The organism is Virgisporangium aliadipatigenens (assembly GCF_016863615.1).
Lineage (GTDB): Bacteria > Actinomycetota > Actinomycetes > Mycobacteriales > Micromonosporaceae > Virgisporangium > Virgisporangium aliadipatigenens.
In genome coordinates this window covers 1-56,228 of record NZ_BOPF01000012.1, presented here as the reverse complement: position 1 = coordinate 56,228, position 56,228 = coordinate 1, and the positions used below count along the sequence as shown (strand labels likewise).

52 protein-coding genes, 1 tRNA gene and 2 pseudogenes (1 of these 55 running past the window's edge) are annotated in these 56,228 nt (G+C 71.9%); 18 read left to right on the top strand and 37 right to left on the bottom strand.

Translation table 11 applies throughout. The features are described 5' to 3' along the window. The 3 genes from Val02_RS17545 to Val02_RS17535 all read left to right on the top strand — a co-directional run. Window positions 1–2,311 carry the 3' portion of an ABC transporter permease gene (locus Val02_RS17545; RefSeq protein WP_203900164.1) on the top strand. Its footprint begins 245 nt before the window's first position, so 2,311 of the gene's 2,556 nt are visible here — the last part of the coding sequence; the start codon falls outside the window, past its left edge; its stop codon occupies window positions 2,309–2,311. A 63-nt stretch (window positions 2,312–2,374) separates the two neighbouring features. Further along, entirely contained in the window at window positions 2,375–2,737 is a 363-nt protein-coding gene (locus Val02_RS17540; RefSeq protein ID WP_203900163.1) for a MerR family transcriptional regulator, read from the top strand. A 34-nt stretch (window positions 2,738–2,771) separates the two neighbouring features. After that, window positions 2,772–3,767 carry an aldo/keto reductase gene (locus Val02_RS17535; protein WP_203900162.1) on the top strand — a complete coding sequence of 332 codons (996 nt, stop codon included), beginning with the start codon at window positions 2,772–2,774 and terminating at the stop codon, window positions 3,765–3,767. Window positions 3,768–3,800: 33 nt separating this feature from the next. Here Val02_RS17535 and Val02_RS17530 read toward each other — a convergent pair whose 3' ends face one another. Then, on the bottom strand, window positions 3,801–4,871 hold the full coding sequence (locus tag Val02_RS17530; RefSeq protein ID WP_203900161.1) for a winged helix DNA-binding domain-containing protein: 1,071 nt from the start codon (window positions 4,869–4,871) through the stop codon (window positions 3,801–3,803). After that, window positions 4,868–5,971: an epoxide hydrolase family protein gene (locus Val02_RS17525; protein WP_373317907.1), complete on the bottom strand. Its 1,104-nt coding sequence runs from the start codon at window positions 5,969–5,971 to the stop codon at window positions 4,868–4,870. The genes Val02_RS17530 and Val02_RS17525 overlap by 4 nt, the downstream gene beginning before the upstream one ends. A 62-nt stretch (window positions 5,972–6,033) precedes the next feature. Between Val02_RS17525 and Val02_RS17520 the strand changes: the two genes are divergently transcribed. Both Val02_RS17520 and Val02_RS17515 read left to right on the top strand, forming a co-directional pair. After that, window positions 6,034–7,020 carry a helix-turn-helix transcriptional regulator gene (locus Val02_RS17520; protein ID WP_203900160.1) on the top strand — a complete coding sequence of 329 codons (987 nt, stop codon included), beginning with the start codon at window positions 6,034–6,036 and terminating at the stop codon, window positions 7,018–7,020. Continuing rightward, complete coding sequence (locus tag Val02_RS17515) at window positions 7,017–8,447, top strand: immunity 49 family protein (RefSeq protein ID WP_203900159.1); 1,431 nt, start codon at window positions 7,017–7,019, stop codon at window positions 8,445–8,447. Before Val02_RS17520 ends, Val02_RS17515 begins: the two co-directional genes overlap by 4 nt. 13 nt (window positions 8,448–8,460) lie before the next feature. Here the strand turns inward: Val02_RS17515 and Val02_RS17510 are convergent, their stop codons facing one another. The 5 genes from Val02_RS17510 to Val02_RS17490 all read right to left on the bottom strand — a co-directional run bounded on the left by Val02_RS17510 (window position 8,461) and on the right by Val02_RS17490 (window position 11,507). Continuing rightward, window positions 8,461–8,862, bottom strand: a complete 402-nt coding sequence (locus Val02_RS17510; protein WP_203900158.1) for a hypothetical protein — start codon at window positions 8,860–8,862, stop codon at window positions 8,461–8,463. Between the two features lie 38 nt (window positions 8,863–8,900). After that, window positions 8,901–10,343 carry an MATE family efflux transporter gene (locus Val02_RS17505; RefSeq protein ID WP_203900157.1) on the bottom strand — a complete coding sequence of 481 codons (1,443 nt, stop codon included), beginning with the start codon at window positions 10,341–10,343 and terminating at the stop codon, window positions 8,901–8,903. Between the two features lie 122 nt (window positions 10,344–10,465). Further along, window positions 10,466–10,903 (bottom strand): MarR family winged helix-turn-helix transcriptional regulator, encoded by a 438-nt coding sequence (locus tag Val02_RS17500; RefSeq protein WP_203900156.1) that lies wholly within the window; start codon window positions 10,901–10,903, stop codon window positions 10,466–10,468. A gap of 74 nt (window positions 10,904–10,977) precedes the next feature. Next, the gene (locus Val02_RS17495) at window positions 10,978–11,343 is read right to left on the bottom strand and encodes a hypothetical protein (protein ID WP_203900155.1); all 366 of its coding nucleotides are present in this window, start codon (window positions 11,341–11,343) and stop codon (window positions 10,978–10,980) included. Then, window positions 11,340–11,507 (bottom strand): hypothetical protein, encoded by a 168-nt coding sequence (locus Val02_RS17490; protein ID WP_203900154.1) that lies wholly within the window; start codon window positions 11,505–11,507, stop codon window positions 11,340–11,342. The genes Val02_RS17495 and Val02_RS17490 overlap by 4 nt, the downstream gene beginning before the upstream one ends. A 230-nt stretch (window positions 11,508–11,737) precedes the next feature. On the opposite strand from Val02_RS17490, the gene Val02_RS17485 reads away from it, so the two are divergent. Together Val02_RS17485 and Val02_RS17480 are read left to right on the top strand one after the other, a co-directional pair. Then, window positions 11,738–12,505, top strand: a complete 768-nt coding sequence (locus tag Val02_RS17485; RefSeq protein ID WP_203900394.1) for an ABC transporter ATP-binding protein — start codon at window positions 11,738–11,740, stop codon at window positions 12,503–12,505. A 4-nt stretch (window positions 12,506–12,509) separates the two neighbouring features. Continuing rightward, complete coding sequence (locus Val02_RS17480; RefSeq protein ID WP_203900153.1) at window positions 12,510–15,065, top strand: ABC transporter permease; 2,556 nt, start codon at window positions 12,510–12,512, stop codon at window positions 15,063–15,065. A 131-nt stretch (window positions 15,066–15,196) separates the two neighbouring features. Here Val02_RS17480 and Val02_RS17475 read toward each other — a convergent pair whose 3' ends face one another. Genes Val02_RS17475 through Val02_RS17460 form a run of 4 tightly spaced genes read right to left on the bottom strand, consistent with a single transcriptional unit; the run spans window position 15,197 to window position 17,558 of the window. Beyond that, window positions 15,197–15,829 (bottom strand): HAD family hydrolase, encoded by a 633-nt coding sequence (locus tag Val02_RS17475; RefSeq protein ID WP_203900393.1) that lies wholly within the window; start codon window positions 15,827–15,829, stop codon window positions 15,197–15,199. Between the two features lie 37 nt (window positions 15,830–15,866). Beyond that, window positions 15,867–16,253: a hypothetical protein gene (locus tag Val02_RS17470; protein WP_373317912.1), complete on the bottom strand. Its 387-nt coding sequence runs from the start codon at window positions 16,251–16,253 to the stop codon at window positions 15,867–15,869. 23 nt (window positions 16,254–16,276) lie between these two features. Then, complete coding sequence (locus Val02_RS17465) at window positions 16,277–16,525, bottom strand: DUF397 domain-containing protein (RefSeq protein WP_239153106.1); 249 nt, start codon at window positions 16,523–16,525, stop codon at window positions 16,277–16,279. 52 nt (window positions 16,526–16,577) lie between these two features. Next, a complete protein-coding gene (locus tag Val02_RS17460; RefSeq protein ID WP_203900151.1) occupies window positions 16,578–17,558 on the bottom strand; it encodes a helix-turn-helix domain-containing protein in 981 nt (326 codons plus the stop codon). Window positions 17,559–17,592: 34 nt separating this feature from the next. Between Val02_RS17460 and Val02_RS17455 the strand changes: the two genes are divergently transcribed. Then, window positions 17,593–18,234 (top strand): alpha/beta hydrolase, encoded by a 642-nt coding sequence (locus Val02_RS17455; protein ID WP_203900150.1) that lies wholly within the window; start codon window positions 17,593–17,595, stop codon window positions 18,232–18,234. Between the two features lie 117 nt (window positions 18,235–18,351). On the opposite strand, the gene Val02_RS17450 is transcribed toward Val02_RS17455, so the two are convergent. From Val02_RS17450 to Val02_RS17435, 4 genes are read right to left on the bottom strand one after another with little or no spacing between them, the layout of a single operon-like run. After that, window positions 18,352–18,762 carry a VOC family protein gene (locus Val02_RS17450; protein ID WP_203900149.1) on the bottom strand — a complete coding sequence of 137 codons (411 nt, stop codon included), beginning with the start codon at window positions 18,760–18,762 and terminating at the stop codon, window positions 18,352–18,354. Beyond that, window positions 18,759–19,232 carry an SRPBCC domain-containing protein gene (locus tag Val02_RS17445; RefSeq protein ID WP_373317906.1) on the bottom strand — a complete coding sequence of 158 codons (474 nt, stop codon included), beginning with the start codon at window positions 19,230–19,232 and terminating at the stop codon, window positions 18,759–18,761. Before Val02_RS17445 ends, Val02_RS17450 begins: the two co-directional genes overlap by 4 nt. Beyond that, on the bottom strand, window positions 19,229–19,552 hold the full coding sequence (locus Val02_RS17440; protein WP_203900148.1) for an ArsR/SmtB family transcription factor: 324 nt from the start codon (window positions 19,550–19,552) through the stop codon (window positions 19,229–19,231). Before Val02_RS17440 ends, Val02_RS17445 begins: the two co-directional genes overlap by 4 nt. A 32-nt stretch (window positions 19,553–19,584) precedes the next feature. After that, window positions 19,585–20,301 (bottom strand): class I SAM-dependent methyltransferase, encoded by a 717-nt coding sequence (locus tag Val02_RS17435; RefSeq protein WP_203900147.1) that lies wholly within the window; start codon window positions 20,299–20,301, stop codon window positions 19,585–19,587. Window positions 20,302–20,544: 243 nt separating this feature from the next. On the opposite strand from Val02_RS17435, the gene Val02_RS17430 reads away from it, so the two are divergent. Next, window positions 20,545–21,021 (top strand): hypothetical protein, encoded by a 477-nt coding sequence (locus Val02_RS17430; RefSeq protein WP_203900146.1) that lies wholly within the window; start codon window positions 20,545–20,547, stop codon window positions 21,019–21,021. A 59-nt stretch (window positions 21,022–21,080) separates the two neighbouring features. On the opposite strand, the gene Val02_RS17425 is transcribed toward Val02_RS17430, so the two are convergent. Beyond that, entirely contained in the window at window positions 21,081–21,728 is a 648-nt protein-coding gene (locus Val02_RS17425; RefSeq protein WP_203900145.1) for an NAD(P)-dependent oxidoreductase, read from the bottom strand. Between the two features lie 92 nt (window positions 21,729–21,820). On the opposite strand from Val02_RS17425, the gene Val02_RS17420 reads away from it, so the two are divergent. Next, a complete protein-coding gene (locus Val02_RS17420) occupies window positions 21,821–22,204 on the top strand; it encodes a winged helix-turn-helix transcriptional regulator (RefSeq protein WP_444545998.1) in 384 nt (127 codons plus the stop codon). A 9-nt stretch (window positions 22,205–22,213) separates the two neighbouring features. Here the strand turns inward: Val02_RS17420 and Val02_RS17415 are convergent, their stop codons facing one another. The 5 genes from Val02_RS17415 to Val02_RS17395 form a co-directional block, all read right to left on the bottom strand. Then, on the bottom strand, window positions 22,214–24,331 hold the full coding sequence (locus Val02_RS17415; RefSeq protein WP_203900144.1) for a methyl-accepting chemotaxis protein: 2,118 nt from the start codon (window positions 24,329–24,331) through the stop codon (window positions 22,214–22,216). 43 nt (window positions 24,332–24,374) lie between these two features. After that, the gene (locus tag Val02_RS17410) at window positions 24,375–25,988 is read right to left on the bottom strand and encodes a sensor domain-containing diguanylate cyclase (protein WP_203900143.1); all 1,614 of its coding nucleotides are present in this window, start codon (window positions 25,986–25,988) and stop codon (window positions 24,375–24,377) included. Window positions 25,989–26,083: 95 nt separating this feature from the next. After that, a complete protein-coding gene (locus Val02_RS17405) occupies window positions 26,084–27,109 on the bottom strand; it encodes an NAD-dependent epimerase/dehydratase family protein (protein ID WP_239153102.1) in 1,026 nt (341 codons plus the stop codon). A 68-nt stretch (window positions 27,110–27,177) separates the two neighbouring features. Next, entirely contained in the window at window positions 27,178–27,939 is a 762-nt protein-coding gene (locus tag Val02_RS17400; protein WP_203900142.1) for a glycosyltransferase family 2 protein, read from the bottom strand. Beyond that, window positions 27,936–29,147: a nucleotide sugar dehydrogenase gene (locus Val02_RS17395; protein WP_239153100.1), complete on the bottom strand. Its 1,212-nt coding sequence runs from the start codon at window positions 29,145–29,147 to the stop codon at window positions 27,936–27,938. Before Val02_RS17395 ends, Val02_RS17400 begins: the two co-directional genes overlap by 4 nt. Before the next feature lie 292 nt (window positions 29,148–29,439). On the opposite strand from Val02_RS17395, the gene Val02_RS17390 reads away from it, so the two are divergent. Both Val02_RS17390 and Val02_RS17385 read left to right on the top strand, forming a co-directional pair. Next, on the top strand, window positions 29,440–30,306 hold the full coding sequence (locus Val02_RS17390) for a PAC2 family protein (protein ID WP_203900140.1): 867 nt from the start codon (window positions 29,440–29,442) through the stop codon (window positions 30,304–30,306). A 36-nt stretch (window positions 30,307–30,342) separates the two neighbouring features. Further along, window positions 30,343–31,842: a methyl-accepting chemotaxis protein gene (locus Val02_RS17385; RefSeq protein ID WP_203900139.1), complete on the top strand. Its 1,500-nt coding sequence runs from the start codon at window positions 30,343–30,345 to the stop codon at window positions 31,840–31,842. On the opposite strand, the gene Val02_RS17380 is transcribed toward Val02_RS17385, so the two are convergent. Both Val02_RS17380 and Val02_RS17375 read right to left on the bottom strand, forming a co-directional pair. Beyond that, window positions 31,836–33,632, bottom strand: a complete 1,797-nt coding sequence (locus Val02_RS17380; RefSeq protein ID WP_239153098.1) for a GAF domain-containing SpoIIE family protein phosphatase — start codon at window positions 33,630–33,632, stop codon at window positions 31,836–31,838. The genes Val02_RS17385 and Val02_RS17380 overlap by 7 nt on opposite strands. Window positions 33,633–33,728: 96 nt before the next feature. After that, a complete protein-coding gene (locus tag Val02_RS17375; protein WP_203900138.1) occupies window positions 33,729–34,940 on the bottom strand; it encodes a pyridoxal phosphate-dependent aminotransferase in 1,212 nt (403 codons plus the stop codon). Between the two features lie 136 nt (window positions 34,941–35,076). On the opposite strand from Val02_RS17375, the gene Val02_RS17370 reads away from it, so the two are divergent. Next, entirely contained in the window at window positions 35,077–35,871 is a 795-nt protein-coding gene (locus tag Val02_RS17370; protein WP_203900137.1) for a GntR family transcriptional regulator, read from the top strand. Between the two features lie 14 nt (window positions 35,872–35,885). Here Val02_RS17370 and Val02_RS17365 read toward each other — a convergent pair whose 3' ends face one another. Further along, a complete protein-coding gene (locus Val02_RS17365) occupies window positions 35,886–36,086 on the bottom strand; it encodes a hypothetical protein (protein WP_203900136.1) in 201 nt (66 codons plus the stop codon). Between the two features lie 204 nt (window positions 36,087–36,290). Between Val02_RS17365 and Val02_RS17360 the strand changes: the two genes are divergently transcribed. Further along, the gene (locus Val02_RS17360; RefSeq protein WP_203900135.1) at window positions 36,291–36,695 is read left to right on the top strand and encodes a DUF6924 domain-containing protein; all 405 of its coding nucleotides are present in this window, start codon (window positions 36,291–36,293) and stop codon (window positions 36,693–36,695) included. Window positions 36,696–36,701: 6 nt separating this feature from the next. Here Val02_RS17360 and mshC read toward each other — a convergent pair whose 3' ends face one another. From mshC to Val02_RS17330, 7 genes and pseudogenes are all read right to left on the bottom strand, one after another. Further along, entirely contained in the window at window positions 36,702–37,916 is a 1,215-nt protein-coding gene (mshC, locus tag Val02_RS17355) for a cysteine--1-D-myo-inosityl 2-amino-2-deoxy-alpha-D-glucopyranoside ligase (protein ID WP_203900134.1), read from the bottom strand. Window positions 37,917–38,242: 326 nt separating this feature from the next. Next, on the bottom strand, window positions 38,243–39,046 hold the full coding sequence (locus tag Val02_RS17350; protein WP_239153097.1) for an SCO1664 family protein: 804 nt from the start codon (window positions 39,044–39,046) through the stop codon (window positions 38,243–38,245). Continuing rightward, on the bottom strand, window positions 39,046–39,618 hold the full coding sequence (locus Val02_RS17345) for a DUF3090 domain-containing protein (RefSeq protein ID WP_203900133.1): 573 nt from the start codon (window positions 39,616–39,618) through the stop codon (window positions 39,046–39,048). Before Val02_RS17345 ends, Val02_RS17350 begins: the two co-directional genes overlap by 1 nt. Window positions 39,619–39,656: 38 nt before the next feature. Next, the gene (locus tag Val02_RS17340) at window positions 39,657–40,349 is read right to left on the bottom strand and encodes an MSMEG_4193 family putative phosphomutase (RefSeq protein WP_203900132.1); all 693 of its coding nucleotides are present in this window, start codon (window positions 40,347–40,349) and stop codon (window positions 39,657–39,659) included. Between the two features lie 93 nt (window positions 40,350–40,442). Then, the gene (locus tag Val02_RS47415; RefSeq protein WP_239153147.1) at window positions 40,443–41,273 is read right to left on the bottom strand and encodes an undecaprenyl-diphosphate phosphatase; all 831 of its coding nucleotides are present in this window, start codon (window positions 41,271–41,273) and stop codon (window positions 40,443–40,445) included. A gap of 2,370 nt (window positions 41,274–43,643) precedes the next feature. Further along, a pseudogene (locus tag Val02_RS47410) lies at window positions 43,644–44,591 on the bottom strand (Hsp70 family protein); the annotation flags it as partial. A gap of 174 nt (window positions 44,592–44,765) precedes the next feature. After that, window positions 44,766–45,818 (bottom strand): LLM class F420-dependent oxidoreductase, encoded by a 1,053-nt coding sequence (locus Val02_RS17330; RefSeq protein WP_203900130.1) that lies wholly within the window; start codon window positions 45,816–45,818, stop codon window positions 44,766–44,768. A 97-nt stretch (window positions 45,819–45,915) separates the two neighbouring features. Here Val02_RS17330 and Val02_RS17325 point away from each other — a divergent pair, with 97 nt between their 5' ends. Both Val02_RS17325 and Val02_RS17320 read left to right on the top strand, forming a co-directional pair. Beyond that, a complete protein-coding gene (locus Val02_RS17325) occupies window positions 45,916–46,887 on the top strand; it encodes an aldo/keto reductase (RefSeq protein WP_203900129.1) in 972 nt (323 codons plus the stop codon). A 42-nt stretch (window positions 46,888–46,929) separates the two neighbouring features. Then, window positions 46,930–47,124, top strand: coding sequence for a DUF5703 family protein (locus Val02_RS17320; protein ID WP_203900128.1), 195 nt, complete (start codon window positions 46,930–46,932; stop codon window positions 47,122–47,124). Window positions 47,125–47,136: 12 nt separating this feature from the next. On the opposite strand, the gene Val02_RS17315 is transcribed toward Val02_RS17320, so the two are convergent. Together Val02_RS17315 and Val02_RS17310 are read right to left on the bottom strand one after the other, a co-directional pair. Further along, window positions 47,137–47,823: a hypothetical protein gene (locus tag Val02_RS17315; RefSeq protein ID WP_203900127.1), complete on the bottom strand. Its 687-nt coding sequence runs from the start codon at window positions 47,821–47,823 to the stop codon at window positions 47,137–47,139. A gap of 32 nt (window positions 47,824–47,855) precedes the next feature. Beyond that, entirely contained in the window at window positions 47,856–49,157 is a 1,302-nt protein-coding gene (locus Val02_RS17310) for a M20/M25/M40 family metallo-hydrolase (RefSeq protein WP_203900126.1), read from the bottom strand. 87 nt (window positions 49,158–49,244) lie between these two features. Here Val02_RS17310 and Val02_RS17305 point away from each other — a divergent pair, with 87 nt between their 5' ends. Further along, entirely contained in the window at window positions 49,245–49,388 is a 144-nt protein-coding gene (locus Val02_RS17305) for a GPGG-motif small membrane protein (RefSeq protein WP_203900125.1), read from the top strand. 116 nt (window positions 49,389–49,504) lie between these two features. Here Val02_RS17305 and Val02_RS17300 read toward each other — a convergent pair whose 3' ends face one another. The 3 genes from Val02_RS17300 to Val02_RS17290 are packed head-to-tail and all read right to left on the bottom strand — an operon-like array spanning window position 49,505 to window position 54,584. Next, window positions 49,505–51,871 (bottom strand): leucine-rich repeat domain-containing protein, encoded by a 2,367-nt coding sequence (locus Val02_RS17300; protein ID WP_203900124.1) that lies wholly within the window; start codon window positions 51,869–51,871, stop codon window positions 49,505–49,507. Further along, a complete protein-coding gene (locus Val02_RS17295; RefSeq protein WP_203900123.1) occupies window positions 51,871–53,463 on the bottom strand; it encodes a vWA domain-containing protein in 1,593 nt (530 codons plus the stop codon). The genes Val02_RS17300 and Val02_RS17295 overlap by 1 nt, the downstream gene beginning before the upstream one ends. Further along, window positions 53,460–54,584 carry an ATP-binding protein gene (locus tag Val02_RS17290; RefSeq protein WP_203900122.1) on the bottom strand — a complete coding sequence of 375 codons (1,125 nt, stop codon included), beginning with the start codon at window positions 54,582–54,584 and terminating at the stop codon, window positions 53,460–53,462. The genes Val02_RS17295 and Val02_RS17290 overlap by 4 nt, the downstream gene beginning before the upstream one ends. 839 nt (window positions 54,585–55,423) lie before the next feature. Between Val02_RS17290 and Val02_RS17285 the strand changes: the two genes are divergently transcribed. Further along, window positions 55,424–55,507: transfer RNA gene (locus Val02_RS17285), tRNA-Leu, on the top strand. On the opposite strand, the pseudogene Val02_RS17280 reads toward Val02_RS17285, so the two are convergent. After that, window positions 55,489–56,228: pseudogene (locus Val02_RS17280) on the bottom strand (hypothetical protein); the annotation flags it as partial. The gene Val02_RS17285 and the pseudogene Val02_RS17280 overlap by 19 nt on opposite strands.

Here is a 56,228-nt window from a genome sequence, read left to right as displayed (position 1 = left end):
CGCCAAGGTGAAGGCGGTGCCGGGCGTCGAGAAGGCCACCGGCCAGATCGCCGTCAACGGGGCCCGCGTCATCGGCCGCAACAACAAGCTCGTGCCGAACACCACCGGCACCCGCCTCGGGGCCAACTGGACCGGCGACGACGAGGTCGCGAAGATCCGGGACGGGCAGGCGCCCACGTCGGACAACGAGGTGATGCTCAACGGTCAGGTCGCCAAGGACAGCGGCTACAAGATCGGCGAGACCGTGAAGGTGAAGACGCCGGCCGACAACCTGATCCACGAGTTCAAGGTCGTCGGCATCGTCGGCAACTCGGGCGGCCGCGACTCGATCGGTGGCGAGCACATCGTCTTCTTCACCGAGAAGGCCGCGCAGGAGTTCCTGCTCGGGGCGCCCGGCACCTACTCGCTGATCGACGTGCGGGCCGCGTCCGGGGTGCCGCTGGCCACCCTGCAGAAGGACCTCAGGGCCGCGCTGGGCGACCAGTACCTGGTGGAGACCGGTGCGGAGCTGGCCAAGAAGAACGCCGCGCCGTTGAAGCAGATCTTCAAGTTCTTCAACTACGTGCTGCTCGGCTTCGGCGTCATCGCGCTCATGGTCGGCATCTTCCTGATCCTGAACACGTTCTCGATCGTCGTGGCGCAGCGGACCCGCGAACTGGCCCTCATGCGGGCCATGGGCGCCGGCCGTGGGCAGATGGTCGGCTCGGTGCTGACGGAGGCGTTCATCGTCGGGCTGATCGGCTCGACGCTGGGGCTGCTCGCCGGCGTGGGGCTCGGGGCGCTGGGCGCCTGGGGGCTGGCGCAGACCGTGGACGGGCTCGAGGTCGCGGGGCTGGCGGTGCCGCCGGCGGCGATCATCCTGGCGTTCGCGATCGGGATCCCGGTCACGCTGATCGCCGCGCTGATGCCGGCGTTGAAGGCGGCGTTCATCCCGCCGATCGCGGCCATGCGCGACGCGGCCACGGCCGACCGTCCGCTGACCTGGATCACGATCTCCGGAGCGGTGGTCACCCTCATCGGCGGCACGTTCCTCTTCCTCGGATTGAACGGCACGGGCTCCGGCACCACCACGTTGCTGCTGGTGCTGGCGGGTGTGCTGGTGCTGCTGGTCGGCTCGGCGCTGCTCACGCCGTTCCTGTGCCGGCCGGTGGTCTCCGTCATCGGGAGGCTCTTCTCCTGGTCGGTGCCGGGCAAGCTGGGTCGGCGCAACTCGTCGCGGAACCCGCGCCGCACGGCCATCACCGCGGCGGCCGTCATGATCGGTATCGCGTTGGTGACGGGCATCAGCACGATCGTCAGTTCCGTGGAGGCCAGCGCCACCAAGGCGATCGACAAGCAGCTCGCGGCCGACCTGGTGATCTCCGGCGAGCAGACCTCGGAGATCCCGCCGACGATCGACCCGGCCGACCTGAGCCGGATCCGGAACATCGACGGCGTCGACCGGACGGTGGCGGTGACCTACGAGTTCTTCGCCAAGGCCGGCGACAAGGACGCCTTCGTCCTCGCCTACGACGACTGGGCCGCCGCCCGCGCTGTCCTGCACCTGGAGCAGGAGAGCGGCAACATCGGCGAGATCGCACCCGGACAGGTGGTGCTCGACAAGAACACCGCCAAGGACGCGAACCTGAAGGTCGGCGACACGGTCAATCTGCAGCTGCCCAAGGGCGCGAAGCAGATGCAGGTCGTCGGCATCACGAAGGAGAGCGACGTCGCCAACGGCTGGACCATCTCGATGCCGGACGCGCAGGCGCTGTTCCGCTCGGCGGCACCGATCTCGGCCTACCTGACGATCGACTCCGGTGCCTCCGCGGCGGCCGTGAAGAAGGCCGTGGACGCGGACCTGCGCAACAGCCCCGAGGTGACGGTGCAGACCCGCGACGAGTTCGTCGACAGCCAGCTGTTCTTCTTCACGTTCCTGATCGGCGCCGTGCAGGTGCTGCTGATGGTGGCCATCGCGATCTCGGTCCTCGGTGTCATCAACACGCTGGTGCTCTCCGTCCTGGAACGCACCCGCGAGCTGGGCATGCTGCGGGCGATCGGCCTGCGGCGCAGCCAGACGATGCGCATGATCACCGTGGAGTCGGTGGTGATCTCGCTGTTCGGCACGCTGCTCGGCCTCGGGGTCGGTGCCGGGCTCGGCATCTCGGTGGTGAAGGCGCTGAAGGACCAGGGCTTCAGCACCCTCGCGATGCCGTGGGGGCTGATGGGGGCCTACCTGCTCGCCGCGCTGGTGATCGGGGTCGGCGCCGCGGTGATCCCGGCGGTGCGGGCCGCCCGGCTCAACGTTCTGAACGCCATCGCCTACGAGTGAGTCACCGTTTTCGCGGGGGTCCGGCTTCGCGCCGGGCCCCCTTTTCCTTGGTAGAACTGGGACATGTTCTACACACCGGGGGAAGCCGTCGCGAGAACCGGGTTCAGCCTGGACACGCTGCGCTACTACGAACGGATCGGCCTGCTGGACGGGATCGAACGCAACGCCGTCGGGCAGCGGGTGTTCAGCGACGACGACCTCGCCTGGCTGGAGGTGTTGCGGTGCCTGCGCGACACCGGCATGCCCATCGCACGCATGCAGCGCTACGCCGATCTCGCACGCGTCGGTGACGAGACGTTCGCCGAGCGCGCCGCGCTGCTGGAGGAGCACGACCGCGACATCGAGGCCCGCATCGCGGCGCTGCGCGAGGAACAGGCCCGCATCCGGGAGAAGATCGACTGGTATCACCGCCAGTTGCCGGGTTGACCTGGACCGCGCTCCAGGTCCTAGCTTCGGCCGCATGCACACGATTCCGTTGGGCCACACCGATGTCGCGGTCAGCCGGCTCGCCCTCGGCTGCATGCTGATGGGCACGTCGACCGACGAGGCCGACTCGTTCGCCATGCTCGACCGGTACCTGGCGGCCGGCGGCACGTTCCTCGACACCGCCGACTGCTACGCCTGGTGGCCCGGCCCCGGGTTCACCGGTGGCGAGAGCGAGTCGTTGCTGGGCCGCTGGTTCGCCCGGACCGGCCGCCGCGACGAGGTGTTCCTGGCGACGAAGGGCAGCGCCTGGGTCGCGGATCCCGACGCCGCCCGCGCCGAGACGCTCACCGACGAGGAGAAGTACGCCGGCGCGGGAGCCGACACGCTGCGCCGCGCCCTGGACGGGAGCCTGCGACGCCTGGGCGTCGACCACGTCGACCTGTACTACGTGCACGTCGACGACCGCCGCACGCCGCTCGAGGAGACCCTGGAGGCGCTGGCCGGCCTCGTCGCCGCCGGCAAGACGCGCTATCTGGGCTGGTCGAACGTGCCGACCTGGCGGCTGGAGCGGATCCGGCAGCTGTGCGACCGGTACGGCTGGCCGGCACCCGTGGCGCTCCAGCAGGAGCACACCTACCTGCGCCGCCGTCCGGGCGACGCGAACCTGTCCATTGTGGACAGTCAGCAGCTCGCCTACCTCCGGGCGCACGAGGACCTGACGCTGGTCGCGTACTCGCCGATCCTCAAGGGCGTCTACGACGACGTGCACAAGCAGCGGGACCTGGCGCAGATGCGCTCCTACCGCGGGGCCGACACCGACGCCCGGCTCGCCGCGGTCGCCAAGATCGCCGCGGAGCTGGGGGTGAGCGGGAGCGTGCTGGTGCTGGCGTGGGTGCTGCACCAGCGTTCGCCCCGGCGGGTGGCGCTGATCGGGCCGCGCACGCCGGCGCAGTTCGACGAGTTGATGAGCGCGTCGGACCTACGGCTGGACGACGACGTGCTGAGGGCGTTGGACGCCGCGGGCGCCTGATTCACGGACCGGGGCGCCCGAGGGCCGCACGGCTCAGCCCGCCGCCTGACGCGGCTCTTCGAGCACGACGTCGCCGGTCGTTCCGGGTGACAGGAACGCGGCGAGCCGCCCGCCCTCGGTCCGCAGCGCCGCACGCTCGGCCTCCGGGACGGCGACGAACGGGCTGATCCGAAGGACCCCGTGCCGGAACCGCCAGGTCCCCTGCCAGAGCCCGTCGAGGAGAACGGTGCCGGTGGTCGCGCCGTTGCCGGGCGGCAGCGGGACCGGGCGTCTGTGCGGGATGACCCGAGCGCGGTCCCGGTGCGCGAGCAGCAGGTTGTCGTACTCCGGCAGGAAGCGCACCGGGGCCGGCACCTCCGCACCGGGGCGCGGCGCGTCCGGCAGGTCGTAGAGCGGCTGACCGGACTCCGCGCGGAAGGCCCGCAGCGGAAGACGTTCGACGACCTCGCGCAGCCGGGTGAGGCCGGACCAGGCCTGGATGTCGGGCACACTCGCCGGGCCGAACGCGCCCAGGTAGCGCAGCACCAGGCCGTCCACCGGCACCGTTCGCAGCGGCGCGCCGAGCCACGCCTCCACCGGTGCCCACGCGGCCGGACCGGTGCTGCCCCACACGCCGCGCGGCGGCACCTGGCACAGGGCGAGGGAGTTCGTGGCCGCGTAGGCCAGCGAGGTCGGATCGACCCCCGGCCACTCCGACGCGAGCAGCCGACCGAGTTCGGCGCGGGTGCGGGGTCGTTCCGCCAGCAGGGTCGCCGCCCGGCGGGCCACGGCCGCTTCGTCGAACTCGCCGCGGAACACCTTGTCCAGCGGCGGATCGAACAGCGGCCGCCAATCCAGGGCGTCGCGCGCGCCGACCAGGTGCACGGTGGCGCGCATCAGGTGGATCCGCACCACCTTCCGCTGCTCGATCAGGGTGGACAGCGTCTCCGGGGCGAAGTCGCGCAGCCGGGTCCAGAGGCCGACGTACGGGGCGAGCGGGGCCTGCGCCTGCATGCCGGCCAGGTGCTCGATCAGGTCGAGCGCCCCGGCCGGCGCGCGCTCCAGCAGGTGCTGGCGGGCCAGCGTGGCCCGGTTGAGTTCGCGCCGGCTCAGAACGTCCGTCATGCCCGGGGACCGAAGAACGCGCGCAGGTCGGCGGCCAGTTCGGCCGGGGCCTCCATCGCCGGGAAGTGCCGGCCGCGCTCGTGCTCGACCCAGTTCGCCTCGGCCGGCGCCGGGATCAGCCTGCGCACCGTCTCGTCGGCACCGAAGACCGAGAACCCCTGCGGCACGGCGGGCGGCGTGCCCCACTCCGACGAGTGCGCCTGCTCGTAGAGCGTGTGCGCGGCACCGGCCCCGGAACCGGTGAACCAGTACAGGCTGACCGTGGTGAGCAGCTGGTCCCGGTCGATCGGCAGGTCCGTCCACTCCTCGAACTTCTCCGCGATCCAGGCGAGCTGCAGCAGCGGCGAGTCGACCAGGCCGTACCCGATGGTCTGCGGGCGGCTGTTCATGATCGAAAGATAGCCGGAGCCGTCCGTGCGGAAGGCGTCCATCCGGTCCCCGATGAGCTTGTCGACGGGGTCGTTCGGGTCGAGCCGCTCGGCCATGCCCGGGATGAACGTCGCGGTCGCCGCCGCCGTCCACGGGTCCGTCACGACGTGCAGGCCGGTCACGTGTTCGCCGTCGATGCCGGCCAGCGAGGCGGAGATGCCGGCGCCCACGTCGCCGCCGTGCACCCCGTAGCGCGGGTATCCGAGGCGGCGCATCAGCTCGGCCCAGGCCCGGGCGGTGCGGGCCATGGTCCAGCCGGTGCCGGAGAGCGGGGTGGAGAACGCGTACCCCGGTAGCGACGGGATCACCAGGTGGAAGTCCTCGGCGAGCGGCCCGATCAGCCCGAGGAACTCGGCGACGCTGCTCGGGTAGCCGTGCGTGATCAGCAGCGGGGTGGCGTCCGTGCGGGTCGACCGGACGTGCAGGAAGTGGATGCGCTGTCCGTCGATCTCCGTCGTGAACTGCGGGAACGCGTTGAGTCGCGCCTCCTGGGCACGCCAGTCGAACCCGCTGCGCCAGTGCTCGGCGAGTCCGCGCAGGTGCTCGAGGGGAACGCCGCGGGCCCAGCCCGTGCCGGGGAGTTGGGCGGGCCACCGGGCATCGGCCAGGCGGCGGTGCAGGTCGTCGAGATCGGCGTCGGGGATCGCGATGCGGAAGGGCTCGATGCTCATGCCGACGACGATAGGATCAATAGCGGAACGCTCCGTTCCTAGATTGTCGTCAGGATCGAAGAATGTGGGACACCTCGGCGCGGCTGCTGCGCCTCCTGTCGTTGCTCCAGGGCCGCCCCGACTGGACCAGCGCCGAGCTGGCCGAGCGGCTCGGCGTCACCACCCGCACGGTTCGCAACGACGTGGAGCGGTTGCGGGCGCTGGGATATCCGGTGCACGCCCGACCGGGGGTGGCCGGCGGCTACCGGCTCGGTTCGGGTGGCGCGCTGCCCCCGCTGCTGCTGGACGACGACGAGGTGGTCGCGGTGGCGGTGGGCCTGCGCACGGCCGCGAGCGTCACCGGGATCGGGGAGACGTCGGTGCGCGCGCTCGCCAAGCTGCAACAGATCCTGCCGTCGCGGCTGCGCCACCGGATCAGCGCGTTCCAGGCCGCGACGGTGGCGATGCCCTCGTCGGGACCCGCGGTCGACCCCGAGGTGCTGACCGCCGTCGCCGGTGCGTGCCGGGACCGGCATCGGCTGGCGTTCGACTACCGGACGCACGCCGGCTCCGCGGGGCGCCGGTCGGTGGAGCCCTACCGCCTGGTCCACCACCGGACGCGGTGGTACCTGGTGGCCTGGGACCTGGACCGGGACGACTGGCGGACGTTCCGGGTGGACCGGATGGACCCGCGCACGCCGACCGGGCCGCGCTTCACGCCACGACCGCTGCCCCCGGACCGGGAGCTCATGGACCGGATCTCGCGTGGCGTGCAGGAGGCGACGTGGCGGTACCGGGCCCGCGTCGTCGTCGAGGCGTCGGCGGATCACGTGCGCAGCCGCCTCCCGATCGCGGTGGACATCGAGGAACTCGGCCCCGACCGGTGCGCGTTCTCGCCGGGCTCGGACCATCCCGAGATGCTCGCGCTGTACCTCGGCATGCTCGACGCCGACTTCAGCGTCGCCGACGCACCGGAACTGGTGGCCGTTCTCGGCAAGCTCGCCGAGCGCTACCGGCGCGCCGCGGTTGCTAGGGTCCACCCGCGAAGCGAAACCGGGGGGCAGCTTTGAACACGCGTGACCGCACCGAGCCGCACGACCCGCCGACGCCGCTGCGGGCCTCGTTGCGGCAGCTCGGTTCGCGCATGCGGGAGGACCCGGACGCGGACCGGCGGGAGACCTGGGACGCCGCCGTCACCGCGCTGCGGGCCGCGCACGCCGTCCTCGCGGCAGCCGGCTCGGCCGGGGGCGGCGCGAGCGCGGACGACTGGCTCACCGCGTGCTACCTCGGCATGATCTGCCGCGCGTCGAGCGTGCTGGAGACGCTGATGAACACGCAGGTCAAGGGCAGTGCCGAGGTCGACGCGCTGCAGTCCTACCTGCGCCGGGGCCGGGTCGCCGAGAAGAAGTCCGAGGACCCGACGATCAGGGCGCTGGCGGGGTTCCTCGGCGGCCGGGCCGGGCCGTTCGCGGAGGCGTTGACGCACGCGCTGGAACAGCACACGCGCGGCGGCGGCGACGCCACGGGAGGCGTGGCGCTCGGCCCGCTGGCGGTGGCGTGCGCCGCGTTCGACCGGAAGTTTCCGATCGGGGTCGAGTCCGCCCTCCTGCCCAGGAACCTCGTCGAACGGCGGTGGCGCGAGGAGATCGCGGTGCCGCCGCCCGCGTCCGGGAGACGCACCTGGCGCCTCGTCGACCGGCACGAGGCCGACGCCGGCACGGCGGAGCGCGAGGGCGACGCGCTGACCGCGCGGCTCGACGAGTTGATCGCGCGGGACCCGAGCCGACTCCACGTCATCGGGCCGACAGCGCTGCGGGAGACCGGCTACCGCCTCGTCACGGACGAGCCGGGCTCCTGGATCCACACCTGGGACAGCCTGACGCTGGCGATGCAGGCGTACCACGGCATCTTCGCGGCGGCGACCGCGGACGGCGCGGAGGCCACCGTCCGGCTGCGCGACGGCACGTTCCGCGTCCCGGCGACCGGAGCCACGCCGCACACGAACGCGGACACCTGGCTCAGGGCGATGTACCTCAGCATGATCTGCCGCGACCGCACGCGCGTCGACGACCTCGTGCGCGTACCGCAGGAGCTGCGGCGCTCGTCCGGCACGGGGCACGACGCGGCCGTCCACGAGTGGATCGGCGTGCTGCACGGGTACTGGTACGGCGGGTACAGCATGTCCGAGCGGTCGCTGGCGGCCGTGCCGCCGGAGGACGACCTGCTCCGCCCGACGGTCGAGCTGTTCTACCGGATCTCCGAGGACGATCAGGCCGGGTTCACCGACGCGCTGGAGCGGGCCCTGCGGCGCCATCGGCGGTACTGGACCTTTTCGGTGGAACGCGCGCAGGACCCGGAGGGCTTCCTCGCACTCGCACCGCTCGCGCTGGCCGCCCGGGCCCAGCAGTCGGGCTGGCTCAGCGTCACGGTGCGCTCGCCGTACCTGCCGTTGACGCTGCTGAACGGCGACCGCGTCGGCGAGGGTGCGTCGAGATGAGTGTTCCCGCGGTTCAGCGTCGGTGGACGGCCCCGCGGACCGCATCGGCGCCCACGACGTCGGCGATCCGCTCGAGGGTCCCCGCTCCGGTGCGACAGCCGGAGCCGGGCCCGCAGTCCGCGGCACCCTCGACGCGGTAGCAGCCCTCGCCGGCGCCGTACGGGTAGGAACGGGTGGCGGCCGCGAAGTACCGCAGGCGGTTCCGCTCGCTCGGGTGCGACAGGTACGCCTCGGCAGCGGCGACGGTCACCGCCACCGGGTGCTCGGGACCGAACTCCGGGCGGGCCAGCAGGAGGCGGCCGGCTCTGGCCACCGCCCGGGTCAGCGCCCGGGCGGCCCACTCGTGGTCGACGGTGTCGAACCAGAAGATGAGCCGCCGCAGGCCGTGCCGAGCGGGTCCGTCGTCCCGGTCCATCGTTCGAGCGTCGCAGACGCGCGCCGCTGCGGTGTCGTTCAGGATGCGGCCGGTGCGAGGAGTTCGTCGGCGCGCTGCGGGGTGCCCTCCGCCAGGCCGCGGTCGATGGCGTGGCGCAGGGCGAGCCACATGCCGACGCCGACGACGAACACGATGACCTCGCTGACGGTCAGCGCCCAGACGATGCCGGCCAGCCCGAACCAGAGGTTCCCCAGGAGCACGATCGGGATGAACAGCACGCCCTGCGCCGTCGACATCACGATCGCCGGCACGGCGCGCCCGGTCGCCTGGAACAGGGAGGTGATCAGGCCGCGGAAGCCGTTCACGACCATCGCGACGAGCTGTGCCACCAGGATCGTGACGCCGATCGCGAGCACCGAGCGGTCCGCCGAGAACGCGGCGAACACCTGCTCGCGGAAGAGGAACACCGTCGTCGAGAAGAGCAGCGCGATCGTGCCGACCGTGACCGCCGAGGCGCGCAGCGCCGACCTGAGCCGGCTCCGGTCGCCCTTGCCGTAGGAGTACGCGAGCAGCGGCAGCACGCCGATCGTCACGCCCATCACCAGGAACTCCGGCACCTGTGCGAGGCGCACGGCGACGCCCATCGCCGCGAGCGGGTCGTTGCCGTAGCCCGCCGCGAGGTTGTTGAGCACCAGGGTCGTGACGATCATGAACGCGGCCTGGAGCAGTTCGCCGACCCCGACGCCGAAGACCGGGCCGACGACGGCCGGCCGCAGCGTGAACCAGCGCGGCGCGAGGCTGACGTGCGCGCTGTGCCGCTGCAGCCACAACGCGAAGTACGCGACGGCGACGAGGTTGGCGAGGCCGGTCGCCAGGGCAGCACCGGCGACGCCCCAGTGCAGCACCAGGATGAACGGCACGTCGAGCACGAGGTTCGCGACCGTGGCGGCAATCAGCCCGGTCATCGCCTGACGCGCGGCGCCCTCGGCCCGCACGAGCTGTTCGAGGCAGATCGCCGCGGCGAGCACCGGGACGAACGCCAGCATGACGGCCACGTAGTCGCGGGTGGCCGTGGCGGCGGCGTCCGCGCCGAGCAGCGCCACGAGCGGGTGCAGCAGGAGCAGCCCCACGCCGCCGAACACGGCCCCGGCGAGCACACTCCCCCACAGCGCGAACGACGACACGTGCCTGATCTCGCTGGCCTTCGCCGGTTCGTGCTCCGCCGCGCCGAGCAGCCGCGAGATGAGCGCACCGCCCCCGACCCCGAACACGCCGCCGATCGCCAGGACGACGGCCAAAAGCGGCGTCCCGAACGTGATCGCGGCGAGCAGGGCGGTGTCGTGCAGCGAACCGATGAAGCCGGCGTTGATGACGTTGTAGACGGCGCCGACGATCATCGCGGCGGCCATCGGCACGCAGAGGTGCACCAGCGCGCGGGCCATCGGCGCGGCGGAGAGGTACCAGCGGTCGGTGCCGACGGCGTCGGCGTTCACGGATGAGTCGAGGGTCGTGGCGCTCATGACGGGCTCCTTAGGGCAGGCTTCAGCGCGCGCCGAGGGTGCTCGGCACGCGCGGGACGTTCGGGGCAGGGTTCAGCGCACGCCGACGGGTGTCGCCGGCGTGGTCGCGGTGCGGTCGAGGGTTAGCGGCTCGGTCGCGGCAGGACCGCGGTGATCTTCTTCAGCAGGGCGTGCAGGGCGGCCCGTTCCTCGGTGTCGAGCGGCTCGAGGAGGGTGTCCTCGATGGCGGCCATGGCGGAGTCGAACCCGGAGATGAGCGCCGCGCCGGAGTCGGTGGCGTAGACGCGCTTGCTGCGCTCGTTGCCGGGCTCGGTCCGCCGCTCGACGAGGCCCCGCCGCTCGAGCCCCTGGACCAGACCCGAGACGTTGGCCGCGCTGGTGCGGGTGATCTCGGCGATGTCGCGCTGGATCGCACCCGGGTTCTGCACCAGGTATCCGAGGACGAAGCTCTGCTCGTGGCTGAGCTCGCGCTCGCGGATCCACTCCTCACCGGCCTTGCGCTGGGCCCAACCGATCCAGCGGAGCAGGTCGAGGGTGCTGGTGAACTGCGGCTCCTCCATACTTAAGAAGCTAACAGTTAACTCCTTAACCGTCAACCACCGAACCGTCCGGCGGTCGCGGCCGGCCCGCCGCGTCAGAGCGGAATGATCGGCGCCTCGTCGCCGAAGGCGGAGTACGCCTCGGGCTCGGCGGTAAGGATGTGTCCGTCGAGCACGATCGCCGCGGTGACGGCCGCGGCGTGGTCATGCCGGGCCAGCAGTCCCAGTGCCGCGGAGAGGACGGGCCACTTCTCGACCGGAAGTTCGCACGCCGCGAAGGCCCGGTGGTCGATGAGCAGGTCGATCAGGCGGTGGTCGACGCTCCGCCCGGCCTCGGCCAGGCACACGGCCGGTGAGGTGAAGGCGGCACCGTTGTGGGCAACCTCGGCGATGGTCTCGCCGACATCCACGCCCGTGCCGTAGGCGGCCACCGCGGACGCGTCGAGGATCAGGTGGATCACGCGGCGTCGGCGGGCAGGCCCAATGTCTCCAGGAGACGCGCGCGGCGCTGTGGCGTGCGGCGGCGTTCGGCCTCCGCGAGACGGGTCCGGGCGCGGTCACGTGCGGCCGCGAGCTGCTCAGGCGTCGCGGTGTCGTAGGTGACGTGTTCGGCGTCCGGGGTCATGCTCCTCAGGCTACCGGCCGCGCGGCGCCGGCGGGACCCCACCGGCCGCCGGTCGAACCGTCCGGTCGGGCCCCGGTCGGGGTTGTCCCTGAGATCTACTCCGGGCTGCACCCCGGGCGGAAACGGGTGGTCGGGTACGCCCCCGGGCCGACGAGAAACGCCTCCCGCGCACCGAGGATCAATTCCGTCAACGAGAGACAGCAGATCGGCTGAAGGAGAAGACGGTGACGCTGACGGTGGCCCAGGGTTCCGCGACCGGGCAGGGCACGCCCGTCGCCGCCCGCGCGAATCAGGTGTGGAAGGTGTACGGCAGCGGCGAGGCGCAGGTCGTCGCGCTGCGGGAGGTGAGCGTCGAACTGCAACGGGGGGCGTTCACGGCGATCATGGGTCCCTCGGGGTCCGGCAAGTCGACGCTGATGCACTGCCTCGCCGGACTGGACTCGGTCACCCGCGGGGACGTCCACATCGGACAGACGAAGGTGACCGGCATGAAGGACAAGGCGCTCACCAAGCTGCGCCGCGACCAGGTCGGGTTCATCTTCCAGCAGTTCAACCTGCTGCCGACGCTGACCGCGGAGGAGAACATCACGCTTCCGCTGTCGATCGCCGGCCGCAAGCCGGACAAGGCCTGGTTCGACACGGTGATCGACACCGTCGGACTGCGGGACCGGTTGAAGCACCGCCCCACGCAGCTCTCCGGCGGCCAGCAGCAGCGCGTGGCCTGCGCCCGCGCCCTGGTCGCCCGCCCGGAGGTCATCTTCGCCGACGAGCCGACCGGCAACCTCGACTCCAAGTCGGGCGCCGAGGTGTTGAGCTTCCTGCGCAACAGCGTGCGGGAGTTCGGGCAGACGATCGTAATGGTGACGCACGACCCGGTCGCCGCAAGCTACGCCGACCGCGTCATCTTCCTCGCCGACGGCTCCATCGTCAGCGAACTGTACGAGCCGACCGCCGACACGGTGCTCGACACCATGAAGCGCCTGGACACGGGGGCCTGACGTCATGTTGAGAGCGACGCTCAAGAGCGTGCTGTCGCGCAAGCTACGGCTGGTGCTGTCCGGGCTCGCGGTGGTGCTCGGGGTGATGTTCGTGTCGGGGGCGTTCGTGCTCACCGACACGCTGGGCCGGTCGTTCGACGGCCTGTTCGCGACGGCGTTCCAGAACACCGACGTGACGGTGTCGGTCAAGTCGACCGGGCCGGCGCAGGGCTTCGACGACGATCAGAAATTGACCGCCACCGTCAAGCCGGAGACGCTGGAGAAGGTCCGCGGCATCGACGGGGTCGCCAAGGCCACCGGCATCGTCAGCGCCGACGGCGCGCGGGTCATCGGCAGCAACGGCAAGGTCATCACGAGCTTCGGACCGCCCCGCCTCGGCGAGAACTGGACCGGCGAGAACGACCTCGTGAAGCTGCGCGAGGGGCGCGCCCCGCAGAGCGGCACCGAGGTCGTCATGAACGCCGGCCTCGCCAAGTCCGCCGGCGTCAAGGTCGGCGACCAGGTGGGTGTGCTGACGACGCAGCCGAAGAAGACGTTCACGCTGGTCGGGATCACCGAGTACAGCGGCGGTCGGGACAGTCTCGGCGGCTCGATGGTGGTGTCGTTCCACGAGTCGGTCGCCGCGGAGCTCATGCTGGGCACGCCGAACGTCTACTCCTCCGTCGACGTGAAGGCCGCCGCCGGGAAGACGCCCGAGCAGGTGCGCGACTCGGTGCGGGCGGCGCTCGGCGACTCGTTCGAGGTGAAGACCGGTGCGGAACTGCAGAAGGCGCAGACGGCCGGCGCCAAGGAGGCCCTGGGCTTCTTCAACAAGATCCTGCTCGGCTTCGCCGGGGTGGCGCTGTTCGTGGGGACGTTCCTGATCCTCAACACGTTCAGCATCATCGTGGCGCAGCGCACCCGCGAACTGGCCCTCATGCGCGCCATCGGCGCCAGCCGCAAGCAGATGATCGGCTCGGTGCTGGTGGAGGCGGTCCTCATCGGGCTGTTCGCCTCGGCGGTCGGCCTCGGGCTCGGCATCGGCGTGGGCTCCCTGCTGGCGTGGGTGTTCGGCAACGTCGGCAGCGCCAGCCTCGAACTGGCGGGCATCGGCGTCCCGCCGGCGGCGATCATCTCGGCGTTCTCCGTCGGCATGATCATCACTCTGGTGGCCGCGCTGCTGCCGGCGATGCGCGCCTCGCGCATCCCGCCCGTCGCGGCGCTGCAGGAGGCGGCCACCCCGGACCGCCCGCTGACCAAGGTGACCGTCGTCGGTTCGCTGGTCACCGCCGGCGGCGCGACGCTGCTGCTCCTCGGCCTCAACGACAAGCTCGGCGACAGCAGCCTCTACGGCTTCTTCGGCGGCGTGCTGCTGGCGTTCATCGGGATCGCGCTGCTCACGCCGATGCTGGCCCGCCCCATTGTGGGCGTCATCGGCCGGCTGATGGCGTGGAGCGTTCCCGGAAAGCTCGGACGGCTGAACTCGGCCCGCAACCCGCGGCGGACCGCGATCACGGCGGCGGCCCTGATGGTCGGCATCGCCCTGATCACCGGCGTCAACACGGTCTTCACCTCGGCCGAGGCGAGCATCCAGAAGATCGCCGACAAGGAGGTCAACGCCGACCTGATCATCTCGGGCGACCCGTCCGACGAGCGGCCGGCCACCTTCGACCCGGCGGTGATCGACAAGACCAAGGCGATCAGCGGGGTCACCGGCTTCTCGGCCGACTACTTCGACGTCGCGCACGCGCTCGGCGAGGACCGCAGCGTCACGATCATGACCGACGTGCCGGCCTACGCGAAGATGTTCAAGCTGACCGCCAAGGAGGGCGAGATCCGCGCCCTCGGGCCGGACGAGGTGCTCTACGACGAGGAGCGCGCCAAGGAGAAGGGCCTGCACGTCGGCGCCACGATCGAGGTGCAGCTCGCCCGCGGGCAGCCGCGTCAGATGAAGCTCGTCGGCATCTACGCCAAGAGCTCCACGACCGGCGGCCTGATCCTGCCCACCACCCTCATCGGCGAACTGCAGGTCGCGCAGCCATCCTGGGGGTACGTCGACGTCGCGGACGGCGTCTCGGTCGACGGAGTGCGCAAGCAGGTGGACGCGCTGCTGGCCGACAGCCCCGAGGTGACCGTCGCCAACCGGAACGACTTCGTGCAGCAGCAGACGTCGGCGTTCGACACCGTGCTGCTGATGGTGCAGATCCTGCTGGCCCTCGCGGTGCTCATCGCGGTGCTCGGCATCATCAACACGCTGGCGCTGTCGGTCCTGGAACGCACCCGGGAGCTGGGGCTGCTGCGGGCGATCGGGCTCGGCCGGTTCCAGTCCATGCGGATGATCACCGTCGAGGCGATCGTGATCTCGGTGTTCGGCGCGCTGCTCGGCGTGGTGGTCGGCAGCGGGCTCGGCGCGGCGATCGTGCGGGCGCTCAAGGACGACGGCTTCTCGACGTTCGCGATGCCGTGGACGGCGATGGGCACGTACCTCGCGCTCGGCGCCGGGATCGGCGTGATCGCGGCGATCCTGCCGGCGCTCCGGGCGGCGCGGGTGAACGTGCTGCAGGCGATCTCGTACGAGTGAGCCGCTCCTGGCGCCGCGGACCTTTCACGGGGTCCGCGGCGCCTCGTTGCTCGCGCGATCTTGCAGTTGTGGTGCCGACACAGCGGGTCGAACCCGGGCACGCCGGGCGCCACGACGCAAGATCGGCGGCGCTAGAGCAGTCCGCGCAGGTACGCGACGTCGACCTTCTCCAGGGAGTCGACCAGCGTCACGTCCGCCAGGTGGCCCAGGTCGACCTCGCAGGGAACGCCGAGCACCGTGCAGCCGGCCGCGAGGGCGCTGCGGATGCCGTTCGGGGAGTCCTCGATCGCCACGCACGCCGCGGGCCGCGCGCCGATCAGCTCCGCCGCCCGCAGGTACGGCGCCGGGTGCGGCTTGGTCTCCGGCAGGTCGTCCCCGCAGACCACCGCCGCGAAGAAGTGCGCCCCGATCGTCTCCAGCGCCACCTCCACCAGGTGCCGGCTGGTCGCCGTCACCAGCGCCGCCGGGATGCCGGCCGCCCGCACCGCCGTGAGCAGGTCCGCCGCGCCGGGGCGCCACAGCAGGCCCGCGGCGAAGAGTTCGGCGACGCGGCGTTCGAGCCACTCGACGCTGTAGGCGTCGTCGAGGTCGGGGCGGCCGAGGTCCTCGTGCAGGATGCGCATCGACTCGGCCATGTTGGTGCCGACCATCGCGTGCCGCGCCGCGTCGGACAGCGTGCCGCCGTGGTGCACGGCCAGTTCGGCCAGGCCGACCGACCAGACCTTCTCGCTGTCGACCAGGGTCCCGTCCATGTCGAAGAGCACGCCGGCAAGCTGGGTCATGCCCCCGATCGTGCCCGGTCTAGTCGTCGTCGAACTTCGGAGGCGGCGGCAAGGTGGGCAAGCTCACCGGCGCGGGGCCGGTCGCCGGCTTGGGATCTCCCCAGGTGAACTCCGCCAGCGCCGCCGGGTCGCCCTCGTAACGCGACGCGCGTTCGGCCAGCATCGCGCCGAAGACGCCGTTGGGGCGGCCGCAGTCACGGCACAGGAAGTTCTCGTCGACGCGGCCGCCGCCGCAGTGTTCGCAGTCCCCGCGGTCGCGGTCGTCTTGGTACCCGTCCAGGGCCTTGATCAGCGCCCGTGCCACGTCCGCCGAGAGCGGGACCGGCTCCGACTCACCGTCGACCGCGATCCGCACCGCCGTCTCCGCCTGCGGCTCGTAGATCCCGATCTTCCGGGAGAACGCCATGAGCGCCCCGTGCACGTCCTTGTTCACCCGTGGAGCGTCGCACACGGGGAAGCGCGGCCGGTCGACGAGGCGCCGTCCCGCTGATCGAATTCGCCGCTACGGATGGCTCCGATGAATGTTCGCCATGCGGACAGGCCGATTCGCAGCTGGCCGTCATCCGGGTTCTTCGAGTCGCGGACGAGGATCTCCGCGCCGATCCGGCCGACCTCGACACATCCACTGGTGCCGCTGAACGTGCTCGTGTGCCAGCCAGGTTCCCCGTTGTCGTGCACCGTTCCTCCACCGAACAGAGACGCAACGTGAAGTCTATATAACTCAAAGTGATCAGAGAAGCCGGCACGACCCGAAACGGCACGACGCTGCGGCACCCTCGCGCATCGCGGCCAGCACGGTGTCGATGAAGGCGTTCGTGCGCTCGGGGCCGGGCAGCGCCTTCTTGAGCTCGACGAACAGGTCGTGGTGCCGCGCCGTCTCGTCGACGCTGTCCCGGATCACCTCGTCACCCCCGGGGCTCTCGAAGTAGAGCATCGCGTCGTCCTCGGACTCGTCGAACTTCACCAGTTCGAACGGCCTGCGCATGGCCGCGTAGGCGCCCAGGTCGAACGGCACGACCTGCACCGATATCCCCGGATTGAGCCCGGGCTCGACCGGATCGCCGGCGACGGTGCGGCCCACGGTGTTCATCCGCTGCAGGTGACGCAGCTGCGCGAGCATCACCGAACGGCCACCCGCCCCCGCCTCGCCGCCGACGCCGCGCCACAGCACCGCCTCGTCCACGATGAACTCCATGCGCGGCCCGTCCGGCCCGGTGAGCGGCTCGGCGCGTTCGATGCGGGCGGCGACGATCTGCTCGACCCGCCCGTCGTCGGCCTCGTTGCCCAGCAGCCCGCGAACGGTGGCCGCCGCGTACTCGTCGGTCTGCAGCACACCCGGCACGAACTGGCTCTCGAACAGCCGGATCGACATCGCGTAGGCCTCGTACTCCAGCCACTCGGCGAACTGCGGCGTGAGCACTTCGCGGTAGCGGCTGACGAACGACGGCCGCCGGCCCTCCCGGGCGAGGTCCACGAGCTCGGGCAGCCGTTCGGGGCCGAGGTCGGGGTACAGCGCGACGAGCGCCATGAGGTCGGAGGTCGCCACGGAGACCTGGCCGTTCTCGATGCGCAGGATCTTGGAGGTGTGCCAGTCGAGGGCGTCGGCCACCTCGTTCTGCGTCATCTCGGCCGCGTACCGGGCGCGGCGTAACGCGAGGCGGAGCTGGCGCTTGGCCACGGCCGGCCCGCGCCGCCGCGAGGATTTGAGCATATTCGCACTATAAGTCCGACGATAGGCTCGGTCGGTGACAACCTTCGCGATCGTGCACGCAGCCGGCGACACCGGCGGCTCCTGGGAACGCGTGGCGCAGCACCTGCACCTGCTGGGCCACGAGGTCGTGGCGCCCGACCTGCCGGCCGAGGATCCCGACGCCGGCCTCGCCGAGTACACCGACGTGATGGTCGAGGCGATCGGCGAGCGGCGCGACGTGGTGCTGGTCGGGCACTCCCTCGGCGGCCTCACCGCCCCGCTCGTGTGCGCACGGGTCCGCACCCGGCTGCTGGTCTACCTGACCGGCATGGTTCCCCGCCCGGGCGAGAAGGGCGGCGACTTCTGGAAGAACGCCGGCTACGTCGGCGGCGAGGGCACCGAGGACGAACTCTTCTACAACGACCTGACGCCGGAGCAGATCGCGTTCGCCAAGGCGCACAGCCGGGACCAGTCCGGCGGCCCGCTGCGCGACCCGTGGCCGCTGCCGATGCACCCCGACACGCCCACCCGCTACCTGCTCTGCCTGGACGACCGGTTCCACACCCCGGACTTCGTCCGCCCGATGGTCCGCGACCGCCTCGGCATCACGCCCGACGAGATCCGAGGCGGCCACTGCGTCAACATTTCAAGACCCAAGGAACTGGCCACCAAGCTGGACGCCCTGGCACGACAGTGACCACTGCTGCACGCGGGCGTGGCAGCGGAGTGGTCGATCGAAGCGAAGCGGGATCGGCCCGGAGCGGTCGCCCCCTCTTGAGCGACGGTCGCGCCCCCGACGGACGCGCGCAATGAATCATGCTCGTGAACTGATCTGCTGCACCCCCCACGAATTTCCGTCCGGGTCCTCGAAGAAGAAGAAGCCGACGTTGTCCAGGGCCGGGCCACTGACCGAAGGATCTCCGCCCCCGAATACCTCGATCTCCCCCACCTCGGCGCCGCGGGCGACCAGCTCCGCCCGGGCCTTGTGGATGTCGGCCACCACGAGCTGGAGCCCTTTGAGGGAACCGGGTTCCATGTGCGGCACCGCGCCCTTGCCGATGACGACGGAACATCCGGAGCCCGGCGGCGTCAGCTGCACGATGCGCACGTCGTCGCTGGGTGCGGTGTCGTGGTCGACGTGGAAGCCCAGCCGCTCGGAGTAGAACGCCTTGGCGCGGTCGATGTCGGAGACGGGAACGATGACGACTTCAAGGGTCCAGTTCACGGTGTTCTCTCCAGGAGAAGTGCGTCGAGGCGGCGGTACCCCTCGCCGAGGCCGCGCCGCATGGGATAGCCGAGCACGGTGTCGCGCCCGAACGGGGTGGCGAACCGCAGGGTCGTGGTGGCGGTCGTGACGCCGGCCGCCTCGGTGAAGTGGTGCGCCACCAGTGTCTCCCCGGGATAGGACTGCTCGTCGAAGATCTCGGTGCACTCGAGCCGCGACGGCGGTGCGAGGTGCGTGTAGACCCCGCTCTGCACCATCCGCGCGCCGCCCGGCCCCACGGAGACGAACCGCCACGCGCCCCCGACACGCAGGTCGACGGCGCACTCGACGAGCTGCCAGCCGTCCGCCCCGTACCAGCGTTTCAGCAGGTCGGGGACGGTCCAGGCGGCGTAGACGAGGTGCCGCGGCGCCCGGAAGTCGCGCCGGAGCACGATCTCCCGGTCGCCGCGGGTCTCCAACTCCACGGTCACGATTGGAGGTCTTCCAACAGTGCGTCGAGGCGGCGGTAGCTCCGCTCCCAGTGTCGCCGGTAGTCGGCCAGCCAGTCGGTGGCGTCCTTGAGCCGCTGGGCCTCCAACCGGCAGGGGCGGCGCTGGGCGTCGCGTCCGCGCGAGATCAGTCCCGCCTTCTCCAGCACCTTGAGGTGTTTGGAGATCGCGGGCTGGCTCATCGCGAACGGCGCCGCCAGCTCCGTCACGGTCGCCTCCCCTTCCCTGAGCCGGGCCAGGATCGCCCGTCGGGTCGGGTCGGCGAGCGCCGCGAACGTCGCGTCGAGCAGTTCCGTCGCCATGTGGTTATATAACCATCTGGTAATCCTCGGCGTCAACGCTGCCGCGCCACCAGCAGCAGGCGCGGGCTGCCCAGCCGGTACGGGCCGCCGTCGACGTCGCCGAACATCCGCACGTCGGCGTAGCCGGCCCGGCGCACCAGCCGGGCGATCTCCGCCGACGTGTAGACGTGCTGCACGGACGTTCCCCGGTGCACCTCGTCGCCCCGCCGGAACGTGAACTCGGTGATCCAGGCGCTGTCCGCGACGTCGTAGGAGTTGACCGAGGTCGCCTCGATGCCGCCGAGGGTCATCGGCTCCTCCTCCACCTGGAGGTTGTGCAGGAGCGACTCGGCGACGAACCCGGTGTCGAGCACCAGCGTGCCGGCGATGCCCGCCAGGGTGGCGAGGAAGCGTTCGGTCCCCTCGTGCGGCAGGTAGCCGAACGAGTTGCCCATGCAGATCGCCGCGTCGGCGCGCAGGTCGGACGGGAGTTCCGCCATGTCGACCACGCGCAGGTCGAGCTGCGGCGCCTGCCGCTTCGCGTGCGCGATCGCCTCGGCCGACACGTCCAGACCGGTGACGCGATAGCCGCGACCGGCCAGCGCGAGCGTGTGGCGGCCGCTGCCGCAGGGAACGTCCAGCACGTGCGCGCCCGCGGGCACGAAGCGGGTCAGGAAGTCGACCTCGGCGGTGGTGTGCTCCGGCGGAACCGCCGCCCGCCAGAACGCGTTGGGAAGCTCGGTGAAGAAATCGGTGTACCAGTTACCCATCGGAGTGGGTGCTCCTTAGAAAGCGCATGCCAAAGAGGACCGTTTACCAGGACGGTCTGGAACGTCAGCCGCCCCGGTTTACCCGGGCGGTGACCATGGCATCGCCTTCTCACAGGAGATCGTGCTGAAACACTTGCCGGGACCCTAGCAGCCGTCCACGCGCCGCCGCGTCCGGTTTTCGGAAGATCGGCGCGGCACAAAGTGGGGATAACCCGGCCGGGTGAGATTGATACCTATTTACCCATGGATTTCTTCCTCGTGCTGCTGATCTGCGCCACCGCCGGCTACGCCGGAGCCGTCGTGTCCATCGTGAGGCTGCGCGAGCGCGGCACGGTGCGGGCGCTCCAGGAGGGCGCCGTCGCCGCGGTCGGTGTCGCGGCGAGCTTCTTCCTCATGGTCGCCCTGGCGAACCTCAGCGTCTTCGCGAGCGCCGCGGCCGGGGCGGTGTTCGTCGGCGCGGTCGGGTACCTCGCCCTGGCCCGTGACCTGTCGCCGGCGTGGCGGCCGTGGGTCACCGTCGGCCTTACCGTCCTGGTGACCGCCTTCTCGCTGTTCGCGTCGTACCTGGTGTTGATGGCGTTCGTCGGCGCCGTCGGCGTCTACCGCCTCGTCCGCCTGCGGCTGCGGACCGGCCCCTCGTTGGTTTTCCTGGGAACGTCCCTGAGCGTGCTGATCGCCGGTGCCGTGGGGATGTTCGCGGTGGCCCTGTCACAGATGTGAGCGAACCGGCCTCCGCCGCCACGCCGGACGGGACCGGCGTGGCGCAGCGGGGCGGGTGCTCAGTGGGCCAGGTTGACGTGGGCGCGGTGCAGGTCGCCCTTCTCGATCAGGTCGACGAACCCGAGCGCGTAGTCCGGGGCGGAGATCGCGCCACCGTCCTCCGGCGCGACGGCGACCTCGTCACCGAGCCGGTAGGTGCCCAGCCGCTCGCCGGGCACGTACGAGCCGAAGGCGCCGGGCGGGCTCACGAACACCCAGTCGAGCGTCTCCGGCGCGGCCGGCAGGTCCTCGAGGATCAGCGCCGCCCCGGTGCGGATCTCGTGGTGGAACTCGGCGGGCGCGTGGGTGAGGTCCTCCACGAAGCGCGGCGCGCCGGCGGCCGGGCGCAGCGACGAGAAGCCACCGACGAGGAACAGCCGCGCACCGGCGGCGTCGGCGAGGCGCCCGACCGTGCGGTACACGTCGCGCAGCGAGTCGACGAGCACACCGCGCGGGGCGAGCGCACCCACCACGACCTCCGCACCGGAGATCACCGACGACAGGGTCGCCTCGTCCGAGGCGTCGCCCTGGACGTAATTCACACCCGGGACGGGGGTCTCGGGGAGCGAGCGGCTGAGCGCGGTGACCTCGTGGCCGCGTGCGGCGGCCTCCGCGACGATTGCCGATCCGGCGTAGCCGGTGCCGCCGAGGACGGTGATGCGGGACATGGGAATGCCTTCCGGTCGAAATTCCAGGACCCGTGGCCGGGCCGTTTCGGTTACCGTAAGAGACCATATCTCCGTCGGGAAGAAGGCACTTCTTGGTAACCACGCAATCGGACCCGATGCTCCGCGGCGACCCGTACGCCGCCGACTGTCCGACCCGCCGCATCCTCGACCGCATCGGCGACCGGTGGACCGTCCTCATCGTCGGCGTGCTCGGCGAGGGAGACGCCCGCTTCTCGGAACTGCGGCGGCGCGTCTGCGGCGTCTCGCAGAAGATGCTGACCCAGACCCTGCGCGGACTCGAACGCGACGGACTGGTGCGCCGCACGGTCCATCCCGAGGTGCCGGTGCGCGTCGAGTACGCCCTGACCGAGGCCGGCCGGACGCTGCTCGGGCCGCTGCGCGCACTCCAGGAGTGGTCCATCGAGCACCTCAGCGACGTGTCGGCGGCCCAGAAGGCGTACGACGGCGCGGAGTGACGGCCCGTGCTAGAGGCGGAAGCGGTTCACCAGCGCGGTGAGCGTGTCCGCGTTGGCGTTCAGCTTCGCGGCCGCCTCGCGGGACGACTCGACCGCCTGACGGGCCGTCGACACGCTGTCCGTCACGCTGTCGATGCTCGTCGCGATCGACCCGCTCCCCTCGGCGGCGCGGCCGACGTTGCGGCGCATCTCGGCAGTCGTCGCCGTCTGCTCCTCCACGGCCGTGGCGATCGCCCGCTGGAAGTCGCTGACCCGGTCGATCGCCGCCGCGATGGCCTTGATCGCCGAGACCGCGCCCTCGGTGTCGTTGCGGATGGCGGCCACCCGGGTCGTCACGTCCTCGGTCGCCGTCGCCGTCTGCTGGGCCAGCTCCTTCACCTCGCCGGCCACGACCGCGAACCCCTTGCCGGAGGCTCCCGCCCGGGCCGCCTCGATGGTGGCGTTCAGGGCGAGGAGGTTGGTCTGCTCGGCGATGCCGCTGATCACCTTGACGACGTCGACGATCTGCGCGCTGGAGTCGCCGAGCTGGCCCATCACCCGGGTGGCCTCCTGGGCCAGCTTCACGCTGTCCAGCGCGACCTTCGCCGCTTCCTGGGCGTTCTGCGCGATCTCGCCGATCGACTGCGCCATCTCGTCGGAACCGGTGGCGACCGTCTGCACGTTGCTGGAGACCTCGCGGGCCGAGGAGGCCACCGCCTCGGCCTGGGCCGCCGCGTTCTCGGACGCCCCGCCGAGTTCGTCGCCGACGGCGGAGACCCGACCGGCCGACGAGGCCACGTCGTGGGCCGTCCCGGTGATCTCCCCCAGCAGCACGCGCAGTTCCCCGACAGCGGTGTTCAGGGCCGCGCCCATCTGGCCGATCTCGTCCGAACCGCGGGCCGGCACCGACACGGTCAGGTCGCGCTTGGACACGAGCGTCAGCGCCTGGGTGACCTCGGTCAGCCGGCGGGAGAGCCGCCGCGCCCAGAACCACGCCACGGTCCCCATCACCAGCGCCAACAGCGTCGCCGCCAGCCCGAACGCGGTCAGCATCGTGCTGCGCCCGTCGGCCAGCCCCTGCGCGAGCGTGGCGTGGTCCCCCTCGTAGGCACGGGTGACGATGGCCCACTTGTAGGGCGCGTAGTAGGTGACCACCACCTCGCTGCGCGCCACGGGCGCCCCCGCCGAACCGGGCAGCTGGTACACCGCCTCGAACTTCCCGTCGGCCGCCAGCTTGGGCGCCGCCTCGACGATCTGCTTCACCCACTCGACGCCGTTCGCGTCCTTGGCGTCCAGCACGGTCTTGTTGACCTCGTCGGCGTTGCAGGAGGCGATGGTCCGGCCGAGGTCGGCGGTGTTCGTGCTGAACACGGTCACGCAACCGTTGTCGCCGACCTTGGTGCTGGCGATGTTCTTGGTGAGGCTGGCGATCGCGTCGGCCTGCGGCACGCCGAAGTAGATCGCGCCGATGACCTCCCCGGCGGCGTTCTTGACCGGGTCGTAGCCGGTGACGTACCAGGTGTCGACGACCAGGGCCACGCCCCGGTACGGCTTGCCGTCCTTGATGGCGGTGGCGACCGCGTTCGGGTTGCCGTCGGCCCCGATCGCCGGGATGTAGGTGCCGATGGCCCGCTTGCCGGCCTTGTTCTTCACGTTCGTCGCCACCCGCAGCAGGTCGCCGGCGGGGTTCATGCGCTGGAAGATCGTGACGGTGCCGCCGAGCATGCCGACCACCTCGTCGACGACCGGGGTGGGGACGGCGGGGTCGGAGTTCTGGTTGAGCCAGACGTTGCCCACCCGGGCGAAGGGCAGGACGACCTTGGACTTCGCCTGGGTGAACTGGTTGGTGGCCTCCCAGGTGACCGCCGGCGGGCCGGTGACGCTCATGCCGCCGCGCTGGTTGAGCTCGGCGATGGCGACCTGCTGCGCCCGGTTCACATCGTTCTGCACGGCGTCGCCGACCGCCGTCGCGAGCCGGGTGACGTCCTCGGCGACGCGGCCGAGGTTCGCGTCGATCACCCGCTCCATGTCCTTGGCCGCGCCATCACTGAACCGGTCGCTCTCGACCGCACCGACCCCTACCAGGACCAACGCGGTGACGATGGTGCCGCCGACCCCGAGCGCCAGCAGACGATGGCGTAGTTGCATAGCCCCACCATCGGGCACTTCCCGGGCATCCTGAGCAAATCGGTCAGCCGTGGTGATAGACCACGGGATCGCCGCCGCCGTGCCGTTTCGCCTCGTACATCGCCGCGTCGGCGCGTGCCACGAGCGCGTCACCGGAGGCCCCGGGCCAGGCCTGCGCGACCCCGATGCTGCCGCCGATGCGCACGGTGCCCGCGCTCAACGTCACGTCGTGGCGCAGCGCGTCGCGCACCCGCCGGGCCACCTCGAGCACCTCCTCCTCCCCGCCCGGCCGCCGGCACACCAGCAGGAACTCGTCCCCGCCGACCCGGCCGACGACGTCGTCGTGGCGGACCAGGCGGGTCAGCAGGGCGGCGGTGTGGGCGAGCAGTTCGTCGCCGGCCGCGTGCCCGAGGGAGTCGTTCACCGGCTTGAAGCGGTCCAGATCCACGAAGATCACCGCCGGTGGGCGTTCGTCGGTGGCGAGCGCGTGCTCCAGCGCGGCCAGGGTCGAGGCGCGGTTGAGGCAGCCGGTGAGCTCGTCGTAGGTGGCCTTGACGCGCAGTTCCTCGCGCATCCGGGCGCTGTCGGTGATGTCGGCGAAGCAGACCAGGGTCCCGTCCCGTTCGGTGAGCGCGACGGTGCTGACGGTGCAGCGGCGGCGTTCGACCGAATCGGGCAGGACGATCTCCACCTCCAACTCGTGGTCGGTCCCGTCGACCCGCGTCGCGGTCAGGGCCGCGTCCAGGGCCGCGCGGTCGCCGGCCGCGACCGTCGCGAGCTGTTCGTCCAGATTCTTGGCCGTGGGAACGCCCAACAGCGCGGCCAGCCGGTCGTTGGAGTAGACCGGCACCCCGTCGACGTCGAGCTGGAGCAGGCCGGTGGGGATCGACTCGGCGAGCCGGCGGAAGAGGCGTTCGCGGCGGTCGAGTTCCTCGTGGGCGGCCATCTCGTCGGAGATGTCGCTCATCTGGCCGGCCACCACGATGTCGGCCGCGTCCTCGGCGTCGCGGTAGATGTTCTCGATCTCCACCCACAGGTAGGTGTCGTCGCGGCGGCGGTGCCGCAGCCGGATCCGCCCGTTCTGCCGGGTGCCGAGCATCTCCATCCAGGAGGACAGCGCCCGGTTCTGGTCGTCGGGGTGCACGAAGCTCGACGCCGGCTGCCCGATCATCTGTTCCGGCGTGAAGCCGAGCATCCCGCTGACGCGTTCGTCGATGTCGATGATCTGGGCGGCGCGGTTCTTCAGGATGACCCCGGTGCGCGGCCGAACGGGCGCCACCAGCGCACCGGTGAGCGCCGTCGAGGAGTCGGCCGCGGTGCCGGAGGTGGTCAGCACGCAGGCGAGAACGCCGTACTCGTCCCGCACGTCGATCATCACCATGTTCAGCGTGCGCTCCGGGTCGCTGCGCGGTCGCACCGCCGCCAGCCCCACGCCGGTCCGGCGCACCTCGTGCCAGATCCGGATCACCTCGTACCCGTCGGCGGGCACCACCAGGTCGACCATCGTCGACGGTCCCGACGGCAGCGGGAGAACCTGCCCGGGCCGCACCCCCAGCCGGTCCGGCATCGGGATCCGCCAGCCGTCCCAGTCGGTGGCGGCGAACATCGCGTCGTCGCGTTCCCGAAGAGTGTGCAGCGTGCGGAAACGGATCACCGGGTCGACGCGCTCCTCGCTCACGGGTGAACCCATCGGCCGCGGTGCGGGCGGGTTGAGCAGACACGAACGGCGCCACCCCCGGGAGGGGCGGCGCCGTTGCGCGAGCGTGCGGGAGATCAGAGGCGGCCGTCGGCCACGGCCTGCTTCACCCACGGGATGACCTCGTCGAGCATGGTCGACAGGTCGGTGGTGGCCTCGAAGCCGAGGACCTCCTTCGACTTGGTCACGTCCGGGACGCGCTTCTGCACGTCGTACTCGTACGGGTCGTCGCTGACCAGGGAGAGCGGGACGTCCGGGCCCTTGATCTTGCGCCAGATCACCTCGGCCAGCTCGGTCACCGAGGTGGAGACCGCCGTGGAGATGTTGAAGTCGTTGTTGGTGGCGTCCGGGTGCTCCATCGCGGCGATGATGCCCTTGGCCAGGTCGCCGCCGTAGGTGTAGTGGCGCACCTGGCTGCCGTCGCCCAGGATGTGCAGCGGGTCCTGGCCCTTGATGACCTTCTGGACCAGGTCCGGGACGACGTGCGACATCGCCAGCTTCACGTTGCCGGAGAGCACCTCGACCTCGCCGAGCGCCCGACCCTCGCCCACGCCGACGCAGTTGAACGGCCGCACGATCGTGTACGGCAGCTTGTACTGGTCCCACGCGGCGCGCGCGTAGTACTCGACGGCCAGCTTCTGGAAGCCGTACGACGAGAGCGGCGGCGGGATCTTGCGCTCGTCACCCTCCTTGGAGGGCCAGTGCTCGGTCGACTCGAACACCATCGACGACGAGAGGTAGGTGACCTTCTTCAGCCGGCCCTCGCGGTGGGCGGCGATCGCCGCGTCGCAGGACGACGCCATGATCCGCTCGTTGGTGGCGAGCAGGTCGTAGGCGTAGGCGTGGAAGTAGGAGATGCCGCCGATCATCGCCGCGCCGGCGATGAAGTGGTCGCAGTCCGACAGCGTCTTCGTCATCAGGTCGACGTCGCGCGCGTCGCCCTCGATGAAGTGGTAGTTGGGGTGGTTGTCGTAACTGCGCGTGACCGGGCCGTACTTCGAGTAGTTGTCAATACCGACGACCTGGTTGCCGCGCGCGAGCAGCTCCTCAACCACGTAGCCGCCGATGAAACCGGCGGAACCGGTGACCAGAATCTTTGCCACTCGCTCGTCTCCTTGAAAGTCAAACACCAGACAACATCACTGTCCGCACGGGTCGAACCGCGCGAATCTTACCCGGTCTTGTCGGTCTTCTTCGCCCGGGCCGCCGCGCCGGCGCGGATCTGCTCGGCCGAGAGGCGGCTGCCGTAGGCGAACCGGTACCAGCGCAGGTAGCTCGGCATCCAGCGGGCCAGGTCGAAGCGCGAGTCCCCGAGCTGCCGGTCGAGCCAGATGGTGGGCAGCTCCGCGACGGGCAACCGCATCCGGGTCGCCTTGGCGGTCAGCTCCAGCCCGATCTCGAACCCGGACCGGCTCTCGATGCCGACCTCGCGCACGAAGTCCGTCGAGTACGCCTTGAAGCTGTTGGTGGCGTCGCGGGTACCGACCCGGGCGAACCAGTGCAGCGACCGGCCGGCGAACGCGGACATCGCCTTCTTGATCCGCGGGCCGCCGACCTGCTGGCCGCCCGGCATGTACCGGGACGCGGCGGCCACCACGACCCCGCGGTCCACCAGGCGCGCCAACTCGTCGATCTGCCGCGGGTCGTCGGAGCCGTCCGCCATCGTCACCACGGCCACCGGCGCCGCGGCGGCGTCGATGCCGAAGCGGATCGCGTTTGCCGGTCCCCGCCCGTAGGTGTTGAGCACGGCGCGGACCCGCGGGTCCTCCTCGGCGAGCTTCTCGACGTAGGGAACGGTCGAGTCCTCGGGGAAGTCGTGCACCACGAGGACCTCGCACGGGAGGCTCACCTCGCGCAGGATCCGGTTGAGGCAGGTGAGGATCGACTCACCCTCCTCGTAGACCGGGATGACGACTGAGACCTGCGGCTTCATACCTTCATGCCCCGCCCGGCGATCCCCCACATGTCGGCCACCGGCTTGTCGGTCTCGAGATCGCGGTACTCGGGGTGCGGCGCGGCGATGACCAGCAGGTCGGCGCGCTCCAGCACCTCCTCCAGCGGGGTGAACCGCTCGTCGACGATGTACGGGTCCGAGCAGAGCGTCTCGTTGGCCTTCAGCATGAGGATCTTGCGCAGCTTGTAGGCGAGGCTCTCGCGCGGGTCGTCGCTACCGCCCTTGAACGCCATGCCGAGCACGCCGACCGTCATCTTCGACAGGTCGAACTGCTGCTCCAGCCGCGCCACCAGGTACAGCGGCAGGCCCTCGTTGATCAGCATCGCCGTGTGGCCGAGCACGAAGTTGTTGTTGTTGAACGCGGCCAGCTGCATCGTGTCCTTGAGCAGGCACGGCCCGGCCGCGAAGCCCGGCCCGGGCAGGTCGGCGGCGCGCGGGTAGTCGTAGCGGATGGCGTGCCGGATCCGCTCGAAGTCCAGGCCGGCGTCGTTGGCCATCATCCAGAACTGGTTGGCAGTCGCGAACTTCATGTACCGCCACGTGTTCGTGTACAGCTTCGCGAGCTCGGCCTCCTCGGGGATCAGCGTGACGATGTTGGTCGTCAGCACGCTGAAGAACTCCGAGGCGCGCTCGATGGCGCGATCCCCCCGGGCCGACACGATCTGCGGGAGCGTGAACAGCTCCGTCATCGCGTAGCCCTCGGCGATGCGCTCCGGGCAGAACGCCACGTCGATGTCGAGCCCGTGCCGCTGCAGCAGCCGCTCGGTCAGCGCCGTCACGCCGGGGTGAACGGTGCTGCGCAGCACCACCAGCTGCCCGTCGCGCAGGTGCTCCACGCAGCGCTCCAGCGCCCGCGGCACCGCGCCGAGGTCGGGGTTGAGGTGCTCGTCGACGGGAGTGCCCACGATGACCACCAGGGTCTCCGCGGACGCCACGCTCGCCGGATCCACGGTGGCCTTCAGCGAACCGTCCGCGACGGCGGCGGCGAGCAGATCGGCCGCGCCGTCCTCGGTGAACGGCAGCTGTCCACTGTTGACGGTCTCCACCGCGGTCGCGTTGATGTCATACAGAGTTACGGAACGACCACGCGACGCGAGTGCGATGCCGAGCGGCAGCCCCACCCGACCACACCCGCCGATGATCACGACATCCCGGTCGAACCGGTCTGTGTTCTCTGCTGCAACCACGCCGTCGCCTTCCCCACATTCACGACTGGACCGGGCACCGGCCACCCTCCGTGTCGGGGCGGCGGTGCTGCGGGCCGGACGCCGATCTTGCAAAAAAGGGCAACCCCGCGCACCGCGCCCCGCAGCATAGATGGATCGCTGACGCCTTGTCATCCTGGCCCACGGCGCCGGGCCGGAAGTGGCGCAGGCTCGCCCGAACGGGCTCACCGCCCGGCCAGGGATCGACGGGTTCACGTCCGGATACCCGGCGCGGCCATGAGCGCATGTCAGCACACCCGCGTAGGCTGGGCCGGTGACCGAGTTCGACGGCTTGCCTGTGCTACGTTCCCCGATCGCCATCGCGGCCTTCGAGGGATGGAACGATGCCGCAGACGCCTCGACCGCCGTCGTCGAGCATCTCGGGGAGATCTGGGGCGGAAAGGTCGTCGCGTCGCTGGATCCCGAGGAGTTCTACGACTTCCAGGTAAACCGGCCGACCGTGACGCTCGCCGACGGGGAGACCCGCCGCGTGGAGTGGCCGACGACGCGGTTCACCGTGGCGAAGCCGCCGGGGGCCGACCGGGACGTCGTGCTCATCCGCGGCATCGAGCCGAGCATGCGCTGGCGGACGTTCTGCGACGAGCTGCTCGAGGTGTGCCACAGCCTCGACGTGAGCCGCATCATCCTGCTGGGCGCGCTGCTGGCGGACGTTCCCTATACCCGGCCGCTGCCGATCAGCGGGAGCGCGTCGGACCGTTCCGTCGCCGAGCGCTACGGGCTGACCCTGAGCCGCTACGAGGGACCGACCGGCATCGTCGGGGTCCTGCAGGACGTGGCCACGCGGGCGGAGCTGGACGCGCTGTCGTTCTGGGTGCACGTGCCGCACTACGCCAACAACCCGCCGTGCCCGAAGGCCACCCTGGCCCTGCTGCACCGGATCGAGGAGGTCCTCGACCTGCCGATCCCCACCGCCGACCTCGCCGAGGAGTCGGCCGAGTGGGAGGCGCGGCTGCGCCAGGCCGCCGAGCAGGACGCCGAGTTGGCCGAGTACGTGCGCGAGCTGGAGGAACGCTCCGGCGACGACGGCATGCAGGCGCTGTCCGGCGACGAGATCGCGCAGGAGTTCGAGAAGTACCTGCGCCGGCGCGGCGGACAGGCCGGACCGGCCGCGAGCTTCTGACCTCAAGTTCGGCCGGCACCTACCGATGTGCCGGTTATGTCCGAGGGTCTCGCAGGGCCGCGCTTCCGCAGCATCCGTAGCCGGATCTTCACCGGGTTCGGCATCGTCATGGTGCTGCTGGTGTGTCTGTTCCAGTTTCTCGCGCAGGTGGCCAGCGGCTTCATCGAGAACGCCTCGACCGTCATCGCCGAGCGCTACACCGCTCCGATGGCGGCCCTGGAACAGGTGGCCTCCGCCCGCGCCGCGCTGGCCGCCGGCCCGGTCGCCCAGCGGGCCTCCGCCGCGCAGGCGATCAAGGCGCCGCTCGACGAGGTGCTGGCCAAGACGCCCAAGGAGCTGAGCGCACCCGCCGAGGCGATGCAGGCCGACTACCAGGCGCTGCTGGCGGCCGCCCAGTCCGGCGGCGACATCTCCGCCGCCCAGCAGGCGATGGCCGGCCACGCCACCGAACTGCGCGAGAGCCTCCTGAAGACCGCGAAGGGCTCTCAGGCCGAATACGTCGACACCAGCACCCAGAACGCCACGATGATCTTCGTGCTGTTCCTCATCGTCATCCTGGTCGGCGTCGTGGGCTGGTGGGTCAGTCGCAGCGTGCGACGGCCGATCATCGGGCTGATGGCGGCCCTCGACCGCCTCGCCGAGGGCGACCTGACCGTCGAGATCCCGGTCGAGTCCCGCGACGAGATCGGCCGGATGGCGACCGCCCTGCGCAGCGCCCTCGAAGGCATCCGCGGCATCGTCAGCCAGGTCGCCACCACCGCCGACCGGCTCACCACCTCCTCGACCGGACTGACCCGTTCCAGCAGCGACATCGCCGGCTCCGCCCGCAGCGGCGCCGACCAGGCCGCCAAGGCCGCCCGCACCGCCGACGAGGTCTCCCGCCACGTCTCCACGGTCGCCTCCGGCGCGGTCGAGCTGGACGCCTCCGTCGCCTCGATCGCCCGCAGCACGACCGAGGCCGCCACCGTCGCCGGCGGGGCGGCCACCACCGCCGCCGACACCAACCGCATCATCGAACGGCTCGACGCGTCGTCGTCCGAGATCGGCAGCGTCATCGCCGTGATCACCGGCATCGCCGCCCAGACCAACCTGCTCGCCCTCAACGCCACCATCGAGGCGGCGCGGGCCGGGGAGGCCGGGCGCGGCTTCTCGGTCGTCGCCTCCGAGGTCGGCGAACTCGCCCGCCAGACGGCGCAGGCCACCGAGGACGTGTCCCGGCGGATCGAGGCGATCCAGACCGAGGCCCGCAAGGCGGTCGCCGCCGTCGGCTCGATCACCCAGGTCATCGAGCAGATCGACAGCTACCAGACCGCCATCGCGACCGCCGTCGAGGAGCAGGCCGCCGTCGCCGCCGAGATGAGTCGCAACGTCACCCACGCGGCCGGCGGCGTCGAGGAGATCGCCTCGGACATCGCCGCCGCGGCGGGCGCCGCCGGCAACACCACGCGCGGCGCCGACGAGACCCAGAACGCCGCCCACGAACTGGCGACGCTCGCCGGCGCCCTGCGCGAGGGCCTGGTCCGCTTCCGCTACTGACCCGCCGGGGCGCCCCCGGCCGCTCGACCGACCTCCGGCACCCGCAGCGCCAGCAGCGTGATGTCGTCCTCGTGGTCGGCGCCGCCGATCTCCTCCAGCAGGGTGTCGAGCAGCTCCGGCAGCGGCGCCCGGGCGAGGTCGGCGAGGCGGCCGACGAGCACCCGTTCGCGCTCCTCGTACCTGTGGTGCCTGCTCTCCAGCAGACCGTCGGTGTACAGCAGCACCGTCGAGCCCGGCGGCAGCACCCGCCGGTGATCGGTGCGGCCGACGCCGTCCAGCACACCGAGCAGCGGATCCCGGCCGGTGAGGTGGCCGACCGCTCCCCCGGCCGTCACCAGCAGCGGGTACGGGTGCCCGGCGTTCGACCAGCGCAGCCGGTAGCCGGTGGGCCCGGCCCGCACGAACGCCAGCACGGCCGTCGCCATCTGCCGCTCGCCGAGCAGCCGGCCGGCCCGGTCCAGCCGGTCCAGCAGCGCCGACGGGCTCTCCCGGCGGTCGACGACGTACCCGCGCAGGACGCTGCGCAGCTGGCTCATCCGGGTGGCGGCCTGGATGTCATGGCCCGCCACGTCGCCGACGGCGAGGGCGAGCCGGCCGTCGGACAGCGGCAGCGCGTCGTACCAGTCGCCGCCGACCTGTTCGCCGCGGGCCGCCGGCCGGTACCGCGCCGCCAGCGCGAACGGGGCGACCTCGGGCAGTTCCGTCAGCATGGCCCGTTGCAGCGTCGCGGCGACCTGCTCGCGGGAGAACAGGTGATCGGCCCGCAGCAGCGCCTGCGCCACGTAGCCGGCGAGCGCCGAGAGGACCGCCTGTTCGGCCGCGTCGAGCGTGTACGCCTGCTTCCACACGAACGTCAGCGACCCGATCGGCCGGTGCGCTCCGGGCAGCGGCACGCTCGCCGCCGAGCGCCACCCCAGTTCGAGGAAGGTGTCGAGCGTCTCCGGCGCCCGGGCGGCCACCGCGTCGAGGTCCGGCAGCAGCACCGGTTCGCCCGAGCGGGCGGCCAGGGCCGACGGGGTGCGTTCGGTGAAGGCGTAGGTCGACCAGCGCTGCGCCACCGGGGCGGGCAGGTACTCGCCCGAGCGCAGCACCACCTGCCCCGCGCCGTCCAGCAGGGACAGCCCGACGTACGCCGGGTCGAGGGTGCCGGTGACCAGGTCCCGGACCGCGTGGACGACGTCGTCGTGGGTCGTCGTGCGCAGGAGCGTCACGCTGGCCCGCAGGAGCAGGTCGCTGCGGGCGAACGCCTTACGCGCGGCCTCCACGCCGTCCTCGGCCCGGGCGGTGGCGATCCGCAGCCGCAGGCTCTCCGAACAGGCGGCGGCCAGGTCGGCCAGCAGGTCCAGTTCGCGTCGGGTCCACTGCCGCGGCGCGTGGTCGATGGCGCACAGCGCACCGAGCACCAGCCCGTCCGCGTCGGTCAGCGGCATGCCGGCGTAGCCCACCACGCCCAGGTCCGGAACGGCCAGATTGCCGGCCACCCGCGGGTCGGTCCGCGCGTCGGTGACCACCAGGGGCGCGGCGTCGGCGACGACGTGCTGGCAGAACGAGTGCGACAGCGGCGTCTCCCGCTTCGCCGACCACGGCTCGCCGAGCCCGAACGCCCCCGGGAACACCTGCCGGTCCGCCTCGACCAGGGTCACCAGCGCCACCGGCACGTCGAGCACGGTGCGCACCATCGAGGCGAACCGGTCGAAGAACGGATCCGCCGCCGCGCCCAGCCCGGACCGTCGCAGCACGGCGAGCCGCTCGGCGGCACTCAGCCGCGGCGACGGGCCACCGGGACTCACGAACGGGTCGCCGGGCACGGCTTCCCGGCGCTGCGAACGACCGACACGCCCGCGATATTCACACACCGCGGCGCGCCGCGGCCATCCCCTGCGTCGTTACTGCTTGTACTTGCTGAGGAAGCGCGCGATCCGGCGGGCGCTGTCGTCGAGGTCGGCCACCCGGGGCAGCGTGACGATGCGGAAGTGGTCCGGATGGGGCCAGTTGAACGCCGTCCCCTGCACGATCAGCAGCCGCTCCTGCAGCAGCAGGTCGAGCACCAGCTTCTCGTCGTCGTGGATCTTGTACACGTCCGGGTCGAGCCGCGGGAACATGTACAGCGCGCCCTTCGGCTTCACGCAGGTGATCCCGGGGATCGCGGTCAACGCGGCGTAGGCGGCGTCGCGCTGCTCCAGCAGCCGGCCGCCGGGCAGGATGAGGTCGTTGATGCTCTGGTGCCCACCGAGCGCGGTCTGCACGGCGTGCTGCGTCGGTACGTTGGGGCACAGCCGCATGTTGGCCAGGATGTCGAGGCCCTCGATGTAGCTCTCGGCCGACTGCTTCGGGCCGGTGACCATCATCCAGCCGGTGCGGAACCCGGCCACCCGGTACGCCTTGGACAGTCCGTTGAACGTCAGGCACAGCAGGTCCGGCGCGATCTGCGCGGTCGGGGTGTGCGTGACGCCGTCGTACAGGATCTTGTCGTAGATCTCGTCCGAGAACAGCAGCAGGTTGTGCCGGCGGGCCAGCTCGGCCAGCTGCTCCAGCAACTCCGGCGGGTAGACGGCGCCGGTCGGGTTGTTCGGATTGATGATCACCAGCGCGCGGGTGCGTTCGGTGATCTTCGCGGCGATGTCGTCGACGTCCGGCCACCAGTCGGCCTGCTCGTCGCACATGTAGTGCACGGCCCGGCCGCCGCAGAGGCTCACCGACGCCGTCCACAGTGGATAGTCCGGCGCCGGGATGAGCACCTCGTCGCCGTTGTTGAGCAACGCCTGCAGCGCCATCACGATCAGCTCGGAGACGCCGTTGCCCAGATAGACGTCCTCGACGTCGACGCCGGTGACGCCGCGCGTCTGGTAGTACTGCACGACGGCGCGCCGGGCCGGGAGGATGCCCTTCGAGTCGCCGTAGCCGTGCGCGGCGGGCAGGTTGAGGATGACGTCCTGGAGGATCTCCTCCGGGGCCTCGAAGCCGAACGGGGCCGGGTTGCCGATGTTGAGCTTGAGGACCCGGTGACCCTCGGACTCCATGCGCTTGGCTTCCCGGAGCGCCTGGCCGCGGATGTCATAGCAAACGTTGGCGAGTTTCGCCGACTGGCTCACCTGCATCAGGCCACCTTAGGCCCGGCGTGGTGCGGCGTCCCCGCCTTTGTCCCGAGGAGTGAACTCCGGCGAACGCCAATCGATCGGCACTGGACCGCGCATCACCCCCCGTAAGGCGTCCTAGGAGGCTAGGCTGTGACCCATGACGATCAACCCGGGTTCCGTCGAGGCGCCGCACCGGCAGATCGCCGCCCAGCTCCGCGAGCGCATCCGCCGCGGCGACTGGGCCCCCGGCGAACGGCTGCCGTCGATCCCCGCCATCGCCGCCGAGTACGGCGTGGCCAAGCAGACCGTCCAGCGCACCATCGACCAACTGCGGGTCGAGGGGGTGCTGATCACCCGGCCCGGTTCGGGCACGTTCGTGCGCGGGACCAAGCGGCGGCTGAACCGGCTCAGCCGCGGCCGTTACGGCGCGCAGCGCGGCTACCACGCCGATCTGGCGGCCCGCTACCGCCAGCACCTGACCGAGGTGGGGCGCACCCCCGCGCCGACCGAGGTGGCGGAGGCGTTCGGCGTCCCGTCGGGGACCCCGCTCGTGGTGCGCCGGCACCTGGTGCGCACGCAGGACGTTCCCGTGGAGGTGGGCGCGTCGTGGCTACGGCCCGAGGACGCCGACGGCACGGCACTGGAACGGCCCGAGGTCTTCGACCGGCCCCTCTACCAGGAGGTCGAGGAGACCACCGGGCGGCGCTACACCAACGCCACCGACCAGATCACCGCGCGGCTGCCCAGCCGGGGCGAGGCGGAGCTGCTGCAGATCCGCGCGGACACGCCCGTGCTCGTCCTGATGCACGTCGCCTACGACGAACGCGGCAACGCCATCGAGGTCCACCAGGCCGTCTGGCCCGGCCCGGTCACGTCGCTGACCGAGAAGTACCCGATCGCGTCCCCGCGGCCCGGCGTCCCCTGGGACGAGCCCGACCTCGCATTGGGCTGACCGCCCGGCGAGGACTACGACGCGCGCGTCGCGGATCGCGCGAGCGCGTCGACCGAGGCGCGCCAGCGCACCGCGTGGGCGCGTTCGGCGAAGACCGTGGAGAGGGTCACCGCCAGCGGGCCGGCGCCGTCGTCCAGCAGCCACGCGTACAGCAGCGACTCGCCCGCGTGGAAGCGTTGGCGCAGCCGCACCGCCTCCCCCGCCGGCGTCGGCACCGGGCGTTCCGCGCCGACGATCCGTGCGGCGGTCGGGCCGGGGCGGCGGACGGGCCCGGGCGAGCGGACCCCGACCGGCGGCGCGGGCCGTCGGGGCCACGCACCGCACCGGCCGGAACAGGGCGCGCCGCGCGGCCCGGGCAGCTGTCCGGGTGAGGCGCGGTGCCGGACGGGTCGCGGCGCGCCGCGCGCTAGCCTGGGCGCGTGCCGCAGCTGCCGCCCGGGGACGTGACGGTCGTGCTGCGCACGGAGTTCACCGACGAGGGCGGGTGGGAGTCGGTGTGCGCCGCGCTGGAGGCCGCCTCGCCGGACGGGGCGTTCCAGGACGGGGTGCGCTTCGTGTCGGACCCGGCGTTCGACGGGGCGGCCGGTGCGGTGCTGGTGGCGCTGACCCGCGACAGCGACGAGCATCCGTACCTGTACGCGGTGGACCGCGTGACGCTGTCGTCGTTCGACCTGCCGGTGCTGGTGGTCGACGAGTCGGGGCGCAGTTTCCGGGTCGTGCCCGCCCAGTTCTGGACCGTGGAGGCGAATCTCGCGCGGGCCGCGGTGGACTTCGAGGAGTTCGCCGACGCCGCCGATGACGACGGCGTCTTCCGCGGCTTCTGAGTCCACCTACAGTTTCACACCCAGCAATGCGTCGATCGCGGTGCGCGCGACGGCGGAGCCGTCCCCGTTCTCCCCCGACAGGGCCGCCTCGGCCCACTCGTCCACCACGGCCAGGGCGCCGGGCGTGTCGAGGTCGTCGGCCAGCCGCGCGCGGAGGCGTTCGACCGGGAACGCCGGCGCGGCACCGGAGACGGCGTCACGCCACCTCGACAACCGCTGTTGTCCGCTCTTGAGAACCTCGTCGGTCCACTGCCGGTCGCCGCGGTAGTGCTCGGACATCAGCGCCAGCCGCAGCGCCATCGGGTCGATGCCGTCGCCGCGCAGCCGCGAGACGAACACGAGATTGCCGCGGCTCTTGGACATCTTCTCGCCGTCGAGGCCGATCATGCCGGCGTGCACGTAGTGCGCGGCGAACGGCGCCGCACCCGTCAGCACCTCCGCGTGCGCCGAGGAACACTCGTGGTGCGGGAAGATCAGGTCGTTGCCGCCGCCCTGCACGCCGATGGTGTCGCCGAGCAGCCCGAGCGCGATCACCGCGCACTCGATGTGCCAGCCGGGCCGGCCGGGGCCGAGCGGGCCGCCGTCCCACGCGGGTTCGCCGTCGCGGGCGCCGCGCCACAGCAGCGGGTCGAGCGGGTCGCGCTTGCCGGGGCGGTCCGGGTCGCCGCCGCGTTCGGCCGCGAGGCGGCGCATCTCGGCGCGGTCCAGGTGCGACTCGTAGCCGAACTTCGGCGCCGCCGACACGGTGAAGTACACGTCGCCGGTGCCGTCCTCCAGCCGGTAGGCGGCGCCCCGGTCGAGCAGGTGCACCACCGACTCGACGATCGACGGGATCGACTCGACCGCGCCGACGTAGTGCGCCGGCGGGACCAGCCGCAGCGCCTCCATGTCCTCGCGGAACAGGGCCGTCTCGCGCATGCCGAGGACCATCCAGTCCTCGCCGTCGCGGGCCGCGCGCTCCAGGAGCGGGTCGTCGATGTCGGTGACGTTCTGGACGTAGCGCACGTCCAGGCCGTTGTCCCGCCACGTCCGGTTGATCAGGTCGAACGTGATCATCGTGGCGGCGTGGCCCAGATGCGTGGCGTCGTACGGCGTGATCCCGCAGACGTACATCGTCGGCGTGCTCGCCGGTGCCTTCGCGCCGCGGGCGGTGTCGTACAGGGAGAGGGGATGACCCTCGCCGGGAAGGGACGGAACCGCGGGCGGCGACCAGGAATCCATCCGGCCAGCGTAGCCGCGGATCGTCATCGTCCCGGACGTGACAGAGATCATTCGAAGCTTCAACAGCTTCAACAGCTTCATTGCGACGGTCCGCCGGGCGCCGGACCGCTGCTCCCGCCGAGCCCGCTCCGGGCCGGGCCGCTCCGCGTGCCCGACCACTCCGCTTGCCAGGTCCGCGTCCGCAAGTACCCGACGGCGGTGGCACGGGGATCCGGCCGCCGGAGGCGCCGTGACCGGACGCGGACGTGGAAGCGTAGCCCCGAAGGGGCCAGTGGTGCCGCCCGGGAGGCAACGGTCGCGCCGCCGACGGCCCGGGAAAGAAGGCTCTAAATAGGCGGCCACGGGAGGGCGGGCCAGTCGGGGTTGGGCTTGGGGAATCTCGCGCCCTGCTCCAGGCGGTCGATGCGCTCGCACAGCACGCGCAGCTCGGTGATCGTGAGATGCTCGGCCAGCGCCTCGCCGAGGCCACCGTCCAGCCCGGCGCGCAGCTTCGCCAGCGCCTCGGTCGCCTCCGCCGGCAGCGCGTCGCCGGACCAGCCCCACAGCACCGTGCGCAGCTTGTCGTCCGCGTGGAACGTCAACCCGTGGTCCACCCCGAACACCTCACCGTCCACAGTGGACAGGACGTGCCCGCCCTTGCGGTCGGCGTTGTTGACCACCGCGTCGAAGACGGCCATCCGGGCCAGCTTCGCGTCGTCGGAGTGCGCCAGCACGAACGGCCGGCCGTCGTCGTCCTGCGCCGCCGCGATCCGGTGCCAGCCCGGCGGCACCTTGCGCCGGGGCACGAAGTTGACGAGCGGTTCGGGCGACTGGCGTTCCTCGTCGATCCACAGCTGGACCATCCCCCACCCGAGGGGACCGACGCGCAGCACCGTCGGCGGTACCAGCGACCATCCGGTGGCCTCGGACACCAGGTACGAACCGTACTCGCGGCCGGCGAGGGTCCCGTCCGGGAAGTCCCACAGCGGACGCTCCCCACGCACCGGCTTGTACACGCACCGCGCGTCGGTGCGATCCAGGGTGATGACCGCGCGGAGCGTCGCGTTCGACGCGTCGACCAGCCGTCCCTCGATCTCGATCGTGCCGTGGTTGAGGATGTCGAGCGCGTCCTCGGTCGGAATTCCCGGCACTACCGGTGGTATCCGTTGTGGCGCGGGCAGAGGTGACCCTTGGGGTCGAGCGGCTGCCCGCACAGCGGGCACGCGGGACGGCCGGAGGCCAGGACGCGCTTGGCGCGGTCGATGAACGCCCGCGTCTCCTGCGGGGTCAGCCGCACCCGCAGCCGGTCCCGGTCGACGTCCGCCTCCTCGTCGTCCTCGGTCTCCTCGTCCGTCGAGGGCAGCTCCGCCTCGGGCTCCTCGTCGCCGACCGCGATCGCCTCGATCACGACCGTCGCCGTGTCCACGTCGAACGCCAGCCCGAGGGTCCCCACCCGGAACTCCTCGTCCAGCGGCGTCTCCAGGGGCTCGTTGTCGGCGGGACCGATCACCTCGGTCAGCTCGACACCGAACCTCCGGTGCGCCTCCAGCAGCAACTCGTCGAGCTTCTCGGCGAGCAACGCCACCTGTACCTTCTCCAGCGCGACGCTGATCACCCGGCCGCCCCCGCGGGCCTGGAGGAAGAAGGTGCGATCGCCGGGTGCCCCGACGGTCCCCGCCACGAACCGCTCGGGCGGCTCGAACGCGTACACCTGATGGGCCATACCCACGACGATATCCGTCCGGACGTCCGCGCGTCGCGTCAGCCCGCGCCTCCGCCGACCGCGGCGTCCGACGACGGCGCCGGGTTTCTCCTCCGCCGGGTCTTTTTCGGGGGAACGAGCGAAGCGAGATCGCCGCCGGTGTCGTTCAACCGCACGACGAACGGCCGGGTGGCGGTGTACCGGATGACCGTCAGCGACGCCGGGTCCGCCACGATCCGTTGGAACTGGTCCAGGTGCAGCCCCATCGCGTCGGCCACGATGGCCTTGATCACATCGCCGTGGCTGCAGGCCAGCCAGAGCGCGTCGGGACCCCGTTCGGCGGTGACGGTGGCGTCCCACTCACGCACCGCCGCCACACCACGCGCGGCCATCGCGGCCATCGCCTCCCCGCCGGGGAACGTCACCGCCGACGGATGCGCCTGCACGACCTTCCACAGGGGATCCTTCGCCAGCTCCTTCAGCGGCCGGCCGGTCCAGTCGCCGTAGCCGCACTCGGTGAAGCGTTCGTCGACGGCGGGGCGGGCCTGCGGCAGGGCGAGGCTGAGCGTCTGGCGGCAGCGCGCCAGCGGACTGCTGACGACGGCGGCCAGCGGCAGGGCGGCGAGGCGTTCGCCCACGGCACGGGCCTGTGCCTCGCCGGCCTCGTCGAGCGCGATCGGCTGGCGACCGGCGAGCGTGCCCGCCGCGTTGCTGGTCGTCCGGCCGTGCCGCAGGAGGAGGAGGGTCGCCACGGAGTGGAAGCCTAGCCGGTCCCGCGGGTGGCCCCGCTCATGTCGCGCAGACCAGGATGGCCACGGCCCCGCCCACGCCGGTCGCCGCCCCGCTCACGTCGCGGAGATCACGTTGGCCGCCAGGAGGCCGAAGACGAGCAGGCCCAGCACGATCCGGTAGCCGACGAAGACGTACATCGTGTGCTTGGCCACGTAGCCGAGCAGCCAGGCGATGGAGGCGTACCCGAGCCCGAACGCCACCAGCGTCGCCACGCCCATCTGCAGGCCGCTCGGCGCGATGCCGCCCTGCTCGGGGTTGAAGACGTTCTCCAGCTCGAACAGCCCGGACAGCACCACCGCCGGGATCGCCAGCAGGAACGAGTAGCGCGTCGCCGCCTCCCGGGTCAGCCCCAGGAACAGGCCGGCCGTCGTCGTGCCGCCCGAGCGGGACACGCCCGGCACCAGGGCCATCGCCTGCGCCGCGCCCATCCCGACCGCGTCCTTCACCCCGAAGCGCTCCAGCGGGCGTTCCTTGGCGCCGACCTTCTCGGCGACGCCCAGGATGATCGCGAAGATGATCAGCGTGGAGCCGACCAGCCACAGGTTGCGCGCCCCGGAACGGATCTCGTCCTTGAACAGCAGCCCGAACACGCCGATCGGGATGGTGCCCAGGCCGATGTACCAGCCCATGCGGTAGTCCTGGTCCCGGCGTTCCTTGTCGAACAGGCCCATGGCCCACGCCGACGCGATCCGCCACAGGTCCTTGGCGAAGTACAGCAGCACGGCCGCCTCGGTACCCAGCTGCGTCACCGCCGTGAACGACGCCCCGGCGTCCCGGTCGAAGAAGATCGCCGACGTGATGCGCAGGTGCGCCGACGACGACACCGGCAGGAACTCCGTCAGCCCCTGGACGATGCCCAGCACCATCACCTCGGACCAGGTCATCTTCGCCGGGTCCGGGTCGTCCGGGAACAGCAGGATCATGATCGCGCACACCAGCACCAGCACGGCGAGGGTGCCGATCGCCGCGAACCCCTTCACGCGGGCGTTCGGGTCCTCGGCCGGCTCCTGCTGTTCGCGTTCGGCGTAGTCCCCCGGGGCCAGCGGCCGGTCGTCGGGGTGGCCCAGCAGTTCGGCCGGCACGTGCGGGTCTCCTCGGCGTTCGGGCGGATACCCGCCGGGCGGGAACGGCGGCGGGGCGGCGGCCGCCGCTACGGGTGCAACGGGGGCGCCCGGCGCGGGGACACGGGCCTGGGCGCCGTAGACGCCGGGCTCCACCGGGCGGGCGACCCCGGGCGCTTGGGGCTGCGCCGGAGGCGGGAACGCTCCGCCGGTCAGGTCGTCGTCGGCCGACGCGGGGGCGCGCAGCTGTTCGATCCAGGTGGCGTCGTCATCGTCGGGCGCAGCGCCGGCGTAGGGGGCGTGGTGGACGCCGCCGGGAGGCGGGCCGGGATCGTGGCGGCCACGGTCCTCCGGAGCCTCGTCACGCGGCCCGGCACCGGCCGGGAACGGCGCCTGGAAGCCACCGTTGTACACACCACCGGCGGGCGGACCCGGATCACGCGGACCGCCGCCGCGGCGACCGCCGTCCTCCGGCGCCTCATCGCGCGGCCCGGCACCGGCCGGGAACGCCGCCCGGAAGCCACCGTCGTAAACGCCACCGCCGGGCGGACCCGGATCACGCGGACCGCCGTCGCGTGGGTCGTCGTCGTCCTGCGAAGACGGGGGCTGGAAGGCGCCGTTGTACACACCACCGGCGGGCGGACCCGGATCGCGCCGACCGCCGTCACTTGGGTCGTCCTGGGGGACCGGAGGCTGGAAGCCGCCGTTGTAGACACCACCGGAGTGGTGACCGCGAGCGGCATCGCGCGCGGGCGGGGCCTCGAAGCCGCCGTTGTAGACACCGCCGGCGACCGGACCGGGATCGCGCGGGTCGGCGCCGTGGCGGCCACCGTCGAAGGGCGCCTCGCGGAACGGACCGGGATCGCGCGGAGCGGCGTCGTCCGGACCCGGGATCCGCGGCACGCCGTGGCGTGGACTGGGGCCGTGCGGGCCGCTGTCGTACGGAGCTGCGTCCTGCGGCCCCGGGACCTGCGGGACACCGTGGCGCGGGCTCGGGCCGTGCGGGCCGCGCTCGTACGGCCCGGCGTCGTAGCCGTCGCCGTCGCGCGGGCCCGGCAGGTGGCGGCCGGCCGTCGGGCGGTCGATGTAGGTCGCGTCGTCGGCGTATGCGCCCGCGTCGGGCCGGTCCACGTGGGTCGCGTCGTCCGCGTGCGGCTCTTCCGGGCGGCGGCCGTACGTCCGGCCCGGCGGGGGCGCCTCCGCCGCTGCGCCGGCTACCACCGGGCCGCTGCTCTCGCCGGTCGGGAGGCCCGGGCCGTCGGGGCCGTAGCGGACGGATGCGCGTCCCGGAGCGTCGCTCGCCGGGGGGAAGCCGGAGCCGTCGGGCCGGTAGCCCTCGGGCGCACGCTCCGGGCCGTCACCCGGCGGGTAGGCCGGCCCGTCGGGACCGAAGCCGCCGGGCTCACGGCCGGGACCATCACCCGGCGCGAAGTCCGGCCCGTAGCCGGGAGGCACGAGCCCCGCATCGGCGCCCGGCGGGAAGCCGGTCCCGTCAGGCACATGCCCGGGACCATCACCCGGCGCGAGATCCGGTCCGTAGGCCGGCTCGCCGTGAGTCGCATACCCGCGCGAGCCGACACCGTCGGACAGCCCACCGGAAGCAGCACCCGCCGAAGGGAAACCCGGAGCCTCCCCGTCCGGTGCAGGCGGCACGAGGTCCGGCCCGTAGCCGGCGGGCGCACGCCCCGCCCCGTCACCCGGCTCGCCATGAGCCGCATACCCGCGCGAGCCGACACCGTCGGACAGCCCACCGGAAGCAGCACCCGCCGAAGGAAAAGCCGGAGCCTCCCCGTCGGGGGCGGGCGGCACGAAGGGCGGCGGCGCGGAGGCCGCGAAGGGCGATGCGGATTCCGCGACCGGCGGCCCGAAGCCCGCCCCGCCCTCGCCCGATCGATCCGCGAGGTCCGGCTCCCCGCCGTCCCGCTGCGACGGCACGGCAGCGGCAGCCGCGGCCGCCACCCCGAGGGCCCCCGGTACGGACGCGGAGCCCGACACCGCTCCGGGCACGGACGCGGAGCCCGACACGGCGGCGGAGCCGGCGGCCGTTCCCGGCACCGTCGTGGGGGACACGGGCGCCGCGTGTGCGCCGGAGGGCCCGTCCGGATCCCCGGCGGCGACACCCGGCGCGGCGTGGGCCGGACCGGGCTCCTCCCCCGGCGGGAACTTGGTCGGTGCCCGCAGTGCGCCGACCGCCGTCACCGTCTCGGGCTGTTCGAGGGTGGTGGGGGCGATGTTGAGGGTGCGGGCCAGCAGGGCGGCCACGAGCGGCGTGCGCGTCGCGCCGCCCACGAGCAGGACGCCGGCCACGTCCTCGCGGGCGATGCCGGAAGTGCGCAGCGTGTTGACGGTGAGGGTGACGGTGCGTTCGAGCACCGGCCCGATGATCCGGTCGACGTCCTCGCGGGTGAGGTGCGGCTCGCCGGCGAGGCCGGGCACCTCCACGGCGGCGGCGCTCTGGCGGGTGAGCTGTTCGCGCGAGATGCGCACGGAGCGCCACAGGGCGTGGCGGTCGCGGGTGTCGTCGGCGGTGCGGGGGTGCTCGAGTCGGGTCCAGACGGCGGGGTCGGCGCCGGTGAGGGTGCGCAGGTGGCTGATGATCGCGCCGTCGAGGCCGAGTCCGCCGGCGTCGCCGAGGCTGCCGGCCGCCGCGACCCCGAAGCCGTCGGAGGTGCGCCGGATCACGCTGACGTCGAAGCTGCCGGCGCCGAGGTCGTACACGATGAGGCAGCGGCCGGCCGGGAGGCTGCCGCCGAGGTCGGTGACGAAGTGTGAGGCGGCGGCAACCGGTTCGGGGACGATCTTGATGCCGTCGAGACGGGCCCGGCGGGCGGCGTCGACCAGAACGGCCAGCCGGGAACGGCTCCACACCGCCGGGTGCGTGATCACCGTCCGGCCGGGCAGCCCGTCGACGACGAGTGCGACCTCGGCGGCGACCCGGGCGAACACGGCGGCGAGCAGTTCGACCGCGCCGGGGTCGTCGACGTGGTGCTTGGGGTGCGGCTCGAAGTTGTCCGGGTCGGCCGCGGCGGCCCGTTCGGCGTCGGCGCCGGTCAGCAGCGGGGTGCCGCCGGCGTAGACGCCGGAGGGCAGCACCGGCGTGGCGTCGAAGAGCAGCGGTTGGGCGTGCCCGTCCGGTCCCATGAGGAACGCGACGGTCGTCGACGTGCCGAAGTCGATCCCCAGCCGATAGCCCGCCGCGTCACCACCGATGGCCAAAGCGCCGCCCTCCCCTACGTCGGTAGAACCGCGCCCGAGCGTACGGGGTCCCGACACACGCCGGTCGCCCCGGCGCGCGCCTCTCTCATGTTCTGATGATCACTCTCCGAGGCCGGACTTCTCCAGTGCCTCGACCATCAGCCGCAGTTGCTGGACGCGCTGCTCGGTGTCATTGCCGTAAATGCTCACGTTGAGTGTGGTCACTCCCGCGTCCGCGTAGGCGTGCAGGCGTTCGGCGACGCGCTCGACGGGGCCGAGCAGGGCGGTGCGGTCGAGGAACTCCAGCGGCACGGCCGCCGCCGCGTCGCGGTGCTTCTTGGCCAGGTACAGGTCCTGGATCTCGCGGGCCGCGTCGCCGTAGCCCATGCGGGTCGCGAGCCGGTTGTAGAAGTTCTTCTCGCGGCTGCCCATGCCGCCGACGTACAGGGCGGCGTAGGGGCGCACCGGGTCGGCGCAGGCGGCGGGGTCGGGCCCGAACACCACCGGCACCGAGGGCACCACGTCGAACCCGTCGAGCGTCTTGCCGACCTTCTCGCGGCCGGTGCGCACGTTGGCGAGCAGTTCGCCGCCGAACTCCGGCGCGAAGAAGATCGCCAGCCATCCGTCGGCGATCTCGCCGGCGAGTTCCAGGTTCTTCGGCCCCACGGCGGCGAGGTAGATCGGTACCTGTGGCCGCACGGGGTGGACCATGAGCCGCAGCGGCTTGCCCGGCCCGCCCGGCAGCGGCAACGTGTAGAACTCCCCGTCGTAGGTGACCGTCTCGCGGCCGAGCGCCTTGCGCACGATCTCGACGTACTCGCGGGTGCGCGCCAGCGGCCTGGCGAACGGCACCCCGTGCCACCCCTCGACGACCTGCGGCCCGGAGACGCCGAGCCCGAGCCGGAACCGGCCGCCGGATAACAGGTCGAGCCCGGTGGCGGTCATGGCCGTCATGGCCGGGGTGCGACCGGGGATCTGGAAGATGGCCGAGCCGATGTCGATGCGTTCGGTCTGGGCGGCGACCCAGGCGAGCATGGTGGCGGCGTCGGAGCCGTACGCCTCGGCGACCCAGGCGACGGCGTATCCGAGCCGGTCGGCTTCCCGCGCGACGGCCAGCCGGTCCTCGGGCGGGGCGGCGCCGGAGAGGTATCCGAGGTTCACTCCGAGTCGCATCGTTCCTCCGGAGGACATGGGGCGGCGAGGGTCGAACTGAGGGTATCCGGGCGTCGACCTGCACGGCGTGGCGCTGTGGTGGCCGTATCGTGTCGCCATGCAGCAGCGACCGCTTGGCCGAAGCGGGCTGGCGGTCTCCCGGTTGGCGCTCGGCACGATGACCTGGGGGGTCGACGGTGACCCCGATGACGCTGCCGCGCAGCTCAAGACGTTCATGGACGCCGGCGGGACCTTGATCGACACGGCTGACGTCTATGCCGAGGGCGAGTCCGAGGCGCTGTTGGGCAGCCTGCTGGAGGCGCTGGTCCCGCGGGACGAGGTGGTGCTGGCGGCCAAGTCAGGGCTTCGGGCGGGGGTGCGGCGCCGCTTCGACTGTTCGCGGGGGAACCTGCTGCGTTCGCTCGATGCCACTCTCCGCCGACTGGGTACCGACTACGTCGATTTGTGGCAAGTGCATGGATTTGACATAGACACGCCGCTTGAGGAGACGTTGTCGGCGCTCGACCACGCCGTGCTCTCCGGCCGGGCCCGCTACGTCGGCGTCTCCAATTACAGCGGGTGGCAGACGGCCCGCGCCGCGACCGTGCAGGCCGCCGGCCCGGCCCGCGCCCCACTGATCTCCACGCAGATGGAGTACTCCCTGGTCGAACGCGGGGTCGAGCGCGAGGTCCTGCCCGCCTGCGCGGCCCTCGGCATGAGCCTGATCGCCTGGTCGCCGCTCGGCCGGGGCGTGCTGACCGGCAAGTACCGCTACGGCATCCCGGCCGACTCCCGCGCGGCCTCGCCGGACCTCGCCGAGTTCGTCAACCCGCACCTCGACGCCCGCTGCGGCGGCATCGTCGAGTCGGTCTCGACCGCCGCGGACGGCCTGGGCGTCGCCCCGCTCGAGGTCGCGATCTCCTGGGTGCGGGACCGGCCCGGGGTGGCCTCCACCCTGCTCGGCGCCCGCACGGTGGGCCAACTGGTGGGCGCCCTGTCGGCGGAACGCCTCCAGCTGCCCTACGAGATCCGCGCCGCCCTCGACGACGTCTCCCTCCCCCACACGGGCTACCCCGAACGCCCGGCCTGATCAGGGCTGGTGTCCGGCGCGACGGCGCGGCAGGATCGGGAGATGGATTACGAATACGTGCCGCTGCGGTTGCCGTCAAACGTCGACAGGTTGACCGCGGCGGCACAGCTGACGATCCAGGCCGAGTACGCCGGGTGGGAACTCGCCCGCGTCCGCCTCTACCGCGACGGCACCCGGCAGGTGGTACTGCGCCGGCGGGTCACCGCCCAACCGGCACAGCCCGACTTCTCCTACTGAGGACCGGGGCGCCTACGCCTTCGGCGCCACCGACTGGTCGACCTCTTCCTCGTCGTCGAGGTCGATGTTGGCGTGCTCGTCCAGCCGGTCCACCAGCCGGTCACCCGTCTCCAGCCCGAACGGCCCCGTGCCGTCGGCGTCGTCGAACGCCTCCGGATCCAGCGGCTTGCCGACCTCGGCCACGACGACGACCCCGTCGAGCGACTCCAGCTCCGGGATGTCCAGCGCGCTCAGCGACACGTCGCCGGCCTGCATCAGCTCCAGAACGGCCTCACCGACGGTCTCCACCGGCGTGATCGGCTCGTCGCCGCCCTGCGCGGTGGTGCGCCGCGCGGTCTCGGCCAGCCGCAGCAGCGCCGTCACGCTCGGGATCCGGTAGTCGCGGCGCTGCCGAACGGAGATCACGTGCTCGTGCGGGTCCTCGGGCTCGTTGCCGTCCACCCCGCCGAGCCCCACCCCGAACTGCCGGTCGGCCTCGTCCGGGTCGATCGGGTCGACGTCCCACGGGGTGACCTCGCCGAACGCGTCGAGCAGCAGCTCGTCGTACTCGAACGAGGCGTTGTTGAGCTCCACGTAGGCCCGCCATACCTCGTCGTCGTCGGCGCGGCCGTCGGCGGCGCGCACGGCGGCCAGGTGGTCCCGGGCGGCGGTGATCACACGCTCGAAGGCGGTGTCCAGCTCCGCGTGCCGGTCGGTCATGGTGGGCTTCCCTTCGCAGGATTCGGGGGGCGTCAGCTGGCGGCGAGGAAGCGGTCGAGTACCCGCACGCCGAACTTTAGTCCGTCCACGGGTACGCGCTCGTCAATGCCGTGAAACAGCGCGCTGAAATTGAGATCGGCCGGCAGGCGCAACGGAGCGAACCCGAAATGCCGGATGCCGAGCTTCGCGAGCGCCTTGCCGTCGGTACCGCCGGAGAGCATGTACGGGGCGACCCGCGCACCCGGGTCCTCGGCCCGCAGCGCCGCGATCATCGCCTCGACCAGGGCCCCGTCGAACGACGTCTCCAGCCCCGGCTGCTTCTGCACGTACTCGATGTCCAGGTCGGGGCCGAGCACCACGCGCAACTGCTCGAGGAACGTCTCCTCCTGCCCGGGCAGCACCCGGCAGTCGATGGCCGCGGTGGCCAGACTCGGGATGACGTTCTCCTTGTAGCCGGCGTCGAGACGGGTGGGGTTGGCGGTGTTACGGATCGTGGCGCCGATGATGGCCGACAGCGTGCCGAGCTTGGCGATGGTCGGCTCGGGGTCCTCCGGGTCCAGCTCGATGCCGAGCGCGTCGGAGATCTGCTCGAGGAACGTCCGCACGGTCGGCGTCAGCTGGATCGGGAACCGGTGCCGCCCGACCCGCGCGACGGCCTCGGCGAGGGCCGTGATGGCGTTGTCATCGTTGATCATCGAACCGTGCCCGGGACGGCCGCGGGCGTGCACGCGCAGCCACTGCAGCCCCTTCTCGGCCGTCTCCACGAGATACATCCGCTGGTCGCGGGCGACGGTGAAGGAGAAGCCGCCGACCTCCCCGACGGCCTCGGTCACACCCTCGAACAGCTCCGGCTCGGTCTCCACGAGGTGATGCGCGCCGTAGCTGCCACCGGCCTCCTCGTCGGCGAAGAACGCGAGCACGAGGTCGCGCGGCGGCACCTTCCCCTCGCGCTTCCACTGCCGCACCACGGCGAGCACCATGGCGTCGAAGTCCTTCATGTCGACGGCGCCGCGACCCCAGAGGAAGCCGTCCTTCTCCTCCCCGGAGAACGGGTCGACGGACCACTCGCTCCGGTCGGCCGGCACCACGTCGAGGTGCCCGTGCACGAGCAGCGCGGGCCGCGAGCTGTCGGCACCCGGGATGCGCGCCACGAGAGAAGTGCGTCCCGGCGCGCTCTCGCGCAGCTCGGAGTGGATACCGACCTCATCGAGCTGGGCCGCCACGTACTCCGCCGCGGCACGCTCGCCCACGGTGGTCGCGAGGTCACCCGTGTTGGTGGTGTCGATGCGCAGGAGTTCGTGGCAGATGCGCACGACCTCGTCGGTGGCCGTCATGCCCACCTTCTTACTCCCCCGGTACGACGGCCCGCACGGCGGCCCTCCGGCGTTTATCGAAATATGCCCAGGGGTATCTCCCGGGACATGTATAACCTGCTCTGGCTTCTCGCAGTGATCCTCGTGGTCGCCGGCATCGTCACGATCGTCCGGGGCCAGATTCTCTGGGGCGTGGTCCTCATCATCGTCGGGCTGCTCGTCGGGCCGGGTGGCGTCAGCCTCTTCGCCTGATCGAGGGTCCGCCGGTACTGCCTCGTCCCCAGGTCTCCGGCCGGCGTGACCCGTTCCGACACGAGCTGGGTGCCGCGGAGAACCTCCCCCTTTCCCGCGGCACCCCTTAATCCTTTCTAGGGGGCGCTCACGTCCGTTCCCCGCGCCCGCAGCCGTGTCACGACCGGTTCGACCGAGGCGGGGTCGGCGATCTTCGCGGCGGTCAGGCGCAGCTTGGCCAGGGCGGGCAGGTCGGCGAGCCACTCCGGCAGGGCGTCGATCCGGCCCGATGTCAGGTCCAGGTCCTCGAGTGCCGTCATGGCCCGCATCGACTCGGGCAGCGCGCCGACGTTCTGGTCGCGCAGGGACAGGCGGCGCAGGCCGGTCAGCGCGCCGAAGTCGGCCGGCAGGCCGGCCGTGCGCAGGCCCTTGTCGTAGTGGGCGTAGTCGAGCGTCTCCAGGCCGTTCAGGGCCAGCACGCTGCGGGGGAACGTCGGGAAGCGGTTCCCGCCCAGGCGCAGCTCACGCAGGGTGGCGAGGCGTGCCACGCGGTCCGGCAACGTAGTGAGCGCATTGCCCTCCAGGTGCAGCACCGAAAGGGCCGGCAGGTCTCCGATGCTCTCGGGCAGTGCGGTGAGGCCGGCGTAGTTCAGCGACAGGCTCCACAGGTGCGGCAGGTTGCCGAACGTCTCGGGCAGGCGTGTCGCCGTGTGGCTGTTCAGCAGGATCTCCCGCGTGGCGGGCAGCGCGAACGCCCGTTCGTCGACGCCGTCCATGCCGCGCCAGCCGAGGACGAGGGCGGTCTCCCCGCACATCCGGTAGGCGAACATCACCACGTCCCACGCGTCGATGTCGCCGCCGGACAGTTCGGCCAGGGCGCCGGCCGCGTCGCGCAGGTCGTAGTAGTTGTTGCGCTGCCAGGGCTTCGGCGAGGCTACGGCCGGTTCGACGGTGAAGCGGGTGTCGCGGTCGCGCACGGCGGCCGTCACCGAGGCCGGCGCCACCTTCATGAACAGCTTGCGCGCCTGCTCGCGCAGCTTCTTGTCGAGCCAGGTGCAGCGGGAGAAGACGAGCAGTTCGGCGAGGATCCCGTCCGGAACGCCGCCGGTGCGCATCAGTTCGAGCGCGACGGCCGGGTTGGCCGCGTCGGGCGAGGCGAGCAGGTCCCGGATCCGGTCGGCCGCGGCGGCGCCGATGACGGTGGGCGCCTCGCGGTCGAGCAGGTCGCGCAGGCGTTCGGCGGTGGTGAGCGCGATGCCGGCGGCGGCGTGCCGGTGCGCGGCTCCCTTGTGGCGTTCGCCGACGACCGACACGCGCACCTTCGGACCGGGGGTGCGGGCGACGGAGACGCCGATGCGGCCCAGCCGCTCCTTCAGCTCCGTCGCGGTGAAGCCGATGTCCCCGGCCACCAGAACCGCGTCGCCCGGAGCGAGGGCGAGGCCGGACTCAAGTCGTTCCATCAGAAGATGGAGGGCACGGGAGCGCACGTACGGGAGAGGGCTGTCCACGGCGGACAACACGTCGTCGAGGGACGCGGCCTCGACCGGCGTCCCGTCGTCGAGGCGGCACTGGATCGCGATCTGGAACAGGCGGGCGGAGGGCGGCAGGCCGGCGATGCCGGCGCGCAGCGACCGGGCCTCGGCGGCCGTCATCAGCTCGCCCCACAGGTGGGTCGTCAGCCGGAACGTGGTCAGCTTCGCCAGCAGCGCGTCGAGGGTCTCGGCGGCTACCTTCGCGACGTCGTCGTGGATGATCAGCTCGGTCAGCGCCGGCAGCGTCAGCAGCGCCCGGACGAACCGGTCCGAGGGGCCGGCCCGCAGCACGAGCTTCTCCAGGTGGACCAGGCGCGCGAGGCCGTCCGGCGGGTCCTGCGCGGGCGCGTGGTGATCGACGGTGCGCACGTGCGGCGCGGCCAGGATCGCGGCGTCGAGGTGGTCGAACTCCGGCGGCCCGGTGAACAGCGCGACGTAGCGGGGGTCGTCCCACATCGCGGCGAGCAGCGCGTCGTCGCGGATCAGCCAGATGCTGCCGCCGTTGGCCCTGCCCTGGGTGACGGCGTCGATCACGCCGTCGCGGTCGCCGGCGAGGAACCGGATGCGGGCCGTGTCGTGGAAGATCTTCGGATATTCGGGCCCGTAGGGCAGGTACGCGGCGACGCAGGTGGCCGCCCAGGTGGGGGTGACACCGGGCAGCAGGCCCCGATCGCCGACGACCGCGGCGAGGTGGCGGCCCGCCGTCTTCGCGTCGAGCTTCGGCACCGCGGCGAGATCCGCCAGCAGCGTCTCGCGTTCCGGTTCGGGGCGGCGGCGGTCGTTCGCCGCCTTGTGCATCGCCTCGTGCACGGTGCCGGCGGCGGCGGCCAGCACGGCGCGGCGTTCGGGCGGGTCGAGGGCGAGCCACGTCGCCAGGTTCGTCGGGTCGAGCGCCCGCGCCAGGCGCCCGTCGCCCTTCGGCGCCGCGAGGGTCGCCCGCGCCGTCGCCACATCGACAAACGGGTCCGCCATCAGCCGTTCCTCCCGGTCAATCGCACCCTGCGCCCCGGTAGCTCTCCATCCGGGGGAACATCCGAAGCGCACAACGCCCACAGCACCGGCATCCGCGCCGACACCACCGGCCGGGGCGCCCACCCGTCGGTGAGATACACCAGCCCGTCCGGCGCGAGCGCGTTCGCGCGCACGATCGCCGCGTCGAACCCGGTCCCGCCCCGCCCCGCCACCTGCCCCGGCGGCCGGCCCCGGTACGGGTACTCCCGCTGCACCACCGTGTCCGCCTCGAGCACCGTCACCGCGACCCCCCGCCGCCACAGCGCATGGATCTCGGCGAAGAACGCCGTGAGGCTGCGTTCGTCGACGCTGCCCGACGTGTCGACGGCCACCACCAGCTCGGTCGAACGCCGCACCCGCACACCCGGCGTCGTGCCGTACCGCTTCGACGGCCGCGTGACCGTGCTCCGCAGCCGCGTCCGCTCCGCCGTCGCCCCGAACATCCGCAGCACCCGCCGCCAGGGCACCTCCGGAGGCCGCACGATCGCGTCGACGATCTCCAGGAGCCCGCCCGGCAGCGTCCCGCGGCCCCGGGGGCCGATCCGGCGCACGGTGGCGCGCAGCAGGGCGTCCACCCCGTAGGTGAACGCCGCGAGGGTGGACGAGGGCAGCGCGGCGAACTCCCGCCAGGAGGCGTGCCGGGCGTGTCCGGGGCCGTCCAGCCAGTGCCTGATCGCGGCCGCGACGGGGTCCGGCCGCCCTGCGCCGCCGGCGCTGTCGGGGCACGCCGCCGTTGTGGGGCCGGCGGTCGCGGGCCTTGCATGAGCGGCGCAGCCGATGACGGCGTGGACCTGGGCGGCGCAACGTGTCGCGGCCTGGCCCGCCATGACGCACGCCGACGCGACACGCTGCGTCGTCGCGCGGCCTTCTGCGGCGTGGTCCGTGGCGGCACCGCCCGACGCCGCGCACGCTGTCGCGACGCAGCTCCCGCAGGCGCACCCCGCCGCCGCACGGCCCGGCGCGACGCACCCCGCTGCGGCGTGGCCTCCGGCGGCGCATCCCACTGCGGCCCGGCCCGCCATCACGCACGCCGTCGTTGCGCCGCCCTCGACGGCTTGGTCTGTCGCGGCACCGCCCAGCACGGCGCACGCCTTCGTTGCGTGGCCGGCGGTCGGGTGGCAGGCGCGGGTGTAGGCGTCGCGGAGGAGGGCGTAGTAGGTGTCGGCGGTGTGGCCGGGCTCGACGCCGACGTCGTGCGGGTGGATCGCGCCGGGGAGTTCCCGCGTGTCGCAGAGTTGGTTGACGACGAGGTCGCAGGCGAGGCCCCACAGGTCCAGGGAGGCGAAGGCGCGTGCGCGCAGCGGGTGCTTGAGGGTGAGGTGCAGGAGTTCGTGGCGGAGGGTGGCCATGCGGGCGGCCGGCGACAGGGCCGTCCAGGTGTCGGCGTCGACGGCCAGGCCGGGTGCGGGGCCGGCCGGGACCAGGTGCACGCCCGCCGCTGACCGGCGCACGACGCGGATCATGCCGACCAGCAGGTGGCCGTAGTACGGTTCGCCGATCAGCAGGTCGCGGGCGGTCGCGTCGACCTGGGCCCGCACCTCGTCCAGGTTCATGCCCGGGTGAGGCCCAGCAGGAGGCGGGTCACCTCGGGGTCGGCGAGCACCTTCGCCGCGCCGACGGAGCGGTCCAGCAGGGCCAGATCCTGGGCCACCGCGAGGCGCATGTCCTCCGGCAGCACGTCGAGGCCGAGCAGCGCCCGGAGATTGGTGACGGCGGTGGGGTTGAGGCGCTGACGACGTTCCCTCAGATGGTTTATGAGTCTGGTGCAGACGGCGGCGAGGACGTCCGGGCGGCGGCCGGCCCCGGCGAGCGCCGTCAGCCTGGCCGCGACCGGGACGAAATCGCGGGCGCCGAGCAGCTCCTCCGGCGTGACCAGCTCGTCCAGGTCCTGATTGACGAACGCGACGAACGCCGACACGGTCGACGGGTCCAGGCAGGCGTCGCCGAGCATCGCGACGAGGTCCAGGTCGGCGCGCAGGTCCGCGATGTCGCGGATCCGGTCGAAGAACTGCACCAGCGTCCGCGGCGTCGTCCGCGCGCCGGTGACCGCCTCCGGATAGGCGAGGGTGAACGCGATCCCGCGCGGATCCGTCCCGTTCCGCTCGGCCCAGGCGGCCCAGCGCCGCACGTCGAAGCGCAACGTCACGTGCATCATGCGGGTGAGCATCGCGTCGTCCATCGGCGTCACCGAGTAGTCGCCGCCGTCCGGATTGGCGGTGCAGACGATCTGCCATCGTGGCGGGAGCCGCCAGGAGGCGAGTTCGTGGCGCTGGAGCAGCTGCATGAGGCCGCGCAGGATGCGATCGTCGGCGCGGTTGACGTCGTCGAGGAGCAGCACACCCGGTCCCTCGTCGCGGGGCACCCACTCCGGCGGCGCCATGCGGGTCGCCGCGCCGTCGCCGACGACGACCGGCATGCCCAGCAGATCGCCCATCTCCTCGAACTGCGCCGGCGCGACCGATACGAATCGAGCTCTTCTTTCGCGGACGACCTGTTCGACGATCTCCGTCTTGCCGACGCCGTGCCGACCCCAGACGCACACGGGCGTGCCGTGACGGCCCTCGGCGGCGAGGCGTTCGTTGACGTCCATCGCGTGCGCCAGGAACCGTCGCAGCTCGGCGGGATCGCAAGCGGTCCCGTAGGTCACGTAGTCGAACGCCTCGCCGGTCGGCACGCGCAGGACAATAGATGATCCCGTCCATCCCGGACGGGCGCGATCGGTGTCCTGTTCGGCGGGCTCTCGTCGACGTTCTCTCGGGCGGCCTCTCGTCGGCGCTCTCTGCGGCGGCCTTTCGTCGACGCTCTCTGCGGCGGACTCTCGTCGACGTCCTCTGCGGCGGACTCTCGTCGACGCTCTCTCCGGCGACCCCTCGTCAACGCTCTCTCCGGCGACCCCTCGTCAACGCTCTCTCCGGCGGCCTTTTGTCGGCGCGGAACCCGGGTGCGCAGGGCGGACTCGAGGACGATCTGTCCTCGAGGCATCGAGCGTCAGCGGCCATCGGGTGTCCCCGTGTACCTCCACTGTGGACCGTCGCGTGATGGCGCTTCGCCTTCGATCTCGGGGATGTCGCTTCGGCGCCCTGCCGTTCCTGGGTTCGGGGCGCTCGGGCGGGACCTGATCGAGAACCGGTTCGGAGGCGGTGTTCGGGTTGTGGCGGCTGCGGGTGTTGTGGGCCTCCGGACAGCGGCGACGAACGCGACGCCGGTGGGTCACGAGCAGGCAGCCGAAGGTGCCCGGGTGGGTGCGGCGGCCGGACGGGCACCGTCTCCCGGGTTTGTCGCGGCTGTCCCTAACCGCAGCATCCGCGACATCGGCGGCCTCGACCGGTCCGGGTCCTGCGCAGGCGGTGCAGGTCGTGGGCGGGTTGCGGGGTCGGTTGCCGGAGGGCTCGGGCGGATACAGAAGTGGTGCTGAGCGGCGCGGTGGTGCCGGTGGGGTACCTCGGTGCGGAGACCCCCTCGAGGCGTGTACAGTAACTCTCCGGTGCGGCCAAGACGGCCGATACCGACCCTGTCCGGGTGGCGGAATGGCAGACGCGCTAGCTTGAGGTGCTAGTGTCCGTATAGGACGTGGGGGTTCAAGTCCCCCCTCGGACACAAACTGATTTCCCACGGTGTACGTCGGATTCGATCCGGACGTGCACCGTTTTTGTTTCTGCGGAGTAGATCAGGTTAAGGCCAAGGTCTCCGTAGAGGCGGGCTTTGGCGGCTGGGTCGGCGGTTTTGAGGGCGTTGACGATGTCGCCGAGTCCGTCGATCATGCGGCGGATGTCGTCCCGTGTGAGGGTCGTTGGGGTGGCCGCTTCGGCGGCGCGGAGTTGCTGTTCGGTGTGGCGGCGTTCGGTTTGGCAGGTGGTGATCCAGTCGGTGACGACGGCGGGGTCGGCGCCGCCGTCGAGCGCGGTGCGGTAGCGGTCCAACTTGCGGTCACATTCCCGGATCGCCGCCCGCAGGCTTTCCAGCCTCGGGTCGGTCGTGGCGGCCGGTTGGCTGTCGAGCATCGCGGTGATGGTCCGTTCCCGGTTCGCTGGGCCGAAAGCGGTCCCGAGCCACGCGTCGAGCGGATCGATGACCGCTTCCTCGGACAGGTTGACGTTACTCGGATGGGCGAGCTCGTTCGCAGCGGCGTAGTCGCGGGGGTAGCGGCAGCGGTAGTACATGTGCCCGTTGCTGTAGTGCGGTTGCATCAGCCGTTCGCACGGCTCGTGCCGCAGCAGGCCGCGCAGCAGCGCGGGGTGACGGGTCTTGTGGTTACGGTGCCGGATGCCCTTGCCGCTGCTGCGCTGGCCCCGTAGCTGTTGCGCGCGGGCGAAGGTGT

Excerpts from the sequence above, each read along its gene's own strand:
- Val02_RS17540 (WP_203900163.1), top strand. The coding sequence starts at position 2,375 with ATGTTCTACACACCGGGGGAAGCCGTCGCGAGAACCGGGTTCAGCCTG.
- Val02_RS17535 (WP_203900162.1), top strand. The coding sequence starts at position 2,772 with ATGCACACGATTCCGTTGGGCCACACCGATGTCGCGGTCAGCCGGCTC.
- Val02_RS17530 (WP_203900161.1), bottom strand. The coding sequence starts at position 4,871 with ATGACGGACGTTCTGAGCCGGCGCGAACTCAACCGGGCCACGCTGGCC.
- Val02_RS17525 (WP_373317907.1), bottom strand. The coding sequence starts at position 5,971 with ATGAGCATCGAGCCCTTCCGCATCGCGATCCCCGACGCCGATCTCGAC.
- Val02_RS17520 (WP_203900160.1), top strand. The coding sequence starts at position 6,034 with ATGTGGGACACCTCGGCGCGGCTGCTGCGCCTCCTGTCGTTGCTCCAG.
- Val02_RS17510 (WP_203900158.1), bottom strand. The coding sequence starts at position 8,862 with ATGGACCGGGACGACGGACCCGCTCGGCACGGCCTGCGGCGGCTCATC.
- Val02_RS17505 (WP_203900157.1), bottom strand. The coding sequence starts at position 10,343 with ATGAGCGCCACGACCCTCGACTCATCCGTGAACGCCGACGCCGTCGGC.
- Val02_RS17500 (WP_203900156.1), bottom strand. The coding sequence starts at position 10,903 with ATGGAGGAGCCGCAGTTCACCAGCACCCTCGACCTGCTCCGCTGGATC.
- Val02_RS17490 (WP_203900154.1), bottom strand. The coding sequence starts at position 11,507 with ATGACCCCGGACGCCGAACACGTCACCTACGACACCGCGACGCCTGAG.
- Val02_RS17480 (WP_203900153.1), top strand. The coding sequence starts at position 12,510 with ATGTTGAGAGCGACGCTCAAGAGCGTGCTGTCGCGCAAGCTACGGCTG.
- Val02_RS17470 (WP_373317912.1), bottom strand. The coding sequence starts at position 16,253 with ATGGCGTTCTCCCGGAAGATCGGGATCTACGAGCCGCAGGCGGAGACG.
- Val02_RS17460 (WP_203900151.1), bottom strand. The coding sequence starts at position 17,558 with ATGCTCAAATCCTCGCGGCGGCGCGGGCCGGCCGTGGCCAAGCGCCAG.
- Val02_RS17440 (WP_203900148.1), bottom strand. The coding sequence starts at position 19,552 with ATGGCGACGGAACTGCTCGACGCGACGTTCGCGGCGCTCGCCGACCCG.
- Val02_RS17435 (WP_203900147.1), bottom strand. The coding sequence starts at position 20,301 with ATGGGTAACTGGTACACCGATTTCTTCACCGAGCTTCCCAACGCGTTC.
- Val02_RS17430 (WP_203900146.1), top strand. The coding sequence starts at position 20,545 with ATGGATTTCTTCCTCGTGCTGCTGATCTGCGCCACCGCCGGCTACGCC.
- Val02_RS17425 (WP_203900145.1), bottom strand. The coding sequence starts at position 21,728 with ATGTCCCGCATCACCGTCCTCGGCGGCACCGGCTACGCCGGATCGGCA.
- Val02_RS17415 (WP_203900144.1), bottom strand. The coding sequence starts at position 24,331 with ATGCAACTACGCCATCGTCTGCTGGCGCTCGGGGTCGGCGGCACCATC.
- Val02_RS17400 (WP_203900142.1), bottom strand. The coding sequence starts at position 27,939 with ATGAAGCCGCAGGTCTCAGTCGTCATCCCGGTCTACGAGGAGGGTGAG.
- Val02_RS17385 (WP_203900139.1), top strand. The coding sequence starts at position 30,343 with ATGTCCGAGGGTCTCGCAGGGCCGCGCTTCCGCAGCATCCGTAGCCGG.
- Val02_RS17375 (WP_203900138.1), bottom strand. The coding sequence starts at position 34,940 with ATGCAGGTGAGCCAGTCGGCGAAACTCGCCAACGTTTGCTATGACATC.
- Val02_RS17370 (WP_203900137.1), top strand. The coding sequence starts at position 35,077 with ATGACGATCAACCCGGGTTCCGTCGAGGCGCCGCACCGGCAGATCGCC.
- mshC (WP_203900134.1), bottom strand. The coding sequence starts at position 37,916 with ATGGATTCCTGGTCGCCGCCCGCGGTTCCGTCCCTTCCCGGCGAGGGT.
- Val02_RS17345 (WP_203900133.1), bottom strand. The coding sequence starts at position 39,618 with ATGGCCCATCAGGTGTACGCGTTCGAGCCGCCCGAGCGGTTCGTGGCG.
- Val02_RS47415 (WP_239153147.1), bottom strand. The coding sequence starts at position 41,273 with ATGACCTGGTCCGAGGTGATGGTGCTGGGCATCGTCCAGGGGCTGACG.
- Val02_RS17330 (WP_203900130.1), bottom strand. The coding sequence starts at position 45,818 with ATGCGACTCGGAGTGAACCTCGGATACCTCTCCGGCGCCGCCCCGCCC.
- Val02_RS17325 (WP_203900129.1), top strand. The coding sequence starts at position 45,916 with ATGCAGCAGCGACCGCTTGGCCGAAGCGGGCTGGCGGTCTCCCGGTTG.
- Val02_RS17320 (WP_203900128.1), top strand. The coding sequence starts at position 46,930 with ATGGATTACGAATACGTGCCGCTGCGGTTGCCGTCAAACGTCGACAGG.
- Val02_RS17315 (WP_203900127.1), bottom strand. The coding sequence starts at position 47,823 with ATGACCGACCGGCACGCGGAGCTGGACACCGCCTTCGAGCGTGTGATC.
- Val02_RS17310 (WP_203900126.1), bottom strand. The coding sequence starts at position 49,157 with ATGACGGCCACCGACGAGGTCGTGCGCATCTGCCACGAACTCCTGCGC.
- Val02_RS17305 (WP_203900125.1), top strand. The coding sequence starts at position 49,245 with ATGTATAACCTGCTCTGGCTTCTCGCAGTGATCCTCGTGGTCGCCGGC.
- Val02_RS17300 (WP_203900124.1), bottom strand. The coding sequence starts at position 51,871 with ATGGCGGACCCGTTTGTCGATGTGGCGACGGCGCGGGCGACCCTCGCG.
- Val02_RS17295 (WP_203900123.1), bottom strand. The coding sequence starts at position 53,463 with ATGAACCTGGACGAGGTGCGGGCCCAGGTCGACGCGACCGCCCGCGAC.